Genomic DNA, 54,276 nt, shown 5'->3' with positions numbered 1-54,276 from the left:
GATCCAGCCGACCACATACTCATTGTCGCGGCCTTCGATCCGTCCGGCCTCGTTGAGGATCACCCCGCGGCGCGCGTCGAAGGGCAACCCGGACACCGGGACCCCGCGGTATCCGATGGCACGCACCACCAAGTGGGTGGGCAGTGTCTCTCGTTCCCCGGTGTCGCGGGCCGTGACGTAGCCATCGTCGTCGACCAATTCGTTGTGACCCACCGTGATTGACTCCACTTCGCCATCGCCGTGCAGCTCGATGGGGGAGGTGCGGAACCGGAACACCACGCGGCGGTGGCCGTCGGTGTGCGGTCGCTCCGAGAACTTGCGCAACGTTTCGATGTTGGTGCGGGTGGGCTTGGGTGCGGCCGCCAGCTGCTCATCGGTGATGCCGGCCAGATCCTCGGGATCCACGATCACGTCCACGCCGGGTAGTTCGCCCATCTCACGCAGCTCCAGCGGAGTGAAGGTCGCCTGTAGCGGGCCGCGCCGTCCGATGATCACCACTTCGCGGATCGCGTTGTGATCCAACGAATCCAGCGCACGATCGGCGATATCGGTGGTGTGCAGTGACTGCGGATCCATACCGAGGATGCGGGCCACGTCCAGCGCTACGTTGCCATTGCCGACAACCACGGCGCGCTCACCGGAGAGGTCCACCGACACGTTCTGGTACGTGGGGTTCGCGTTGTACCAACCCACCACGTCGACGGCGGCGATACAACCGGGCAGCTGATCGCCGGGGATGCCCAGCGGCTTGTCGGATTGGGCGCCGACGGCATAGATCACCGCGTCGTAGCGCGATGCCAGCTCCTCGGCGGTGATCTTGGCTCCTACCTCGATGTTGCCGAAAAACCGGAAACGGGGATGCGTCGCCGTCTTCTCGAACACCGCGCTGACCGACTTGATCTTGGGGTGATCCGGGGCCACCCCGGATCGCACCAAACCCCAAGGAGTCGGCAGCATTTCGAGCATGTCCACATGGACGTCGAAATCGGTGTGTTTGAGCAGCGATCCGGCGGCGAAGAACCCCGAGGGGCCCGCGCCGACGATGGCGACGTGAACGGCGCGCACCCTCGTACATCCTTATCTGCCCGCCAAGGCAGCGGCTGTCGTCGGCTATGGGCTGGCCGACAGGGGGCTGGCCGCGGTCCTGTGCGGACGGGTTACCCCACCGATGCTAGCGACGGATCCGAGGGTGCGCGGGTAGACCTGCGGACTAGGCCCGCATTTCGTATACGCCGGACAGCGCCTCGACCCGGTTCCAAATCTCATCGAAGCGTTCGGAATTGAATACGGGTTCTGAAATGACGTCCTTGGCCCACTGTCGTTGGGTGGCGGTGGCCTCGCGCTTGCCCAGCAGATCGACGGCGTAGGTGGAGAAGTCCCGGTTGAGGAACTCGAAGATCTGGTCGAGCAGCGCGGAGTCGGTACCCCGCAGCTGTGCCTGCTCCAGGATCAGACCGCCGTAGACGACCAGGGTGAACAGTTCACCGATGCTCAGCTGAAGGTCCAGGCCGGCGTTCTTGATCGCGTCGCGCTCGTTGGCCACCAGGGTGGCCAACGCCTCGGCGCGCTGGGTGAAGGCGGCGACGTTCGGGATGTGCGCGTTGTCCGCGAACGGCTTGCGCCAATCGTGGAACCGCACCTTGCCCAGGCCGCTGGCCGGTCCCTGGTGGAACAGGAACTCATCGTCGGCGGCCTGCAGCTGCACGCCGGGCACCGGAAGGTCCTGGGCGTCATGCAGGTACGCGGGCATGAACTTGAGGATCAGCGCCAGGTTCACCGCGACGGTGCCTTCGAGCTTGGGGAGGCCGGCCACATCGATACGTGCGGCGGTCGTATAGCTCTCGGCCTCGAAGGCCTTGGCCGACATGACGTCGGCCAGCAGTGCCAACACCTTCTCGGCCTCAGTGGTGGCCTTCATCTTGGTGACCGGGTTGAACAACAGGTAGCGACGGTCGTCGGCGTTGGCGGTGCGGAAGTAGTCGACCGCACGCTCGCTGAAGAGCTTCATCGCCAGCAGACGGGCGTACGCGTCCACGAACTCACGGCGCACATGGTCGAACTTGGTCACCGGGTTGCCGTAGAGAATCCTGTTGTGGGCGTGGGTGATTGATTCGTAGAAGGCGTGCGTGGACAGGCCGATGCCGCCGAAGCACAGGTTGAACTTGCCGATGTTGACGGTGTTCAGTGCCGCGCTGAAGGCATCCGCGCCCACGTGCAGGATGTCGTCTTCGCTGACCGGGTACTCGTCGAGCTCGAACTCGGCGACGTACATCTGCGACGGCACCACGTTCTTGATCACCGTGTAGTTGGGGTGCTCGCTGTCGGCGAGGAAGAAGACGTACTGATCGAGTCCGTCGCGGCCCTGGACCCGGCCGAACACCGAGACGATGCGGGCGCAGTTGCCGTTGCCGATGTAGTACTTGCGGCCCGATGCCTTGTAGCCGCCACCTTCGAGGGGGGTCAGCACCATGTCGGAGGAGTAGATGTCGGCGCCGTGGGCCTGTTCGGAGAGGCCGAACGCGGCGACGGCGCCGCCGTCGAGCAGATCGGCGGCGCGCTTGCGTGGGTCGGTGTTGGCGCTCTGCCACACCGGGCCCAGGCCCAGCACGGTGACCTGCCACGGGTACCAGTAGTTGAGGCCGTAGAAGCCGAGGATCTCCGAGAGCTTGGCCACCCGCGCGGTATCCCAGCGCTTTTCGGCGCTACCGGCGCCATCGGCGGCGGGGGTCAGGAAGGTCGCGAACAGCTTTTCGCGCCCCGCGAAGTCCAGGAAATCCTGGTAGAAGACCTTGTCGACATAGTCCTGGAGCAGCCGCGTCTTCCCGCGCTCCTCGAACCAATCGACGGTTGCCTTGAGGAGCCGACGCGTTTCGCCGTCGAATTCGGCGAAGTCGTCAGCGGTGGGGTGAAGCAGTTCGGTCTTGGGGGCGGCGTTCGTATCCTGACTCACGGTCAGGAACCTACCACCGCGTCAGTTTGGATAGGGAGGGACGGGGATTTGAACACCGCATGCACAAGCGGTGCGGGCTGTGTTAGTTGGCGTGGTCAGTTGGCGCGTAGCGCCGGCGGGGTAGTGGTCACGTCGTTTTCGTGGCGGCAGTGACGGTGTCGTTGCCGGCCGAGCCGGGCCAGTGCCATCAGCGCGAGGTCGTCGGCATCCATCGCGGGGCGGTGCGGCACGAAGTCATCGAGCAGCGCCACCTCGACGTTCTGTCGATGCAGCCCGTCACGGATGCCGGCGGTAAAGGTCGAATCGGCGCTGCGCGTCTCGGAATGTTGTGAAATGGATTGCGCTGCCAGCGATTTCACCATGATTACGGCCCCTTCGCCGCGGTCGGCGATGCGCTGCCCGAATCGGTGGGTCAGGTAAAGCGTGCGTAGCCGGTTCAGGTCGGGCTCGCCGAATCGGCTCCCGGCGGCGTCTTCGTCGGTGATGCATATCAGCAGGCCGACCTCGATATCGTCGGTGGCTGTGGCTAGTTCGCCGTTGAAGACATCGGGTGAAGTGGTCCGGACGCTCACGCCGGCGGTCATCGTCAGCGTGTACGCGTCGGCCCGGCCGCCGTGCGCCGCCAGCACGATGTTGATGCCGTTCGCGGCGATATGGCGTGCGAATGCGGTTGCGGTTTCAGTGTCTCCGGCCGCGATGACCGCCCAGGGTCCGTACTGTGATTTTGGTAGCGCGGCCAGCTGCTTGCCAAAGGAGTACATGTCGCGCGGAACCCCCAGGTCACCAGGTAGTTAAGTATTGTATTTCTTGTTGAAATTCGATATATCAAATTCGACGGAATATTAGCAGCCAGACGGTCGGATCGGAGGGGAAATGACAAAGCCCGCACCCGCTGTGGTGCGTGCCGCGCAGATCCTCGACTATCTGGCGGGACGGCCCACTCAGCCACTGTCGATGACGGAAATCGCCGAAGCTGTCGGCGTCAACCCGGCATCGACCCTCGCGATCCTTCAGGCGCTCACCGAAGCCGGTTACATCGTCCGGCATCCCCGGCACAAGACGTATTCGATCGGCCCGTCCATGCTGATCACCGGCCATGCCGCGCGGGTGCGGTTCGAGGTCGCCGACGTGGTGGATATCGAGGTCAAGCGACTCGCCGCTCAGTTCGGTACGGCGTGTACGGCGTCCATGATCGCCGGAGAGGACGTCGCGGTCGTCGCCTCGCATGGTCGATCACCGGCCGGCGGCAGTTACCAGGTGGGGCAGCGCATCAGGCTCAGCGCACCTGCCGGTCTGGTGTTCATGGCCTGGGCGCCGGATGACGAGGTACGCCGCTGGCTGCTGCGGGCGGCACCGTTGATCACCGATCAGCTCTGGGATGGCATGCAGGCACTGCTTGCCGGCATTCGGCAGCGCGGCTACTTCGCGTCTGTGCAGAGCGACCGCGTCGACAAGTTCTACATGCAGCTTGGTGAGGCGGCCAGCCACAGCACCGTGCATGAGCGGCTGGACACCATTCAATCCATGCTGGCCGCACTGCTGGCACGCATGGGTGAGCCGATCGATTTCAGTGAGCCGCGCCGCATCGGCTTTCTGGGCGCGCCCGTCTTCGACGGCAATGGCGAGGTCGCGGTGATGCTCAGTGTGCTGGGAACACCAAGCCACCTCACTGAAGCCGAGGTCGCGGACGCGGGCAATCAGCTGCGATTCTGTGCCGACCACATCACGTCGATCACCCACGGCAGGCAGGGCTCCGGCGCGTAGCCGTCAGGTGGGGATGGGGCCCGCGGAATGACCGGTAACCTCAACTGTTGTGGATCTGGACTGCCAAGCCGACATCGCTGACCTCGACACGACCCTCACCACGGTGGAGCGGGTGCTCGACGTCGACGGCCTGCGTGCCCGGATCAAGACACTCGAAGAAGCCGCCGCCGACCCCAACCTGTGGGATGACCAGGCCCGTGCCCAGCAGGTGACCAGTCAGCTCTCGCACGCGCAGGGTGAGCTACGGCGCGTCGAGGCCCTGCGGCAGCGGCTCGATGATCTGCCGGTGCTCTACGAGCTCGCCGAGGAATCCGAAGACGCGTCCGTTGTTGCGGAGGCAGATGCCGACCGCGCCAAGCTGCGCGAGGACATCGAGGCCATGGAGGTCCGGACCCTGCTGTCCGGTGAGTACGACGAGCGCGAGGCCGTGGTCACCATCCGGTCCGGCGCCGGCGGTGTGGACGCCGCGGACTGGGCCGAAATGCTGATGCGCATGTACATCCGTTGGGCCGAGGCGCATAAATACCCGGTCGAGGTGTTCGACACCTCCTATGCCGAAGAAGCGGGCATCAAGAGCGCGACCTTCGCCGTGCATGCGCCTTTCGCCTACGGGACGTTGTCGGTGGAGCAGGGCACACACCGCCTGGTGCGCATCAGCCCGTTCGATAACCAAAGCCGCCGACAGACCTCGTTCGCCGATGTCGAGGTACTCCCGGTGGTGGAGACGACCGATCACATCGAGATCCCTGAAGGTGATCTACGCGTTGACGTGTACCGATCGAGCGGCCCGGGCGGCCAGTCGGTGAACACCACCGACTCGGCCGTGCGCCTCACGCACATCCCGACCGGCATCGTGGTCACCTGTCAGAACGAGAAGTCGCAGCTGCAGAACAAGGTGGCCGCCATGCGCGTGCTGCAGGCCCGGTTGTTGGAGCGCAAGCGGCAGGAAGAGCGCGCCGAGATGGATGCCCTCAAGGGCGACGGTGGCAGCTCCTGGGGCACGCAGATGCGCTCCTATGTCCTGCAGCCGTATCAGATGGTCAAGGACCTCCGTACCGAGTACGAGGTGGGTAATCCCGCGGCAGTGCTCGACGGGGACATCGACGGATTCATCGAGGCGGGAATCCGGTGGCGCAACAGGCGCGATGATTAGAGCGGCCGAATTCAGCGCGGAGGGTCTTCGCCTCGCGGAACGCTGGAGCTCTTTCTGGTCCAGCCAGATTGGGCGCTGGCTGCTGGACAACGGGCTGCGCATCGTCATCGCGGTACTGGGCGCGATGATCCTGGTCCGGTTTATCAACTGGGGCGCGCAGAAGATCACCCGGCGGCTGGATCGCTCGTTCACGCAGAGTGACGCGCTGGTCCGTTCGGAGGCCAGCAAGCACCGGCAGGCATTGGCCTCGGTCATTTCCTGGATCATCGTGGTGCTGGTGGTGGTCCTTACCACCGTGCATGTCGTTGGCGTGCTGGGGATTTCGATCGGCGGATTGGCCGGTCCGGCCGCGGTGCTCGGTGGTGCGCTGGGCTTCGGCGCGCAGCGGGTGGTCCAGGACCTTTTGAGCGGGTTCTTTCTCATCACCGAAAAGCAGTACGGCTTCGGTGATTTGGTGGAGCTATATGTCCAGGGCCAGACCACCGAATCCCGGGGCACCGTCGAGGAAGTCACGTTGCGTGTCACCAAACTACGGTCGGGTGACGGTGAGGTGATCACGATCCCCAATGGGCTGATCGTCAAGGCCGTCAACCTCTCCAAGGACTGGGCTCGCGCGGTGGTGGACATTCCGGTGCCGACGAGCGTCGATCTGGCTCGGGTCAACGATGTGCTGTTCGACGTCTGCCAGCAGGCGCTGGTCGATCGCGATCTCTCGCAGTTGTTGCTCGATGCCCCGTCCCTGATGGGTGTGGAGAGCATCGAAGTAGATCGGGTCAACGTGCGGATGGTGGCGCGCACTCTGCCGGGCAAGCAGTTCGAGGTGGGGCGCAGGCTGCGTGCCAAGGTGATCGCCGCGCTGGCGAAGGCCGGCGTCGCGTTGGTGGGGGACAGCCGCCCGACGGTCCGGACAATGTCGTCGTCGAGCTCGGGCGAGCTCAAGCGCGACGCCAAGCGTGACGAGACCAAGGACGACAAAGAGGGTGTCGACACCAAACCGCAGCCGATCGTGAAGGCGGAGGAGCTCAGATGAGTGAACCCCGCCAGGAGCCCTTCTGGGAGATGGCGCTGTCCCACGCCAAGAAGCTCCGCAAAAAGGTTCGGATCAGGACGTCGACAGTTGTCCTTGTCCTCGCGTTCGTCGCCGCGAGCTGGCTTTACGACTCCACCCGGCCGGAGCCCGCGCCGCCGCAGCCGCCGCCCGGCTATACCTGGGTACCCAAGCCCAGTGTCACCACCACCACGCCCCGGCCGGTGCAGACGGCCACACGGCGCCCGACGACCACGACGCCGCCCACTACGACCACGACGACCGAACAGACGAACACGATCGTCACCACGTTCCCGACGTTGACGCCCAGCGGTACCGCCCCGGCACCTCCGACGACGACCACACCCGCGCCACCCGGGATCTTGCCGCCGTGGTTGTTCCCGCCGCAGCCGCCTACGCCGCAGCCTCCGCCGCCGCCGGCACCAGGGGCGCCTGCCGCACCCGCGCAGAGCACCCCACCGCCGCCCTAGCCTGGTTAGGGCTGGCCGTAGTTGAGTGCCATCATCAGCGTCCCGTACACCTTTTTGAGGTGGTCATCGGTGGCGTTGTTGATTTGGTCGAGGTTGTCCAGGGCGAGGCTGATGGGTGTGAGTACCCAGTCGGAGAGGTTCTTGCAGATGTCCTCCGGACTCCAAAATCCGGATTTAGAGTTGAGTACGCCCTGCCCTTCGGGCTGATACGGCACGCTGGGCTGCGGCGTGGAGATATCGCCGGTGAGGTACTTCTGCCACCACTCCAAATTGATGCACGCCGACTTCAGCCGGGCGTCGAAGTCCGCAGGGCTGTTCTTGATGAAGGTGCTCAGCAGCCTGTCCACGACCCATTTGGTCGAGGACGCCTTGAAGTCCAGCGCCACCTCGATGTTCTCGGCAGTGCCCTGTAGTGCTGCCCTCGAGTTGTTCAGGGTGTCGATGTCTGCCGCCAGATGCTTTTTGTCTTGCAGGTAATGGCGGATGGCTTCCTCGCTCGCCGTCGACTGCCAGCTGTGGCCGATGTTCAGTGTCTGGTCGATCAGCTGCTGCTGGATCTCGGCGTTGGCACCGGCCTTGTTGAGGTTGTTGACCGTGTCGCGGACTGCCTTGATGTTGATATCGGCCTGTTCCCAGTAACCGAAGCCGCCCTTGGATCCGTCTTTCGCCGGCGGCAGGCCGTAGTACAGCGGCCAGATCGCCGGTATCCCGAATTCGTCGATACGCCCGAGTCTCGTCGGGTTCTCGTAGATGGCCTTCAGCGGCGGGCCCAGTGTCTCGCACCGCGGCTTGGTGGCCAGGGTACGCAGCTTGTCCTGATAGGTATCCAGGGTCTTGAGATAGTCGGAGAGCACATTGATCGCGGGACGTGCTGGGCCCCAGGGGGTTACGAAGTACTTGGAATCATGCAGAATCTCGTAGCCGTAGTCGGCCATCAGGTGTTCGTTCCCAACGAGCTCGCATTGCCGTCGTCGGTATGCGTGAAGGCGGCGGCCGTGGAGTGCAGATTCTCCGAGTACCAGGCTGACCGTTCACCCCAGTTCTGCATCGTGTGCGCGAGCTTGTTGACGTGCTCGGAGACCGCCGACACCAGGTGTGCGTAGGAGCCGCCGAAGTCTTCGGGACGCAGCTCGGTGGAACGGATCAGTTTCGCCTGGGCGGTGAACTCATCGCCGGCGCCCGACCAGACCGCGCCGAGCTTGTGCACCTTTTCCGGCTCGATGAAGACCCCATCCGGTTCTCCCGACTCGGGGCCGGCGGGGGTGGTGCCAGGTTTCATCGGTCTGCTCCCGATGCGGCCGGGGGAGTGCGGCCCCACAGCTCAGCGGCGAGCTCCCGCCGTTCTTGTTCGTCGGGAATCTCCTGTGCGAGCGCATGGTCGAGATGTCGTTTGAACGCCTGCTCGCCGGCTTCCCGAATGGTTGAGGCTTCACCCTCGAACTCATGCCGCAGGGCGTCGAACTGATCAGCAATCTGCATGGCAAACCTCCCCGTCCGGCGGGTACATCACCTTAGGACCAAGATCCGTTACATCGGTGTGGGTTGACTGTAGAGCGGTGGGCGGCAGTGCGCGCACCGCGCCCGGAGTGCGCCCTCACGGTTATCACGGCTTTCCCGGCTAGACTGGCGTGCCGTGATCAGCCTCGACAAGGTAACCAAGCTCTACAAATCGTCGGCTCGGCCCGCGTTGGACAACGTGAGCCTCGAGATCGACAAGGGTGAGTTTGTGTTCCTCATCGGACCTTCGGGTTCGGGCAAGTCGACATTCATGCGGCTGCTGCTGGCCGAGGAGCTGCCCACCAAGGGCGAAATCCAGGTTTCCAAGTTCCACGTCAACAAGCTGCGAGGCCGTGAGATCCCGCACCTTCGGCAGACGATTGGCTGTGTTTTCCAGGACTTCCGGCTGCTCCAGCAGAAGACGGTGTACGAGAACGTGGCTTTCGCGCTCGAGGTGATCGGCAAGCAGACCGACATCATCAACCGCATCGTGCCCGAGGTGCTCGAGATGGTGAACCTGACGGGCAAGGCCAGCCGGCTGCCCTCGGAGTTGTCCGGTGGCGAGCAGCAGCGCGTCGGCATCGCGCGTGCGTTCGTCAACCGTCCGCTGGTGCTGCTGGCCGATGAACCGACGGGAAACCTGGACCCCGAAACCAGCGAGGACATCATGGGGCTGCTGGAGCGGATCAACCGCACCGGCACCACCGTGCTGATGGCCACGCACGACCATCACATCGTCGACTCGATGCGTCAGCGCGTGATCGAGCTGGAACTGGGCAAGCTGATCCGCGACGAGCAACGCGGTGTCTACGGGGTAGATAGGTAAGTGGAATAGAACATGCGTTTTGGATTCCTGTTCAACGAGGTCGTCACCGGCCTGCGTCGCAATGTGACGATGACGGTGGCGATGATCATCACCACCGCGATTGCGATCGGGCTGTTCGGTGGTGGTCTGTTGGTGATATCCCTGGCCAAGAACTCGAAGGCCATTTACCTGGACCGCGTCGAGACCCAGATCTTCCTGACCGAGGATCTGTCGGCCGGCGACACCAACTGCAGTAGCGATATCTGTAAGGGCCTGCGCGACGAGATCGAAAAGCGTTCCGACATCAAGTCGGTGCGCTTCGTGAACCGCGAGGACGCGTACGCGGACGCGGGTCGGCGGCTGCCGCAGTTCCAGGACCTGATGAAGGACGTAAGCAAGGACGCGTTCCCGGCGTCGTTCATCGTCAAGCTCAAAGACCCCGAGAAGCATGCCGATTTCGACGAAGCATTCGTGGGTAAGCCCGGTGTGCGCGGCGTGCTCAACCAGAAGGACCTCATCGACCGGCTGTTTGCCGTGCTGGACAGCCTGCGTGACGCGGCGTTCATGATCGCCCTGATCCAGGCGGTGGGCGCGGTCTTGTTGATTGCCAACATGGTTCAGGTGGCGGCCTACACCCGGCGTACCGAGGTGGGCATCATGCGTCTGGTGGGTGCCACGCGCTGGTACACCCAGCTGCCGTTCCTGTTGGAGGCTGTTATCGCGGCCCTCGCGGGTGTGGCACTGGCGGTGATCGGCCTGATCATCGCGCGGGTGACCATCCTCAATGGCGCGCTGCAACAGTTCATTCAGGCCAACCTGGTCGCGCCGATCACCTACGGTGACGTGTTCCTCGCGGCCATTCAGATGGCGGCGCTGGGCATCCTGCTGGCCGGCGTGACCGCCTACGTGACGTTGCGTCTGTATGTCCGGCGATGAGTAAGAAACCAACCGACGGGCGCCAGATCATTGCGTCCAACCGCAAGGCGCGGCACAACTATTCGATCATCGATGTCTACGAGGCCGGGGTGCAGCTGGTGGGCACCGAGGTCAAGACTCTTCGCGAGGGGAAGGCCTCCCTGGTAGACGCCTTCGCCACCATCGATGATGGCGAGGTCTGGCTGCGCGCGCTACACATCCCGCAGTACGACCACGGCACCTGGACCAACCACGCCCCACTGCGGAACCGGAAACTGTTGCTGCACAGGGCACAGATTGATCAGCTGGTCGGCAAGGTCCGCGACGGCAACCTCACATTGGTGCCGCTGTCGCTGTACTTCCTGGATGGCAAGGTCAAGGTGGAGCTGGCGCTGGCGCGCGGTAAGCAGGCCCATGACAAGCGGCAGGACATCGCCAAACGGGACGCTTCCCGCGAGATCACCCGTGAGCTGGGGCGGCGCGCCAAGGGCATGTGACCCCGGTTTACGCGGCCACGTATCGAGATCCGCCTTTTGACGGATTCCACTCGAATCTTCCCGTCATAACGTCTATTTCGGCGACGGTTAGAAGGCGCGGCTGCCGGTGGGGGAGAGCACAAATCCGTGCGGACCGTCACCGGAGAAGTTGTTGGGCAGAACGCAGATCGTCTCGCGCTGCTCGCTGATCGCGCAGGTAATCACCTTGTCGGTGGCCTTGAGGCCGTAGGTGATCTTCTGCCCGGGGGACAGTGGCCGGTACACGGTGGGGTCGATGGCCGCGGGTCCCGCCGGCGATGCGTCCGGCCGCGCGACGATCTCCTGCTGCCCCAGGTCGGGCATGTGGCTCAGGCTCGCGGTCTGAGAGTTGAGGGACACGTTGGCGATGTTCTCGTCTCCTGCGACGCCAGGTAGCTTGCCCCAGCACGCGCCGTCAACACCGGTGGCGCGCGAGTTGGAAGTGATACGGCAGCGCAGACCGTCCGGGGTGAGGAATTGCACGCCCGAGGTCGCGTAGGCGGAGTAGGTCTCGAAGGCGGTGGCCTCAACTGCCGTGTACCCGTCAAGATTGGGCACCTGCGGGTCTGCGGACGCTTGACCAGCGAATACAGCCCCGGCCGCCGTGGCGGCGGCATAGGCGATCAGCAGCATGCGCATGTGATTACTCCCGAGATCGGCGACCTTGCGCTGACGCTACCGTGGCACCGGCCGGTAATTCAGTGGCTTCATGGATATCTGGCGGTAGGATGGAGTGTCCCACCGAAGGTCGGTGGGGTGACGGGGCTGAACGGTTTCGACAGCGAGTCTCGACTTAAGGGAAGCGTGCCGGTGCAGGCAAGAGACCACCGTAAGCGTCATTGCAACCAATTAAGCGCCGATTCTCATCAGCGCGACTACGCACTCGCTGCCTAAGCGACTGCGTGTCTGTCAGACCGGGAGCGCCCTCGGCCCGGACCCTGGCATCAGCTAGAGGGACAAACCTACGGGTTCGGTCGCGGGACCCGTAGGGACATCAAACAGCGACTGGGATCGTCATCTCGGCTTGTTCGCGGGACCGAGAGATCCAAGTAGAGGCATAGCGAACTGCGCACGGAGAAGCCTTAATGAACGGCCGTTGGACCCGGGTTCAATTCCCGGCAGCTCCACGGAAAACGGCAGGTCAGCCGGTAGATTTTTACCGGATGGCCTGCCGTCAACATTGTGGTCAACATATTATTGATCCCGTGGCATCAATTCGTGAGCGCCAGCGGCGTGATGGCAGCCCATATTTCTCAGTCCTCTACCGCCTCGATGGGCAACAAACTTCGCTGTCAGTTAACGATCGACAGGAAGCCGAATACGTCTGCGAGCTAATCAACAGACTCGGTCCCGCGAGAGCTCTGGAAATCCTGAAAGTCAGCCCGAAGCCTCGCGCGAAACTGACCGTCGAGGCATGGATCCGACACCACATCGACCATCTGACGGGCGTCGACAAACGCACCATCGAGGACTACAACCGCTTCCTTCGAAACGACATAGCCTCGCACCTCGGCCCAATCCCGCTCGACGACCTCACCCGCGACGACATCGCGCGATGGGTATCCACCATGGAGGGTGTATCGAGCCCGAAGACCATTGCGAACAAACACGGATTCCTATCCGGCGCGCTCGCCGGCGCCGTCACGTCCGGGAAGCTGAAAGCCAACCCGGCCGCGGGTATCCGGTTGCCGCAGAGTCATGCCCAGGAGATGGTGTTCCTCACGCGTGAGCAGTTCGCCGAACTCAATGATCAAGTGACGGAGCCGTGGCGACCGTTCGTTGAGTTCCTGGTCGCTTCGGGGTGCCGCCTGTCGGAAGCCACAGCGTTGCGGCCCGACGACGTCGATCAGGCCGCGGGCACGGTACGGATCTGGCAGTCGTGGCGGCGCGGTGGTGGTGGATATCGACTCGCGCCACCGAAGACCGAACGATCGAAACGAACGATCAACGTGGGCAGAGGTACTTTGGAGAAGCTGACGTATTCGGGGGAGTGGCTGTTCACGAATTCGGGACGCGGCCGGCGCGCGGAATCTGGCCCGGTTCGACCTCCGAACTTCCGCGCTAACGTGTGGTGGCCCGCAGTTGAGAGAACAGCCCTGCCGCGTAAACCCCGCATTCACGATCTGCGGCACACGTGCGCGTCGTGGATGATCCTGGCCGGTGTTCCGTTACCAGTCGTCCAGCGCCACCTCGGTCACGAATCCATTCAGACGACCGTCGACCTCTACGGGCATATCGATCGAGCGAGCGCCGAGGCGGCTGCCAACGCAATCGCGAACATGCTTGCTATGGGGTGAGTTTGGTTCCCTCCGGGCGTAGAAGGGGGATCACGGGGCGCGGCAATGCGAGTTTGGCCGCGAGGTCCACCATCCCGTTTCGCAAATATGGATAGATCGCCAGGATTCCTGCCTTCTCGACAAACTCCTGCACGACGTCTTGAGGCACTTCGCACGGTTGGTTCACGGTGAATTGGGCGAGGGCATCTACGGCATACGCTGCGCCTTCGCCGGAAAGCGTTGCCTTGCAGAGTATTTCGATAGAGGTTTCGCCCTGGCGCACCAGAACTTGGACAGCGAAGGGCTCGTCGGCATCTGAGATCTCTGCGGATAGCCGGGTGTATGTGATATCCGAAAGGTCTGTAATCCCCAGCAGATCTCGTGCGTCGTTGACAACTGGGGGAGCGACTTCGTTCATACGCACGCGACCACGCGGAACTCAGTGGCATCTGCCACCCGTGATACGCGGTGCGCGGGGATGTCTCCGCCTGGCCATTCGACGTTCTTGAAGATGTTGGTCACGTTCAGAAACTCATTCAACCCCCCTTTTTGTGGGGGTATAGCGACTAGCCGCGCGTAGAGCCAACTATCGACTTTGGTGTGGTCCTCAGCGGTGGGAAACGCCACAGACTCGGAGAAGAGGCCGTTGCTTGAAAGCCATGCCGCGACGTCGCCCCATAGCCATAGTTCGCCGCTGACCATTACGTATGGGGTGGGGAAGGGGGTGTTGGCCATCCGGTCGCCGCGGACCCAATTGCCGACGGTCTGGCGGCGGACGTCGGCGCGCTCGGAAATCTCGCGTCGATCGACGAGGTCGGGAACGGTCCGTGTGGGGTTGAGACCGGAGTCGAGTAGGACCTGAGCAGCTCGGATACCTGCACGTGAGGCGTTGATGCCCTCGATCGCGACGACCACCACAGTTAGACCGCCATGGGCGTATGCAGTTGCGTCGTGGCAGCCCTTAGCCACCGATGCGAGGCGCTCGTCATCGGGACCTTGTAGTTCATTCGTCGCGAAAGAGAACTCGTAGACGGGCATGGCGCCAGTGTCCAACCCCATTCATCTGTTGTCAACTGGAAACAGATACCTCAATGTGGCTTTTTAGGGCATTTTCGGCAGAACCGTTCGATCTGTTGCGCGTGATAGTCGGCATCGTTCGGCGTTCCGTTGACGGCGAACCAGCCCTTGCCGCCAAGGCCACCGCAAGGGCACCAAAGTGTGTATAGGTGTCCCCCCTTGGTCAGCTTCCAGCCCTTGCGCATGTACTTGGAGACGACTTTGTAAACCGGGCCTTCCAGGCTTTTCCGTGCCTGGGATCTGCTGACTTGCTCGCCGCTCACCTACACCCCCTGCCCCAGGCGTTTGTGTTTCATAATCGAATCGAATCACACGATCTGGACATCCTGTGTTTTGTCGATGGACACGCCGAGCCTCCGCATCTGGTAGCTCATAGAGGGCGTTCGCGCTCCGCTCGCTCCATCGCGGAGCAGCCTCGATGGTGGCATCGGTCTGCCCGGATGCACACGTAACACCCGCGTTCCGTCAGCCTGCAGGCCCCCCGCGTTCTAGCTGAGCGTCGGCAATAAGAACTTTCCAAGGGCCTGGATCGGGGTAGTCGGCTTGGTGAGCGTTGCTGGGGTGTGTGAATTCTGTATAGCGCGGTATACGAAGTTGTGCCGACCTGTGCAGTGATTTGCGCCGACTTTTTCCGCCAATGTCCACCCGACAGTGTCGTACATTGTCGGGTATTGGCGTCTAACGTCGTCTGGCGACCAGGGGAATTCCGCCGATCGAGGCGTAACGATGCACCCTTAAGTGCCAGTGCATCACCGTGTGCAGAACTGTGTAGAACTCGATTAAACATTGTGCTGTGCAAGTTAGCTGGAGGTGTTGTCAAGGCTGCCTTGACCAGCTTGGATGGTAGTTGCGTGTCGACGGATCTTGTGCTGAGATCGAAAGGTGACGCCACGAAAGGGCCCAAGATGGGTGCTGGCTCTATTCCAGCCAGGGTGAGATGGACCTCGAAATATCTAGGACCACTAGACATTGTACCGGAGGTTCTAGGTAGATTCGAAATATTGAGCAAATTGCGGGAATTCGTATTTCGAAGTTGAAATATAGCTCTGAAAATTCAATTGATAAATAAATGGAGCCCTTGACTTACAACAAGCGGAAGGCTCGGTGCGCGAACACCGAGCCTTCCTGACCGAAAAACTACTTGGGAGCAGGTTTCAGTCATGTACGAGGCTACGCCACGCGACACAATCCGTAAACACGATGAATGCACTCTTAGTGCGGCAGAAGTAATCAATCGTGAGCAAAAAACTAGCCCTAAGGCAGTTGACGATACCTGCCCTGAACAGGGCAGATGCGGTTATCCGGCGGATACGACACGTTGTTCAGGTCGTCGGCAGACGCACTACACAGGCGGTGATGAGGACACGAACCATCGCCACACAAAACTTCGCCTAGGCGACACAGGTGAACATACCGGTTTCGTTGGTGAACGTCTAGGTGGCTACGACCTTCTTCTTCAACACATGTTGGAGATCAATCATCTTCTTGATGTTGTGCCACAAGAATCTTGGTCTGCGGCAGAGGCGGGAGTGCTAGCTGCTGCGCTTAGAGGCATCGCCGCCGGACGCGCTTCCGCGAAGTCGCGATTCAACTTCGGGGAGCGCAGGTTTCGTATCGTCCAGTGAGGATGTGGCATCCCGGCTCGGGGTGTTTCCGGCCGGCGTGCGCATTACTGTCCGAATCGAACCGTCGAAGACGACCATCTCCGCGAACTCACGTCGATACCGGGCCTGCGCGGCGTCGTACTCGGCGTCCGTCATGGGCAGTTGAGCGTGGAGATCTGGGTCGCCGCCTTGATGCGGAGTCGACAGCCTTGCCGCAAGGTATCTCGCGTACTGCCCGTCGCCTATCTCGGGTGCGTAGCTCTGCTGCTGGTTGTGGTCGTCGCCCAATGATGACCACGCTTGGTGAACCAAGGCTTGGTGTCTGGCCTGCTCGCGTGCGCGCCGTCGCATCTCTGCGTGGTGCTCGGCCAGCGACTGGGAGACGATAGCTTCCACGGCGGAAAGTGACTGATCCGACAGCTCGTGGGGATCAGCGGTTCGCTTCGAAAAATACGTTGGCCAGCTGGTCGCATGTTGTACAGCGGAATGCGCGGCTTCCTCCGGTGATAGCTCGGTCGCCACCCACGGCGTTGCAGAGTCTGCTAGTGCTCTGTGTAGCTGGTCGCGTTCCCGATAGATGCGAGCCAGCCATCCTTCCAGTTGGGGTGCGTACCTCCCGGTAAGTATTCGAACAATCGTCGTTGCAGAGATCTTCGAGATTATCTCCTGCGCCGCTCCGCGCAGGCGATTTGACGGGTTGGATTCGAGTACAGCTTCCACGAGCTCATGGACGGCTGACCATGCCTCTTCAACGATCGCAGTCTCTGAGTCCAGACCTTGCTGCCATGCCTCCGGATCGAATTCCGTGGGTATCAGGCTGGCCAGTCCGCGTCCGAGGCCGACCGGCGAGTAACGAGCGGTTACAGGGTCGCCGCCGATGCTGGTATCGGTTCCGGTGGATTGGGGGATAGGCGTGAGATCGCCAGTCTTCTGACTTAACACAGGTGGCATGCCTCCGTCGGCTGGCGGGTTGGAGAGCCACTTCGCTGCGGATCCTGCCTGCCAATCCAATGGCGCGTCCAACTTGCGCAGTGTCGATGCCGCGATGTTCACCGGCTCGCCGTCGAGAATCTTGCGCAACGTTGAATCACTGGGCCCGCCGCGGTCCGCTACGTCGAGTTGAGTCAGCCCAAGCTCATCCAGGCGGCGCCTCACGACGGCCGCAAACGCTCCTGTATTCCGTGGCATGCCCCTAGTGTGTCAGAAAATTTGGGCAAACTTTCGGATCGGATGGCAAACGCCATGCGTGTAATTTCCAGCATCGTTACGACTCTTAGCGGTAAAGGCGCAGGTCAACCAGGTTTGCCGAATGCCAAAATGATCCAGAATTACGGTTTGCCATCGGATTCATCTCGTGTAGCGTTACCGATATGCCAAACGGACCCGAATCCAAACGGTATTCAACCCGCAGAGCGACTAAAGTGCCGCCCCACGTCCCGCTAGGGGTTCTCCGCCGCGTCTCAGGGCTCAAGCTCGAAGAAGTCGCCGAGCTTATCGCCGAAGTCACCGGAGATCGCCCGACGAGGGGCGCGCTGAGTGCCATTGAAAATGGACACCGCGGTGCAAGCGCACAGTTGATTGCCGGACTTGAGCACGCGTACAACCTGCCAGCTGGGTCGATCTCAACCACCTACGTTCCGCGAGTTACCCCGTCCAAGTCGGAGGTGGCCTGATGGGCGCCGACCTGACTCTCGCCTCAGCGCGTTCCGAACGTGACGCGCTCGCGGATCGCGTCGAGGTACTCGACAAGGTTGGCGTGCTCCGCACCCTGCCCGACGACATGAATGTCACCACCGAGATGGTCGCGTCGTTTTACGACGTACCAGTGAAGACGATCCAGACCCTCGTAATGCGCAACCGCGAGGAACTGGATGACGACGGCCTCAACGTCGTCTCGCGCGCCGACTTTGAACTGACCTTCAATATGAAGGCTGGTAGAGCAGGCACTTTCCTGATCTACCCGCGTCGCGCAGTGCTGCGGATTGGCATGCTGCTGCGTGATTCACGGGTGGCCCGCCAGGTTCGTGATCACCTTTTGGATTCTGAGCGACCGATCGCTACCCGTGAGGAGCGTTTCGCGATCGCACTACTTGACGCGAAGGCGATGATCGATCAGCGCGACGATCGCATCGCCGAGTTGGAGCCGAAGGCTCGCAAGTTCGACAACTTCCTCTCCGCTGACGGCGACTACGACGTCAACGAAACGGCGAAGGTGATGCAGCGCGCAGGTATCGAGACCGGGGAAACGCGGCTCTGGGCGGCTCTAAATGACGAAGTCCGCTGGACATACAAGGACCACAAGGGGCGCCCTCGCGCATACCAGTCCGCCATCAATTCTGGCTACTTGCGTGAGAAGCCCATGGGGGAGTGGGTCGATGACGACGGCCGAATCCACCTGCGAACTCCACAAGTGCGTGTCACACCGAGGGGTATCGACAAGCTGGTCGAGAAGCTGGCGGCGTCCGCGTGACTGTCACGACCTATCCGCTTGAGGAGGCTGCCGAGCATTTCGGCAATTCGCCGGAGTGGCTGGCTGTACAGCTCCGTTCGGGTCGGTTCAGTGGCTACAAGGTGGGTCGGAAGTGGCGGATGTCCGACGCGGACATCGCCGAGGCGCTGGAGAAGTGCCGTCGCGAAGTGCGCCCAGAAACGCCAGCGGGCGAGGTGGAAGCTGGGTCACGGCTGACTAGCGCCACGGCGACCACTCGGCGCAGGTTCGCATCATAGATCGCTGAATTACTTTGCAGAACAACTGAATACATGAAAACGCTGGCGATGCCTAACCGCCAAGAAAGCCACCGCCAGCGTCCCCTTCACCAACCCCTATCTACGAGGAGTCGGCATGCAACACCGTAGCTCTGTTCGTCATACCCGTCTACTGATTGCGGCTGGTGTCGGCGCCGCAATCGCCGTGCTAGCCAGTCCCGCACCGGCAGCACACGCCGACCCGGTCATCGACTACACCGGCAAGACCGCGCAGACCGTGTGCGCGCTGCTGGACAGCACTCCGACCTTCGGCGGGATCGCGCTTGTCGGGCAGCTGATCCATAACGACGGCTTCAGCTATGAGGCTGCCGGCCGGGTCATCAAGCTCTCAATCGAGGCGTATTGCCCTCGGCGCGTTCCGTTGTGGAACCGGTTCGTGGAATCGGCGAACAGTGACACCCCCGATCACACACCGGCCGTCACCGCGCCCGCACCGACTCGGGTCGCCTGATGAGCGCCACCGGTGACCGGTGCCCGCGTGAGGCCGCACCGGAAACTCTGGACTGCCCGCGCGGCTGTGGCTACCAGGTGCTCGCCAAACCTGTGACAACACAAGGTGTGTGGAACGCAGGCCCGTGGCGGATGCAGGTGCACAACCGTGTCGCGGAGATCTTCGGCCGCTGCCCCGTGCCGCCCATGGTCGGGAAGGGGACGCGCTGATGGGATTCGGCCCCAACCCCGCCGATGTGCGCGCCGCAGAGATCGCGGCACGGGAAGCGCGAGATCGCCTCACGTCGAAACCGTTGACACCGTTCGAAACGGAACTGCTGGCAGTGCTCGGCGAGATCCGGGACGCGCTCAAGGCAGCCGGGAACAGCGCTGGGGCTGTCACCGGATCGGGCGACGGCGGTGGAACGTCCCGCCGTCGCCAACTCAAACAGCCCGACGAACGCTCGAAACAGTGTGCGTGCGGCCGGCAGGTCTACCTGGGTAGCGCTTCGCGCAGGTGGGTGCATATCGATGACGCCACGCCTGCTTGCGAGGTGGTCTGAATGGCTCGGCGTCTACCCCCGCCACCCCTGGATACCGCGGACAAGATGTGGCGCGCTGCCGCGCTGCTCGCCGAGATCAACCACGTCTACGGCGAAGACGCTCACTTTTCGTGGAGTGTTTTCGAGCTTCGGTTGACCGCGCAGCTGCTGGAACACGCGAACGCATCGAAGCGGAAATCCTCTGTGGTGAAACGGAAAGCGTCATGACTGCCCCGGTGCTCGATGTCGACGTCGCGGACCTCGTTGGCGCTATGCCGCAGCGGGCGTGCGAATGCATGTCGATCTACTGCGAACAGCACATCGGCCGGGTGTGTGGCCGCGCCGCGAAATGGATGGTGCGTTGCCATTCCTACGACTACATCTTCAAACGGTGTCTTGACCCGGTGTTGCACATGTGTGATGACTGCCTCGAAATTTGCACGAAAGCGTGTGAAGCGCTGGATCTTCCGGCCCAGTGCGAGTGCGGGCAGGCGTTCGAATGCGTCGCCGACATGTTGAAGGTTGTGTCGCTGTGATCGGGCGTCGAACGCCGCTGTGCCCGGTCTGCCGGCAGCCGGTCTATCCGACAGCCGATCGGACGGTGCGCTGGCACAACGACTCATTGGGGGCGTGTGTGTGTCCAATGTCCGGCAAGCCGTATGGGTCGCTTCGGCCGGCCCCTGAGAGCAAGGCGATTGCGTCATGACCGCGAATCCCACCACCGGCATTACCGGTATCTACACGAAACGTGATCCGCAGTTCCTGCAACCGGGATCAGAGATGTGGTCGAGGGTCATCACGCCTTCGAAAGTCGCTGCCATCCTTGGGGTTTCTCGCTACGAGTCGGCATACCGGCTGTGGCACCGCATGCAGGGTCTCGTCGATCCGGAACCGCCTAAAGAAGTATTCGACATCGGGCATGACCTCGAAGCGTATGCCGCGAACAGGTGGCGCCGCCGAAACACTGGGTGGCGTTTATCCGAAGGTGAAGTGCAGGTGCACATCGACCCGGACAAATTCGGGTTTCCGTGTGTGGCGACTGTGGACCGGCGCGGCGTCCGGGGACGTTCACGGCGCGTTGTCGAGTTCAAGTCGGCTCGGCACTTCAACGATCTGGAACTGTTCGGCGACGACCTGACCGGCGATTGCCCGGAAGACTATGCGGCGCAGGTGCTGACGCAAATGTTGTTCACCGGATGGACGGATCTTCCCGGTCACCTGCTAGTGGTGGGGCCGTACTACAACGAACGGATCTACGAAATCGAGTTCGATCCGAGCACGGCGGCGTGGATTCTCGATGAAGCGCAGAAGTTCTGGGGGCTGCTGCAGTCCAACAAGGTGCCGGACCTCGATAACACGGTGCACACCTACAGCTGCATCCGCGAGATGAACCCCGAAATCAATGCGGACGCGACCACGGTCCTCGACGGCGCCGAGGCTCTGCAATTCGTCACGGCCAGAGCTGAATTCGACCGTGCCGAAGAGAACTACCAGGGCGCGAAAAACATGCTCATGAAACGCATGGAACGCGACAAGCGCGCCGAATTCGGCGGCGTGAAGATCGCGCACCGACAGAAGTCCGGAAAGAACTCGATCGCACTCTATGCGGCCAAAGGTGTCACACCCGAACAAATCCGATTCCTGAACGGAGACAACCAATCATGACCGAAACCACCACCACGGGCGCTGAAATCGCTGTGCTGCCAGCGGCTGGACTACCTACCGTGCCCGAGGCGCTAGGCACACTCGTCTCCCAAGTCGCCGCTATGCGCGACGCGATGGAACTCGCCAACGGTCTCTGCGACAGCGAACTAGTTCCAGCGCTCTACCGCGGGAAACCCGGAAACGGTGCTGTAGCAATTCTCTACGGCGCAGAGCTGGGACTCAACCCCATTCAGTCGCTGCAACAGATTTTCGTGGTGCAGGGGAAACCTGCTATCTACGCGCGCACCGCCGTTGCTCTGGTGAAGACTGCCGCGGGGATCGTGGTTCAAACAGTCGAGACAAGCGACGAGCGGGTCACCGTCACCGCCACGGACCCACGCACCGGTCAGGTTGAAACGTCGACGTGGGACATTGCCCGCGCCGAAAAGGCCAAGTACACCGGCAACTCCAAGTACCAAACCGATCCGCAGGCCATGTTGTACGCGAAGGCAGCGATGGAAGTGTGCCGCAAGATCGCGCCCGACGTACTGCTCGGTATCCCTTACAGCCGTGAGGAACTGGAGCTAGAGCCACAACCGATCAAGGTCCAATCGGAGCGGTTACCGCAGCGCGCCAAGGGCACCAGCGCGTTGCGTGAGCGCGCCGCCGCAGCATCCGGGCCGGCCGAGCAGCCCGCCTCTACCGCGGATGGCGATAAGCCGATGTCTGCGGCGTCCCGGCAGAAGTGGCTGAACCGCATGTTTCAGCTGTTCGCCGCCGGCAAGACCACCGAACCGGAAGAACAACGCATCGTCATCGCTGTACTGACTGGGGCGGACCGGCTGCCTGAGCACCGCGACGACATGACCGACGCGCAGCTCCGCGACATCGTCACCACACTCAACAACTGGCAGAAGGACTCCGACGACCTGCTCGCCGACAGCCTCGGCGACATCTTGTGCGCCTGGGATGCCCGCGAACCGGATTCAGAGGAAGACACCACGCCGGCCGCGCCGGATGGGGAGCAAGGCGAACTCGGACTCGAAAGCGATCAGAACTGATGGCGCGCACCGGGAAGTTCACGGCGTGCGGAGGGCTGACGCTCGGCGCCGTGAACATGTTCGTCACCAACGCCATTCAGGCCAGATACGGCCCCGACTCGACGGTTTGGGTGTCCAAGCCGGACCAAGACGGCGACGTCATCTTGACCGTCACCGATTCCACCCAAGACCCGGCCGACAACCCGTCGGACGCTGCCGACCCAACCGGGCCGGAAACCACCACCACCGCAGGGAGATAACACCGCCATGGGAACCGTAACCAAACCCAAGGACTTGAAGTCCACCAACGCACTCGACAACATCCCGAACGAGGACGGTGGTGCAGAGCTGCGGCTAGGGCCGAACGTCCTGCTCGTGATGGATGAGCCGCCAGCGCTGTGCGACAACATCGACATCGTTGTGAGGCTGCGCGTCGTGTCCAAGGGCGTCGACAAGGAAACCCCCGACAGCGACGAAACCGCCTACCGGCGTTGCAAGCTCGTCACAGCCTGGAAGTTCGGCGGCAAGGCGCCGGCCAACCCCGACCTAAACCAGGGTTCCATGCTCGACGTCGTTGACGGCACCGCGGTCCCATCGGCTGAGGCGACGGGCGACACCGAACCCGTAGCCGAGACCGGGCCGGAGTTCAGCGATGAGGGGTAATCCGAGCCGTGCTCGGCGCCGGGCCGCACGCGCGGTCCGGCAGACCTCACGGATGACCGACTACCAGCGGAATCGTCAAGCCGAGCAGCTGCGCGGCGTCGACAAGATCCGCGACTACCTCGACGACATCGACCTCGACGTCACCAACGAACTTGAGGACGGCGCGTTGGCCGACATGTTGATCGGTGGCGCGGTGGAACAAGGGCTCACGAATCCAGCGGTGGACTACCACCCGCAAGACCCTTCTGACCAGGGGAAAAGCGGACAGGTGGACGACTCGGCCGGACCGGCTGCAGAAGTAGTCCACCCGACTACGCACTACCACTCGGACACCGAACCCGTACGGGAGCCCAATGCCTATGAACTGGCGATACTCGGCGCGCTGCAACACAAGAGCGTGTACCTGGGTGATGTTCCGGTAGATGAGATCCGGCGGCGCCGCCTGCGGAACCGCGACTCGAAGCGGGCACGCCGTCTGCAGCGCCGAAGCAAGGTACGGCGCATGAAGCGCCGCCACAGGGCAGCGGTCGGCAACGCTGCAGCGTTCGCGATGTTCATGCTGACCGCGGCGTTCATCGGCGCCGTCACGATGCTCGACTCGCCCGGCTGGTGGATCTCATGACCATGACCAACGCCGAGCCGCGCGAGTTCCCGATCGGTGTCGTCGTAACCCTCGCTCTCGGAAACCCGGACCGGATCTTCTGCCTTCTGTCCCAGGTGTACGACGTGTTGGGGTACATGCTCGGCTACGTGCCGCTCGTATCTGAGATGGCGCCGGCATTTGACGCGTGCAGAACCGTGGTACGCGAACAGTATCCGGGTCTTGCCGCGGCTGTCGACCCCGGCCGAACGCCTGCGTTCGAGACGCTCGCCGTTGACACCGAAATCTTGCAGTGGCTCAGCAACTTGGCTCGTGAACACGGCGAAATGTTCCCGCTGACGCCGCTGCCGGTACACGCCTTGCCCGATGAGTTTCCGCCGCAGCCCGCAGCGCAACCGTTGGTCGTGGTCGAACCGGCGGTCGACGCGTGAGGTGCGCGAAGTTCGTCGGCGACCGCACCGACGAGTTCACCGTCGGTCAGCAGTTCGGCGAAACCGTTGAAGGCCGTCGAGTCCGGGTCGTATCCGTCACATACGACCCGGACACGGACCGAACCGTAGTCGAAGGCGAACCGCTGGCACCCGACGCGCCAGAAGGGTTGCGGCTGCGCTACTTCGGTGGCCGCGACCCCAACGCCGAACCCCCAGACAGTGTCCAACCCCTCGCCGATGAGGTAACACCCCAATGAGTCTGCATATCACGCTGACCGATTTCTTCTGCGGTGCAGGCGGTTCAAGCACGGGAGCGGTAGAGGTCGAAGGCGTGGCGGTCCGGGCAGCTGCGAACCATTGGCAGCTGGCCGTCGAGACGCACAACGCCAATCATCCAGACGCAGACCACTATTGCGCTGACCTATCACAGATCCATCCCGTGTACTTCCCGAAGACGACCATGGGTTGGTTCTCGCCGGAGTGCACCAACCATTCGCAAGCCAAGGGCCGAAAGCGCGTAGATACGCAACCCGATCTGTTCGGCGACACCCTGCCCGACGAAGCCGCCGAACGCTCCCGTGCCACCATGTGGGACGTCATCCGGTTCTCCGAATTCCACCAATACGAAATGGTATTCGTGGAAAACGTAGTCGAGGCCGCGGCGTGGGCGCCATTCCCGGCGTGGCTTGCGGCCATGGAATCACTGGGCTACGACCACCAGCTCGTGATGCTCAACTCGATGCACGCGCAACTGGCCGGATTCGGAGCGCCGCAATCCCGCGATCGGCTGTATGTGGTGTTCTGGCGGCGCGGCAACCGCAAGCCCGATCTTGAGCGCATCGTGCGCCCACGCGCCGTATGCCCAGACTGCGGGCCGATCGACGCCATGCAGGTATTCAAGAAACCCGGCAACACCGTCGGCCGCTACCGCCAGCAATACGCGTTCCGCTGCCCTAAGACCAAGTGCCGCAACAGAGTCGTCGAACCGTTGGTGCGAGTCGCCGGCGACATCATCGATTGGTCACTGCTGGGTGAACGCCTCGGCGACAAGTCGCTCAAGAAATTTGTCGACAAGAAAACCGGCGAGGTGAGCTACGGGCCGCTAGCCCCCAAGACGATGGCGCGGGTCCGCGCCGGCATAGACCGGTACTGGCTGCCGCTACTGGTACCTGTGGAGGGCCGCGAGGGTAAGGAAGCGCGCCCCGTCTCCGAGCCCGTCCGGACGATGACGACACGCAGCGAAACTGGCCTGCTGGTGCCCTGCGGCGGTACCTGGCGTGACGGCGCTGCACCAACCAGTGAGCCGTTCTCGACCCGAACCACCAGGGAGACCGACGGCTTGGCGTTCATCGCCGAGCTACGCGGCGGCAGCAGCGACGCACGGCCTGTGAGTCGCCCGCTGGCGACCGTGACCGCATCAGGTAATCATCACGCGCTGGTCATCTCGGACGAACGTCCCACGATCGATCTCGACGACGTCCGGTTCCGCATGCTGGAACCACGCGAAATCAAACGCGCTATGGACTTCCCGGCCGACTACGTGATCAAAGGAAACCGGCGTGAACAGGTCCGTATGGCAGGAAACGCTGTCACCCCGCCTAGCTCACGCGACCTGATCACTGCAGGCGTGGAGAGCCTGACATGACGGCCTTACCTGCCCCGCGGTACGCCCGGACACGCGCACCCCGCGTGGTGAAACAGCCGCTCCCGTGGTTCACGTTCCGCTGCCAGCGCTGCGACCAAGAATTCCGCGCCCGGTTCATCGCCCGCGAATGCCGATCCTGCTGGGCCGAAAGCGCAGCCATCTACCCGACACTCTGGCCCGGCACCGGCGAGGTCAGCGGATCATGAGCATCTTCAACCGATTCCTGATCTACGGGCAGAGCAAATTCGGCTCTGTCCCAGTCATCTGGGTTCCGCGCAGGTTTAGGAACAGTGACCGGAATGTCGCCCAATGCCATCTTCAAGTTCATGCCAGACAGCAGAACGTAGACCATCTGCGCCTGCAACCAGCTGCAGTCTCTGATGGCCGCCAGCAGCTCGTCCCGATCTACTTTTACAGGCTCAGGAAAGGGATCCAAACCCGTTGCGACAACGGTCCGTTGGATCGAAACCAGGTGTTCACCATCCGCCGCGAAATGCGCCGAATGCGCTATACCGTCACGCAGCGTCTTGCGTTTCTTGTAGACATCTTCGAAGAGTTCGAGGTCTGCGTCAGTCTTCAATTCGTCTGCTATAGCAAGGAACAGCGGCACCCTCTCGTCATCCCTGATACGGCTGACCGCCAGTTTCCAAACTCGCTCAGCCGCCATCCCGAGCCGCTTCGAGAAGAATGTTCTCGCAACTACCTCGTCGACGTAATTCTGAACACGCGAGTAGGCGCCAAGGAACTGCAGAAGCAGCGTGCGTATGTCCTCTTGCGGGGCAGTAGAGCTGGTCACCCGGATCAGATTACTGAACGGGCATTGGGTTCGGGCGCCGATTCAAGTAGTCGGTACCGATGAGGTACAGGCGGCGTCGGTTTCCTCGTTGCACGGTGTGCGGCGAACTTGTGACCTGCAACCAGGGTGAGCGCCATCTGTCGTGCTCGCCGATCTGCAAGGTCGACAGCTGCCGGGAACCGATCCCGTCCACCGGACACAAATGCAACGTGAAGAAAGAAAACGAACATGCCTGAACTCACCGTCACCGTCTACACCGCGGGAACGTCCTGCCAGCCCTGCCGAATGACGCTGAGACACCTGGACCGCCTCGGAATCGCTTACACCGCAATCCCAATCGACTCCGACGACGCCATCCGTGAGGCGGCAATCGAACTCGGTATGAAGACCGCACCGATCGTGTGTGTCGCCACACCGGCCGGCGAGGACCAGTGGGACGGCTACCGGCCAGACAAGCTCGACGCGCTGGCAGCGGAGGCCGCGTGATGCCTATCCGCCCCGAGAACCGCTCCCGTTACCCCAAGGACTGGCCCGAGATATCGCGCCGGATTCGATTCGAGCGCGCCCAAGGCCGCTGCGAGTGCGAGGGCGAGTGCCGGCGGGGCACACACCTTCGCCGGTGCCCGAACATCAACGGACAGCCCGCCTACGGCACTGGCAGCCGGGTTGTGCTGACCGTCGCGCACCTGAATCACACGCCCGAGGACAGCCGCGAGGAGAACCTGCGCGCCATGTGCCAGGGGTGCCACCTGCACTACGACCTGGAGCACCATGCGCAGACGCGCCAGCGGTCCCACACGGCAGCCATGGAAGCACAGATGGATTCGTTGTTCGACACCGAGGAGGTGCGCGCGTAGTGGCGTGGTTCTACGTCGATGACGGGTTCAGCGATTCGAAGCCAATCATGAACCTGCCCGTGACCCCTGTCCGTGTTCCGATGCGGATCGCGGTTGCCGGCGCGTGGGTGCTGGCGGGGTCGTGGTCAGCAAAGGAAGAGACCGACGGCTACATCCCACACGCGAAGCTGAAATCCCTTCTCGTACCTCGGTCGGTCGTCGCTGCCCTCACGGCCCCCGGACCTCTCGACGCCCCGCTCTGCTGCCCAGAAAGTGACGGAATTTTGGTCAGAAATTGGGCAAAATGGCAGCAAACTAAGGCCGAAAATGCCGCCAAGCGCAAACGCGAAGCCGAGAAGAAACGGAACCAAAGACGGCGCGGCCGAAACTTCGTGACCGGCATAGATGACCAAATGTCCCCAGGGGACAACGACGGGGACACGGAAGAACCTGGCGAAAACGTGTCCCCTGGGGAGTCCCGTGGTCCCACCCCACCCCACCCATTAGTAGTTACTTCTAGTGGGGATAGTCCGGTAGGAAGCCGCCCGGCCGAGCACTGCCCCCAACACCCCGGCGGAACCGAACTGCCATGCGGCGCCTGCGCTAACGCGCGCCGCAACGCAAACACCTGGGACGCCCAACAACTCCAAGCCGCAGCCAGCCAACGCGCAGTCACGCTTGCCGCGATCCGCGCATGCCCCGACTGCGACCCCAACGGCCTGCGCTACTCCGACCCCGACGACCCCGAGTCGCCGCTGATCCGCTGCACCCACCCCCGATTGGAGAACACCGCATGAAAACCACCACGCCCACGAAGTCCGAGAACGGCTCCGGCCGTTGGGAAGTTCGCATCGACCCCGCCACCCGACGCACGTCCTTCGGATGGTTCGACGGCAAGCACGCCTACACCGGCGGACCACCGCGCTGGAACGTGAAATCACCACGCGGCGTGCAGGTGTTCACCACGCCCGACCCGGTTGTCGCCATGGACTTAGCGCACGCCATGGCCAGTATCGACGAACTACTCGCACGCGTATGCAGGCTGGAACGCAACGTCTTCGGCCAGCACCCGGCGCTCCGCGCATCCGTGGCAGCCGCCCGGCCCCACGTCCACAAAAAGCGTGACACCCTGCGCGTCATTCAGGACCCCCACGCATGAGCCACATACCGCCCGCTGTGACCGCCATAGCCGACCAGCTCGTCGCCGCCGCAGAGAAGGCGCTCGACCAGTTCATCGCCGATTTTCAAGAGCACTTAGCCGACCACAACGGCGACCCTCTATGCCCAATCAGTGTGATCGCACTCAGCGCCGAAAATCAGGCACCAGAGGATGTTGGCTTTCTACTCGCTGTCGCTGTGAAACGACTAGCAATGCCCCACAAGGAGATTCAGATATGACCGGCCCCGAATCGGTACTCGGCCTAGACCCGTCGCTCGCCCGAGCCGGCATAGCCTCGATCACCCGCGAAACCACCGATAGCGTCGCCCACCCCTCAGTGATCACACACGTCGGATACTCGCTACGCGAAGGCGTTCCGTGGTGGCGCCGAAGCCGACGCATCATCACCGAAGCACGCGAAATCAACGCCATCGTCTGCGAAATCCACACCACCGCACCCATTGTTCGCGCCGTCATCGAAGGCCCCGCATGGGCATCGAACCTGCCCAGTAAGTTCGACCGAGACGGCCTCTGGTGGGCACTGTTCTCAATCCTGGACGCGAAACGAATCCCCATCACCGTCGTAAACCCAACCACCCGAGGAAAATTCATCACCGGACGCGCCCCGAACGGCCTCAAGCCCGGCGAACACAAGAAACTGGTGCTGTCCGAATCGCAAGCCACATGGTTCGACGACCAACACCGCATCAAAAACCACGACCAAGCCGACGCGCTCGGACTGGCGCACATGGGCGCCCTTGACCTCGGCTGGCGCCTCCCCGTCGACACCCGCCGCCGACACATCGAGAACATTGCCCTCGTCGACTGGGAAACCGAATGGCTGGCCTCGTAGATGGCCGGCGGCGCGATCTTCCCGAACAAGGGCCGCACCGAACGACGGCTCGCTGAACTCGGCAACGGAATCGACGAAACCTGGAAACGGCAGGCAGCGTGCCGCGGACATCCCCGACCAGACATTTTCTACCCCGACCCGGCGCGGTCCGAAGCCACGATCAAACGCTCGAAATCCGAACTGAAACGACGCCTCATCGTCGCCGAAGCCAAACGTGTTTGCGCAGTGTGCCCTGTCAGGGCCGAATGCCTGAACTACGCCGACAGCATCCTCGACTACCACGGCATATGGGGAGGGAAAACAGGCCGCGAACGCGGACGTAAACGCGACGAATTCTGAACCACCACAACATCACCCAACCAGAGCAAGGAAAACATCGAAATGCCCGACTACCCACCCAACATGACACTTCGACCCATCGAAACATGGCCCCGTGGACTCACACGTGACCGCCGACGCTCGAACTTCTCAGCGCATTGGAGTGACACCCTCACCCGGCTCGATCGGGAACTCTGGTACCTCGGGAAAGGCGAGAAATACGCCCCCACAGTGCTGCAAATCGCCATGCGCGAGCAAGATTTCCGTATCACAGACGGCATGCCGCGCGCCAACGCCACCGCGCAGCACCCCGGCGTCATCCTGAACATCGAATCCCGCCACGGGGCGCTGTCATACCCGTGTGACACCTTCACCCGCTGGCAAGACAACCTGCGCGCCATCGCGCTCGGCCTCGAAGCCCTACGCAAGGTCGAACGCTACGGAATCACCCAAACCGGGCAGCAGTACCGCGGCTGGCAGGCCATCGAAGCCAAAGCCACCCCGGTCTCGCAGACCGCCGCCGGTGCCGCCGTGCACCTCGCGAAAGCCGCGCAAGGCAATGAAGACAGCGTCTCCGATTGGGCGCACCGCATCTTGCACGACCCCGAAACCGCCCGGAACACATACCGGAAAGCCCGCGCCAACACCCACCCCGACCGCCACGGCGGCGACCGAACAGCCTGGAACGCCGTCGAAGCGTCCGCCGACATCCTGCGCGCCGCCGGCGCCCCGATCGAATAGGTACACCGATGACTGAACCTGAGCAGCACATGCGAAACGTGCTGGTGCGGTACATGTCCGACGCGCTCAACGAAGTTGGGGGAGCGCTCATCCCCGACGTATTCCGGCGCGACGCCATCCCGCTACGTGTCCGAACCCGCGGCACCATCGACCGGTCCGAAATGACCATGCCCGGAATCGAGTTGGCTGGCGGACCCGACATGGAACCACTGGCCCGCAACGTCGGCAAGCTCATCCTGAAAATCATGCGTACCGATGAAGTGTTGTGGGTGGCGGTCAACGCACACCAGGACTTCGGTGGCTGGAGCATCGACTGCGTCCCGCTGGTCGATCACATGAGGTTGTCCACACCAACCGATGAGCAGACGCTGAACGCCAACGGCATAAACCCCGAAACCGGGAAACCACGATGAGCGATATCGCCACCCCGCAGGAGGCCGCGAAGATCCTGAACCGCCATGGCCTCGGCAACGCCGCTGAACTCTGCACGCGCCTCATAGGCAGATTGGCGGTCGACGAAGCACTCGGCGGCGCAACAGAACCCGAACCCGCACCCGGAAAACGCCTCACCCGAATAGGAGACTGATCATGGGACCAAACCACCTCGAAAATGCTGAACAGTACGACCTTCACGCCAAAAACGCCGATCCGCAGGTGGTTATTGCCCTCGCACTGATGGATATCGCTCGCTCACTGCGGTCAATCGACGGTTGGTTCGCGACCTGGGATGACAACTACTTACCGGTCAGGGTAGCCGAATGACGCTGCCCGACATCACCGCCCGAATCCCGTTACCGTCACCGACATCTGGTGGACGTCAAACCGGGAACCAATGCGGTGTTTCGACTCGGCAAGCGCGACCCATGACCCCCTCAATCGGTGGGGAGAGGCCGCAGCTGCGTCCACCAGAACCAAACCCCCACAACACCAAAGGAGACACCGCACCCATGACCACCCAACCCGACACCGACGACGTCCGCCGCCGTGCGTACCAAGCACTAGCACCCATCCTCGGCGCTGTCGCCCTGAACCGCACCCAACCCGACTACGCCCTCGGCCCGGCATTCGAGGCGGTTCATAAGGCCATCAAGCTGAGTGAGGCAACAGACACCGTCGACGAACGGCTCGCCGAAGCCCAACAGCGCGTGTACCGCAGCCGAGCGAGATTGGAACGCGCCAAACAGCGGCTAGAACGCGACACCCGACGCCGCGACGAACTATGCCCCGTCGCCCGCGCACACAAAGCCACAAAGAACCTCCACGACGCCGTCCAAACGCTCACCGAACAGACCGCACCGACACTGGACAGCGACCCGCGCACACCCGCCGACCAGGCACACGAATTCTTCACCCGGCTCGGCGACTTCTACCAAGTACACCTTGCTATCCCTCTGGATGGCGCCGAGTTCGGCGAGAAACTGGGCGCACAGTTCATGGTGAAAGCCGACGACACCCAACTCCCGTACCTGATCGAGGTGCTACGCCAACTGCGCGGCGCACTCGGCGACAACACCCGCGTCAGACTCACCAAAGCGCAGATCACGCCGCCAGTCGGCCAACCCACAATGCCCGGCCCCATCGGCGCTATGACTCGATACGGCGCTTATTCACACATACCCGAGCCGTCAATCTCGGATCAGATCACCGAAATAGCGGAACAGCAAGGCGCGAAACCGGAACAAGTGCAGGCAATTCCGGTACGCGGCGGCGGGCACGCGTTCACCGTGAAGCCCGAACCCCAACCCGAACACGGCCGGCACGCACGCCCCGACGATGCTTGGGAGAGCAGCCCCAAACCGCAACACCTCGCCGCCGACGACGACCAAGACGACGACGCGGGCTGACATGCCGAACCGCACGCCGAGAACAACCACGCAGAAACGACTGGGCCACGACCACCAACAACAACGTGACCGGCTACTCACGCGCCACATCGACGGGCAACCCTGCTGGTGGTGCGCACGACCCATGTACCGCGACCGCACCCGCAACTGGGACCACAACCCCAACGCCACACGCCGCGACGGAAAACCCGACACCACCAGCGGATCCCTCGCCGCCGACCACAGTGTTGCCCGCACCCAATCCACCACCAGCCGTGCAGACCGACTCCTACACGGCACCTGCAACAAACAACGCCAAGGAGGCCACCGTGACGACGAACGACCAGCCCTCACCAACCGACCCGACGCCGACCCCGCACTCGGAACCCGAATCTTCAACTGGCCCTGACAAACTCGAATGGACTGAACGGGGCGACGGACACCACTACATAGCCGCGACCCACAGCGGTGGCAACTACAGCGTGTACTTCGGCGACGCGTTCGAGAACCCCCACCGATGGCACACCGTCTGCTGGAGAGAGAATCAAGGCTCGCTCAACGTCGACCGGGGCGAACTGTACCGAGGCGACGACCTCGACGAAGCGCTAGCCGCAGCACAGCAGCACCACCGGGCCACGTTGCGCAGCCTGGCGTGGGAGCAGTACATGCGCGATAACGACCCGCCGGCGGGGGGCGCGACCAACTACCTGATCAACCAATGCGGCCAGGCCCAATTCGCAGCCATCATCGCACGTCAAACCTTGGGGTTGCCGTGAGCGATTCTGAATTCGCCGCCTGCGGCGGAACAACCCCGCTCGACCCCCGCGACATGGACCCCGACCAGCTGTTCGCACTACTCGGACTATCCGACATGGACAACCCGGAACGACTCGAATTCGTGCGCTACATGAACGCATGGTCCCGCCACTACCTACCAGGAACCAACCGCTGGTGGATGCAAGCCCTGCTCCACGCCAACCTCTGGAAACGCAGCATCACCAACCACGTCGACTCGCTCATCACCCAAGCACTAAGCCAATGACGGAACTAGCTATACACGATGAATCGATAGTCATGCTTACCGCTCATGTCGTACTCAAAGTGATCCTGATCGCCCCTGGCCAACAGATGATCCACAAAGCGGCCGGCTCGGCCCGGATCAACACCGTCGTTGCCCAGGAAGTACAGGATCTTTCCGCGCACCTCAGTGGCAGGAAGTCCAACGTAGTGAGACTTCCTGTGACCGCCACTCAGTACAGCAAGCGTGTACATCTTCAGCACGATTTTCCTCACCCGCCGTGCCGGATAGATCACCGAGTCAAACGTCTGGTACCCGTCAACCAGGTACTCACGCTTGGACACAACATGCAATGCGCCGCCCTCAAGCAAATCAACACTGACTGGATCCTTCAGCGTCGTCGGCGCCTTCGGATCATCCCCATCCCGTTCCAACTCCACAGCGAACACATCATCAATGCGCATATCAGCCCTTCCCATGTATCAATCGTTGTTGCCACGAGCGTATTGGCCAAGCCCGTTCCTCGGTCGCGACACGCACTCGGAGACGCCATGTCGCACCCCGCGAGTAGAACCACACCATGGCACGCCCGCCACGCGACCGATTCCCCAACACATACGTCGGCGACCTCGTCCCCAACGGCAAAGGCTGGACCCGAGTCGGACCCCTCTACTGCCCCAACTGGCACAGCAGCGACGAAGACGGATGGACACAGCGCTACCTACCCTGCGCATGCAACACCCGACACCACATGTGGACATGCCACTGCGGAGCCAGCATCTACGCACCCAAACTCGGACCCAACTGCCACATCCTCAACGGCCCACAATCCAGCCACGAAGACCAGGCCCGCAACGGATGACCTCATCGTGCACTACACGAGGTGGATGCCAAGCGACCCAACCCCACCACACACCCAACGTTTGCTAGACGACATCATCGCAGGTCAGAGTCTCAACAGCGTTAACCAGAAAACAGCCCTGACCAGCGTGTATGCCACCCCCAAATTTCCTAGCAACCCCACCCCAGCTGACACCGGCGGTAGTCAGGAATTTTTTTTGGGCGACTCTGAAAATTTTGGGGGTGCGTCGCGGTGACGGCGGCACGGACTACGAAGCGGACGAAAACCACCTCAAGTAGTGAGGAACCGGCCTCTGACATGGGGCCGGTGAAGGCCGTGAAACGGACAGCCGCGAGGACAAAGCGGACGGCGGCCGGCACGGGGCAGGCGCAGGCGGGGGCTGAACCGGGTGCGGGGGAGCGGCTGCGGGTTGAGTTGGAACGCAAGGAGGATGGCCCTGGATTGACCGCGCTGATCCGGCAGGCCGCGCGTGTGGCGGATCGTCTGGAAACGCTGGCGGGTATCAACTCGGGTGTCGAATCGTCGTGGGTGCGTTTGGATCTGCGCGGCATCGTGGCGGCTGCTGACGACAATGGCAAGAATCCGGCGACCGTGATTGTCGAAGCGAAGATCGATTCAACGATCGCCGAGGAGAGACAACAGACCACGTTGTTACGGCATTTGCTCGCTGAGATTCACAAACAGCGCGCGGGATCGATGGGACCGAATGGTGGCGGCGGCTCGGAAGACGACGACCTCGACGACATCTAGGTCGCCGGCCAAACGCGCGACCGCGCGGCGACCGAAAGCCGGTGCACCGCCGAACAAACAAGACACACCGCCATGGGTGGGTGAGTGGCCGCGACTGACCGGACGGCAAGAACCCAAGCACGAGCATTCGTTCGCCGGTGACGAAACCGATGGCGACCGTTGCGCACGGTTCGGGCACCGCATCACTAAACAGCGGTCGCTGCCATGGCAATGGCGCACGATGCGCAAGATCTTGAGTCGCCGCTCAGACTATCTGTGGACGCATCCGGACGTGGTGCTGGTCTGCACCCGCCAGCAGGGCAAGACCCTGATTCTGGTGTTGCGCATCCTGTTCGGGCTGTTCATCCTCGGCGAGAACATCGCCTACACCGCGCAGCGCGGCAACACCTCCGACGCAGTGTTCAAACGTGTCAAGGCGATCATCAATTCGCGGCCGTCGCTGAAAAACCGTGTGGTCTCAATGACCGGCGGAAAACAGGGCTTCGGTGAAATCGTAGTCCGATCGAAGCTCGGCACCGAGGTCACAGTGCAGTTCGGCGTTCGATCCGGCGACAAGGGCCGTGGTCTTGACCGGATTGATCTGGCGATTTTCGATGAGGCATACAACCTGACGCAGGACGAAGTTTCGGCGCTGCAGGGTGCACAGGTTGCGTCGGCGAACTCCCAAACGATCTACACGTCCACGGCGCCCGTGGAATCGGAGCATCCGAATTGCCACGTGTTCGCGGGTATGCGGCGCCGCGGGCTGAACAAGGACACAGATCTGTTGTTCATCGAGTTCGCGGCACCGGATCCGCCTAAGGATTCAGTCGAGCGCAAGGCGGCGCGTGAGGACCGCGAGAACTGGCGTCTGGCCGAGCCGTCATATGGGGTGATTTCGAAAGAGCGCGATATCGAGCGGTTTTACAAGACAGCGGTCGAGAGCCGCGAGGCATCGAAGGTCGCGCTGTGGGAAGCCGACTTTCTCGGGTGGGGTGAGTGGCCGGCGGACGCCCGGTTCATTGACCCGGTCATCCCAATCAAGGAGGTGTGGGAGCCGTTGACCGACTATGCGCCCGAACTTGTCGGGCAGAAAGTTTTGGCGGTGTCCCGTACGCGTGATCTGGCGCGGTGGGCTATCGCGGTGGGGCAGCGCACGATCGAAGGCCGTGTGCAGATCGAAATCGGCTACTACGAGAAAGCGACGATCGGGCAGGTCGCCGCGTACATTGTGCGGCTGATCGACCTGTGGGACCCGGCTGCGGTGGTCATCGACGATCACGATCCGGCGAAACCGCTGGCGCCGTATCTGAAAAAGCTGGGGATTGATGTCACGTTGACGACGACCGGACAGATCGCGGTCGCGTTCCAAGGCTTCGTGGACGCCGCAATGTCCGGTGACCTGGGACACACAAACCAGCCGATTCTGACTGAGGGTTTAGAGGTCGCGATGACCCGCGAACTGCCTCGGGGAGACAAGGTTTGGGACGACCGTGAAGGCTCAATTGCGCAGGTCATCGCGGTAACGATGGCGCATTGGGGTGTTCTGGAATTCGCCGAGGAAGACTCGCCGGCCGCGCTGCCCTCGATGGGCTCCGCAAATCCCGAAACAACAAGTAGCCACTTCGACGCGCTGGGAGCCGCATTCTAAATCCGCAGGTGCTGCCCTGTGCCGCAGCATGTTCGGATTGAGGGAGGCCGGTGACTAAGCGGGTCAAGACGGCTATGCCGGTCGGCGAATCGGGCTACGTGACCCCGTTCGTCGACGGCTGGGTCAATTGGGATCCGTACGAAAAGGTTCCGGACCTGCAGCATCCGGCGTCGGTGTCGGTGTTCCTGGAGATGGATAACAACGACTCGCGTGTTTCGTCGCTGCTGGAAGCCATCAGCTTGCCGATTGTCGAAACCGGTTGGCGTATCGACCCGAACGGCGCGGACGCCGAGGTTGTGCAGTTCATTTCGCGGAACATGAATCTTCCGGTTGTCGGGTTCGATGAGGTCGACGACCCTGGTCGCTCGCGAGGCCGGTTCTCGTGGATTGATCACCTGCGCGAGGTTGCCTCACCAACTGCACAATTCGGGCACGCCGTGTTCGAGCAGGTGTATCGGCGTGAGGCGGACGGCCGGTTCGTGCTGCGGAAGCTGGGGCCGCGACCGCAGTGGACGATTCAGAAGTTCAACGTCGCGATGGACGGCGGGTTGGATTCGGTCACGCAGCTTGCGCCGGCGTCGTCCGGGCGCATCATGTATGGGCCGACGCCGCTTGATATTCCGATCAATCGGCTTGTGGTGTACACGCGGAACAAGCGGCCGGGGTATTGGCAGGGCCGTTCGATTCTGCGTTCGAGCTACAAGCATTGGCTGTTGAAAAACGAGCTGCTGCGCATCGAGGTTGTGGCGGCACGCCGCAACGGTATGGGTGTGCCGGTCGGTACCGCTTCGAAGCCGAACGATCCGCAGGAAGTCGCGGCGATGCAGAAAGTTGCCTCGGAATTTCAGGGCGGCATGGGATCCGGTGTTGGCCTCGCGAACGGCCAGTCGCTGGCGCTGCTCGGTGTACAGGGAAACTTGCCCGACATCCGTGCGGCAATCGTGTACCACGACAAGGCAATCGCGCTCGCCGGGCTGGCGCAATACATGAACCTCGATACCGGCGGAAGCTACGCGCTCGCCGCGGTGCAGGAACGACCGTTCGTGCAGGCCGAGAACGCTGCCGCCAAGTCCTACCGCGATATCGGGCAGGCGCACATCATCGAGGATCTGGTCGATATCAACTTCGGCACAGAGGCCCGAACGCCGCGCCTGGTGTTCGACAAGATCGGTTCGCAGCAGGACGCCACCGCAGCCGCGCTGAAAATGTTCGTTGAGGCGGGGCTGCTGGCCCCGGATCTGCGGATCGAACGCGCGTTGCGCCAATCGCTGGACCTGCCGGCCAAACCCGACGCGAACGACCCCGACGCCGCGCCCCCGAAAGAGCCTGATGCGCCCGCGATCCCGGTACCGCAAGAGACTGACACCGCCCGGAGCTCAGAGGACACCGAAGCGCAGGCGCTCGCGTTCGCGAAAGGAAGGTTGTTCTGATGGCTCGTGAAAACCGTGAGTGGTACAAGTTCACTGTCGCGAAAGCCGTATCGGCAGAGGATAAGCCGACGGCCACGCTGCATATCTACGACGAAATCGACTCATGGTTCGGCGTCAATGCCGAAGCGCTGGTCGTCGAAATTTCCGCGCTGGATCCGGAAACCGAACTGACGGTGCGGATCAACTCGCCGGGCGGTAATGCGTTCGATGGCATCAACATCGCGAATGCGATCATGCGCCATCCCGGCAAGACCATCACCTACGTCGACGGGCTGGCCGCATCGGCTGCCAGCGTAATCGCGGTGGCCAGCGACGAAGTTGTGGTCTCCAAGTACGGGCAGGCGATGGTGCATGACGCCCGATCCGGCCAATACGGCACCGCGAAAGACCTGCGCAGCGTCGCCGATCATCTCGAAAAGCTGTCGTCGAGCTACGCCAATCTCTACGCCGACCGCGCCGGCGGAACCGCAGAGGAGTGGGCGCAGGCCATGGCCGACGAAACCTGGTACACCGCCGAAGAAATGGTCGTTGCTGGTCTAGCGACACGCATCGACGATTCCGGGGCTCGTGCAGATACCGAACAGGCGGTCGCCTCGGCGCTGGCCAGCTCGTCCTACAAGTTCAAGTACTCCGGCCGTCCGGCCGCACCCGCGCCGGTGGCGCGGGCCGACAACGCCGGGGCGTCCGCTTCGGCGAATATCTCGAAGGAGGGCCACGTGCCTGACATCAAGGAGGACGTCGCAAAGCGGCTCGGTCTTGGACCGGACGCCACCGACGAAGACGTGCTTGCCGCACTCGACAAGCTGGCAGGTATCGAGCAGGAAGACACCGCCGGGGACAGCACCACCGCCGGCGATAACGCCGCCGAGACCGGCGCCGATACCGCGGTCGACGGTAAGGAACTGGTTGCCGCGGCAGCCAAGGCCGGTTTGGTGCTGATGGACCCGGCGCGGGTGTCCAAGCTCGAATCTGATGCTGCTGCGGGCGCGCTGGCCCGCGCAACGCAGATCGCGGAGGCACATGCCCAGGTCGTGGACGCTGCGGTCGCAAAGGGCAAGATCACGGCGCCGCGCCGCGATGCTTTCCTGGCGCTGATGAAGGCGGACCCGGAAGGCACTACGGCCCTGCTGGATTCGATTCCGGCTGAGACCGCAGTGCCGCTGACCGAAGTCGGTCACGGTACCGAGGCGCAGGCATCGGCCAGCGCGGAAGACGAAATCCGCAACGACCCTCGATTCAAGAATTGGAGTTTCTGACATGCCCGGAATTACTCAGGTCACCAAGACGGGACCGCGGACATACACCCCGAAGGCTGGCGTTTCGATCAAGGGCGGCCAGCTCGTCGAAGGCGTCACCGGTGGCCGAATTCAGCCCGCCGCCGCGGGTTCGTTCAAGGTTGTCGGTGTCGCGCTGACCGACGCGATCGCGCCCGAAGATCTCGTGCTCGCGCCGACCACGGGCGGTGACGGGCGCCCGGTGCTGAACACGGCGGTGCTGCCGACCAAGGTGGCGTGCGCATACGGCGGCACGGAAGTGCCCGTCACCTACGCGGCGGATGCGGCGTTCGGGGAGCTGCTGATCGCGGCTGCGAACGGCACCGTGACTCCGGCGGGCGCGACACCGGACGCGCGAACCATCGTCGGCCGCTGCACCGAACCCGGTGGTGTCGTCGTAGCAACCAAGGCCGTCGGCCTCTTCCGGACCGTCTGAGTTGGACTGAAATAGCAAGGGAGACAGAATAATGCCTACAACCCCTATCGTCAGCATCAGCGACGGCCCCCGGCTCACAGTGTCGGAAATGGTCGGCAATCCGCTGTGGATTCCGACGAAGATTAAGCAGCTGCTGACTAATGTTTTCATCTCGCAGACGTTGTTCCGTAACGGCGGCGGCAATAAGAACGGAGTCGTGGCGTACCGGCAGGGAGACCCGATCTTCCTGGACGGTGAGCCCGAGGACGTCGCCGAGTTCGGGGAGATCCCGGTCGCGGCCGGCCGCAAGGGCTCCGCGCTGTTCGCTGTGGCGAACAAGAAGGGCCTAGGTGTCCGGGTCTCTAAGGAGATGATCGACGAGAACGACGTCGACAGCGTGAACCTGCAGATTACGCAGTTGGTCAACACGTTCAAGCGTTCCGACGACCGTGTGTTCCGTGCACTAACTCAGGCCAGTGCCGTTCCGACCATGGCGGTTTCCGCGGCGTGGGACACCGCCAACGGCAATCCGCGCATCGACATTGCTCGCGGGATCGAAAAGGTCATGAATGCGGCCCCGTCGATCGCTGAGGGTGGCAGCGCTGAGGAATGGTTCGGATTCGAGCCCGACACGATGGTGATGAATCCCGGCCTGCTGCCGGTCTTGATGGACAACGAGAAGTTCCTGAAGGTCTATCAGGGCAATATCGCGAACGAGAACATCCAGTACACCGGCAAGCTGCCCGGCAAGGTGTTCGACCTCGACATCCTCGGCGCACGCGGATATCCGACTGACCGAATCTGGGTCGGGCAGAAGGGTGTGACCGGGTTCTACTCGGACACGCGCGCGTTCCAAGTCACCGGCCTGTATCCGGAGGGCAACGGCCCCAACGGTGGCCCGACCGAGTCTCACCGTTGCGACGCGACGCGCAAGACCGCCTACGCGTTGGATCAGCCGAAGGCCGGTATCTGGCTGACTGGGTTGGTGACCCCGTGACAGCCGAATACGTTCTGACAGCGGATTTCCTGCGACGTCTGGACGACAAGGGGGTATGGCGTGAACTTAAGCGCGGCGCCATCCTCTCTGATCTCGATGACGACGACGTCCGCCGCCTCACCGCGGCGGGCGCCATCGTCGACCGCGAGACGTGGGAACGGGCACAGGCCGAAGCCGAAGCCGCCGCAGCGGCAACCGAAGCGCTTGCCGCCGATGACGGCGGTGACGAAACAGCCGGTGGTGGAGGCAGCGACGGTAGTTGGGATTCGGTGGTGTTGGCACCGGGCGATGGCATCGAGCGGCCGAAGTCGGCGAACTCGACAGAGGTGTGGCGCAAGTACGCCGTAGATCGTGGTATCCCCGCTGAGCAGGCCGCGAAGATGAGCAAGACCCAAATCAAGGCTGCGACAAGGTAAATCGCTGTGGCCGATGTAACGCCTTTCCTGACCGTCGCCGAATTCGAGGGCATGTTCCGCCCTCTGTCGGTGACGGAACGGGCGCTCGCCGAGGTGTTGGTTCGGGCAGCCGCCGCATGGATCCGTAGTCCTTCGCGGCTGCCCGACCTGCCCTCGACTGACGAGCGCGGCAAGCTCGTAACCTACGACGTCGTCAAGGCCATGTTCGGGCCTGAGGGCGTCACAGATTCTCGGGTGCTGGAACTGACCCGTACCACCGATGACCGCACGACCACGGTCAAGATGGCGCAAGCCGCGCAGCTGCTGGACTTCACCGAACGTCACCTGCAGATGCTGGGTCTATCGCCTACTGCGGCGCCGCAGGCCACATTCACCGGATACTCGCAGGCTGAGCCATGGTGAGCATGTTTGATCCCGGCCCCGACACCGTCACGCTGGTCAAGCGCGACCCGGTAACCGACGCTGGTGCCCCGGTCGTCGACGCCTGGGGGCGGCCGACCTACACCGAGCGCCGTATCCCGAAGGACCGGTGCAGCTGGGCTGAGCACCCGGCCATCGAGGAAATCGCCGGCACTCAGGTCGCGATCGTGAATGCGGTCGGGCATCTGATCGTGGACGCGGACACCGAAACGCTCACTGCTCGTGACGCCGTCGAGTTCGGGGCTCGGCTGTTCGAAATGCAGTCGCCGGGTGTTCGCCGCGTCGACCTGGACCGCAACCTCAGTCATGTACGCGTGGAAGCCCGGTTCTGTGAAGACGTCAGCCTCGGCGAACAGGTCACCATCATCGCTGCCGGCCGACGCGGCGACCGCGGCACGATAGAGCCCGACGGCACTCCGGTCACCGTGACCGCTCGTGCGGTCGTCAGGGGCAGTCAGCGGCAGAGGTTCGGTGCCACCGGCGAGGTTGTCGCCGCCGCATTCACCGTCGTCTTCGATCTCGATACGGAGATCCGAGATAACGATTGGCTGATCGTTCGTGGCCGCGAGTGCCGCGCGCTGGTCGGTGTGCAGCTGTCCCAGTGGGCTGACCGCAACCAGCTTGTGGTGCTGGCGCAGTCCGCGAAGGGCGGTATCGGCTGATGGCACCGCAAGGCAAGTTTCGGCTGAACAAGAAAACTATCGCGTACATCGCGAAGAACGATCAGGGCCTGGGCAAGGCGCTCGACGCGGTCGCGGACCCGGCAGCAGAGAAGGCGGGCGCCACGGTCGAGGAGTACGTCACCGACCGGCAGGTCCGCGGTATCCACGGCAAAAAGGAAGACCAGGCCAAACACGGCGCGGTGTCGAAAGCATTTGGACGCCTGGGATTGAGGTTGCGATGAGAGAGCACGCAGACATCCGCAACAATTTCGCGGACGCCGTGGAGACGTTTCTCGCGCTGGCCCCGAACGTCAACCTGTTCGGCAGCGTCTGCCGGGTAGCCGTCGAGGAAGTGCCCCAAGACTGGAGCCTTCGCACCGGTCCGCCGCTGGTCACCGTGCACGATGACGGCGGTCCAGAACAGTGGCCCATCAAACGTGACGCGACGATCCGGATCACCGTGCGTGCACGGGGCTCTGATCTGGCCGACCGCGTCGCGCGCCGAGTGCACGGCTATCTGCACGACAACCGCCCGCCAGGGGTCGCACACGTGTTCCGCAACGGCGGAAGCGTGTTCGTCACTGCGCGGGACACCGACACCGGCGCCGACATGGCGTCGTTCACCGTCCCCGCGGCGGTGCGCACCATCGAAACCGTCTAAGAGACAAGGAGACAGCACCAATGGCTGGCAATCCCGACAATGTGAAGCTCTATACAGAGGCCGACGTACTGCTGTGGATGGGTTCGGCGGCACCGACTACGGCGGACCTGCCCGCGGCCATCACCGATCCGTTCGTGACGACCACCGGCAAGTGGGCGTTCCTCGGCCTGCTGGTAGGCGATGCGGGTATCGATACTCAGCGCGAATGGGACGAGAAGGACATCCCGGCATGGGGTTACGGCACGATCATCGTCGCGTCGAAGGACTTCAAGCTCACCCGCAAGGTGTCCGCACTGGAGGACAACCCTGCGATGCAGCGGATCCTGTGGAACGGCTCGACCGAAACCGAAATCGTTGTGCCGAATCCGCTGTACGAGTACGTGGCATTCGAGAAGCGCACCGCCAGCGGCGAAATCCGGCGCGAGATTTCCAAGCGGCCGGCGCGGTTCTGGACGCCGAACATCAAGGACGCCGAGGGCGACGCGACTCCCCGCGAAATCGAGTGCCGGATTTTCCCGGACTCTGCCCGCAAGCTGTTCGCCGCGCAGCAGACCGCCGCATAGAAAGGGGGCACTCAAAGTGAAGACGATCGAGTTGCTTGTCAACAAGCCCGAATTCCTTAAGGGCTCAGTCATCACCGTCGACGATGTGTCGGCTGCGGTGCTGATCGAGAAGGAAGAGGCCAAGCCGTACGAGCTCGCCACAGACGCAGCGGACACCGACGGCGCACCGAAGGTCAAGCGGGGGCGTCGAAGCCGCGGCACGTCGCAATCGGTGAACGTCGCCGAACCGGATATGCCGAACACCGAAGCCGATACCGGCGACGGTGAGGTCGATGGTGAAGGTGGCGGCGAAAACGTCTGACGCCGCACGGCTGGAAGCGCTGGGCGCGACCGAAGCCGAAGCACAGTTCCGCGGCCACACCATCCGGGTTCCCCTGAACCTGGAGGTGTGGCCGCTCAGTCTTGTACGCGAACGCCCTTTTGACGCCGTCGATTACCTGCTCAACGGGCAGGGATGCGGACTGGGCGATAACGCCACGGTCGATGACTACCGCGAACTGTCGGACGCGATGGCTGAGGCTGTCGGGGTGTTGCGGCTACCGGAAACACCGGCAGCGCCGGACCAATGGTTCGGTGGCATACCGACATTGGTCAACATCCTGGACCACTACGAGGACGACCTCGTGAGTGATCTACGCAGGTTCTGGGGCGTGGACTATGCCGAACGTTTCAGGGGCACTTTGTCATTGCGTCAGATCTGGACGTACATTCGCCGGCTGGATCCGAAGTCGGCGATCGTGCGCGCGCAGAACGGTGGCAAAGAATTTTGGACTGAGCAAATGTTCATTCTCGCGTCCGTATACCAAGCGCTTACAGGTGAAATATATCCGGGTCGGCCGTTGCGTCAGCACGAGATAGCAAAGGCGCTGGAAGCTATGCAGGCGAAAGTCGATCATGTCGCTAACTTGAAGGCACGAGAAGCCGCGTACGCCGCGAAGTCGTCGCCCACGGCGCCAGCGGTCTCGGCTATGGAACAGGCAATTGCGAACCGGCGACATGAACTAGGAAAACGCTGAACACCATGGCCAACAACAGCCGCAACAAGCCCAATGAAGCCGCCGACGAGCAGACCGACACCGACAAGGCGACCGTCGACTTGGTGTGGGAGGGTCTCAAATTCACGATCCCGAAGCGTCGAGGCCGCTGGCCTGTCAGTGCGCTTAGGGATTTCGCGCGCGGCCGGAACTACGAAGCTGTCGTCACACTCATCGGTGGTGAGACGCGATGGCAGATGCTGGCCGAGAAGTGCCCTACCGGAGACGACTTCGACAAGTTCGTCGACTATGTGCGCGACGTCGTCCAGAAGGAGTGCACCCTGTGAACCGGGCGCCGCGGTATCCGTGGCGCCGAATCAGAAGCCGCCCACGCATCCGATTGTGGGATAACCAATTCCAATACATCACCGAAATCGAAACACCTCTGTATGTCGAGCCGTGGCCGACCTGGCTGCGGCGGATTGTGCGGCAAGCGCTGCACCTGAGGTAAGGCGGATGCCACACCGTGGCAGCACAAGGTGGTTTGGATTTCGGGTACTACACGCTCCCGGTCATCCCGTCGTTTGCGGGCATCGAATCGAAGTCGCAAACGGCGCTGAACCGCTCCGTCGGGGGCCTCGGAACCAAGCTCGGTAAAGACTTCGGGAAGAACCTCGCCGACGGCATCGTCTCATCGGAAGCGCAACTGGCCCGCGCCTACGACAACGTCATCAAGGTCAAAGACAAGGCAGCCGACGCCACCGGCAAGCTGGCGACCGCCGAGGCTAAATTGCAGCGGCTGCAGAAGATCGCCGCGTCTAACGATCGGATCGTCGCAGCCACCGAGGCCCGCAACAAGGCAAGACGCGACGAGACGCGTGCGCTCAAGGAAGCCGCCGCAGCCCAGGACGACTACGAAAGTTCCCTGCGGCGGCACAAGGACGGCGCGAGCGCCGTCGACGGCCTGGGGTTCAGTTTCGAAGGTTTGGCGGGTAAGGCATCGATGGCTGCCGCGGCCTTGGGCACTGCGGTCGGTGCGGGAATGGCGGCGGCGGTGGCCGGCGCGGTGCAGCTGACTCGCGAGTTGTACGAACTCGGCGCGCAGTTCGATGAAACATTCGACACCCTGCAGATCACCACCGGCGCCAGCGGCGACGCGCTCGACGCGCTGGAACTGTCCGTGAAGAACCTGGGACGTTCTGTGCCGCTGCCGTTTACCGAACTCGGCAAGATCGTCGGTGAGGTCAACCGGGATCTACACCTGACAGGCCCCGAGCTGGACGCGGTATCCAAGTCGGTCGCCAACCTCGGCCGGCTCACTGGTGAAGCGGTCGACGTACGTGGACTTGGCCGGGCGTTCCGTTCATTCGGTGTCGAAGGCAAAGACCAGGTAGCGACGCTCGATTCGCTGTTCGGTGCCTGGCAGCGCACCGGCATTCCCATCAACGAACTGCTGTCCACAGTCACCAAGGGTGGCCCGCAGCTGCGGCAATTCGGGTTCACCTTCGGCCAGTCCGCCGCACTGATCGGCATGCTGGACGAGCGCGGGTTGGACGCCGACAAGGCGGTCATGGCGCTGACTAAGAGTCTGGGAACGCTGGCTAAGACGCAGGGTGTCACCGGACCGGAAGCGTTGCGACAAACCGTCTCCCAGATCAAGGCATTGACCGACGCTGGCCGCGATGCAGAGGCGCTGAACCTCACCAACAAGATCTTCGGTGCCAAGGGCGGTGTGCAGTTCTTCGACGCGATCAAGTCCGGAGCGCTCGATCTGGAGACCTTGCAATCAGCACTTGAATCGACCGGGTCATCGATCAACGACACCGCCGCGGACACCGACGATTTCGAACAGAAGTGGCAGATCTTCAAAAACAATGCCGCTTCGGCGTTGGAACCATTGGCGTCCACCCTATTTGAGTTCGTCAACGTCAGCCTTACGGAGTTCTCAGACTGGGTGCAACAGCACGCACCGGCAATCATCAGATTCTTCGGTACGTCCGCTGATCTTGCTATTACGTTGGGGCAAAGCATTATCGGCATGGTCGGGGGCGCGGTTCGTGCGCTGGCCCTGCTGGTCGGCGGTGTCGGCAATGTGGTCGGAACGCTCCTTAAGGCCGGGGCCGCTGTCGACGATTTCTTCGGGCGCCACGACAAAGCCGACGAGCAGCGCCGCGCCGCCGAGGACGCGTTCGCGTGGGGGCAGGGACTGAACAAGGTTGTCGATGCGGCCGACGACTTGAATCAACGTCTATTCCGGGTGCGGGACAAGATCCGGACCACCTCAGATGAGATGGCGACCGCAGCTGAATTCACGTCGCGCCTCGGCGAAGTTACTGCCAGCATCCCCGACGGGAAGACCATACGGATCTCAGAGAACACACCGGAGGTCCGCCGCAAGCTCGCTGATATCGGCGTGCAGGTCGAAACCCTGCCTGACGGCACCGTGACGGTTACCGCGAACACCGACCAGGGCAAAAAGATTCTCGAAACGTGGCGTAAGTCGATCGAGAACGACAAGCCCGCCGAGGTGCCGATCACCGCCGATACCTCCGAGGCAGAGCGCAAATGGAATCAGTTCCGCGACATGCTGCAGAACCCCGGACCTACGCCAGTTACGGGACCGTTCATGGGCGGCAACGCAACAGCAGATGGGCCATGGATTCCGTTCCTGCCGCCACCTCCGGCGCGCGCACGCGGCGGAATCTTCGATGTGTGGGATTCGGTGGCATCGTTCGCCGACGGCAAGCTACCGAGTCAGGCGCTCATTCAACGGCCGGTAGGCAGGTCCGGCCTGGTGCAGTGGGCCGAACCATCCACGCGCGGAGAGGCATTCATACCGCTAGGTGGTGGTCAGCGCTCGATTGATATCTGGATGGAAACCGGCCGGCGGCTGGGCATGATGCGCAGCTACGACCAAGGCGGCTTGCACGAAGGACTCAACCCCGGCGCCGACTACTTGAGATCCACTGTTATGCAGCTATTCCCGCAGGTGAAAACCATCTACGGGCGCCGTGCCGAGGACGGTTTCGGGGAACACTCGTCAGGCAACGCGATCGACATCATGATCGAAAACTACGACACCCCGCAGGGCAGAGCGCTCGGCGATTCGATCGCCGCATTCTTGGTGAAGAACCAATCCGCGCTGGATCTCAACGGCTTCATTTGGCGTCAACAGAGCTACGGGTACGGCGGATCGTTCACCACCGGTACCCCGATGGGCGACCGCGGGGACGACAACCAGAACCACATGAACCACCTGCACGTGATACTTGGGTCCGGACGCCACGCGACCGCCAAGGCCGTGGGTCTTCCGACGGCGCCGCTCGTTGCCTCTGGCGGCGGTGCTGTTGGCGGTGGGGGAGCCTCGATCGGCGGCGGTGGCCGCAGCAGCGGCGGAAGCGTGTTCGGCGCCGGATACCAGACAGGCCGCGGCACACCGGGATACGACGAAGATGGACGACCCGGCTACTACAACCCCGACCCGAAACAGGTCCGCGAAGCCGAAGAACGTGCCGCCGACGCTCAGCAGCGCATCAAAGATGCTGACGCACAGGTCAAGATCGCCGAGGCCCGTAAAAGCGAACTCGATTTCGATGCCTCGGAATCGCAGAAATTGTCCGCAGATAACGCGCTCGACAAGGCGAAAGCGGATGCGGCCAAGGCGCGCCGCGAGGCGCAGGACACGCAAGCCGATCTCGCCGATGCACAACGCGGAAAGTTCACCGCTGCCAAGGAATCCAAGAAAAACAAGGGCGATAACGATCTGAGCGACATAGGCAAGATCGTCGGCGGCGGGTTCGCTGAAATGCTCGGCCTCGACGGGTCGGTCTTCCCGAACATCGAGGACTTGGGCATCGTGAAGTTGGCCAAGGCCATCTTGGGTATCAAGTACACGCCGCAAGGCACCAACTTCGCGGGCGGTCTACTCGCCGGCGCTGGCGGCGGCGGTGGGCTCGGCAGCCCCAGTGGTTCGTTCGGTGGCGCGACCTTCGATGGTGGAGGCGCCACGTCGGGCCTTCCGTTCGGGATGGTGCCCGAGGTTTCCTCAACGCTGCCATCATTCACCGGCCCGAACACCCATGTCGGTACCGGCTACCCGCCTGGCGTCGGGAACGCCGGCAACACCGACAACTCGCTGAACGTCACCATCAACAACCCGCAAGGCGATGAGCGGTCGATCGCCGACCGGACTCGTCGTGTCCTGCTCAACACTCCACGGCAGATGACGCACGAACCCATCGGCGCGGGTGGGTGACATCGTGACAAGTTCTGAGCTGATCGGACCGCGCCGAAACGTGCCATGGTCCAAGCTGTCCGAAGCCGCACGCGGCGAAGCGGTGTCGTGTGCATGGATCGGGTCCGACGGCCAGTATTGGCCGCTCACCGGGCAGCTGGCGGGCAGCGAGGGCGCGTTCATCACAGGCCCCATCGACGGCATGGTGCACGTCCCGTTCGAGGGAGTGTGGACCACCCCGGCGTACGGCCCGCCGCGGTTCGAGCGCACAGTCGACGGCCGGCGCGAAATCTCCTTCACGTTGGGCTTGATGTCCGATTCGTCGCTGGGCTGGTACGACACCGAGGCCCGGTTCTGGCGCGGCTGCCGCAACGACGCCACCGGATATTTCACAGTCACCACGCGACGACACGGGCAGCTGTGGATACCGATGCAGCTGTTGGAGGCGCCGAAATGCGCGCTCCCCGATGATCCCGCGCTGCAGCGAGTCGCGTTGCACGAAATCATCCTCGCCGCCGACGGTGAACCGCGCTGGCACCGGCCCGACACCGCCCCGCCGCCGTTCGTGCGTCCCCCCGGCGGGCCGAGCCTGGGATTCATCAGGATCGCGAACCGCTCCACCGAGCCGGCGTGGCCGATCTTTTTCGTGCAGGCGTCGAAGACCGCGCCGTCAAAAATACGGCTCGGCGACGGCCCGAACGCGATCGTGTCAGGTCAGGAAAACCCGTTCGATGACTGGCCGAAGTTGTCGCGGCTATTCGGGATCCCGTTCATAGACGAGATCCTGGGCACGTTCACCCGCACACGCGACGCGAACATGATCGATGTTCCCGAACTCAATCCCGGCGAACACTGCATCATCGACACCGATCCGACGCACCGGATCGCGATCACCGCCCAAGATCCGCCGGACAACCTGCTCAAGAAATTCATTCGGAATAGTGAGCTGCTGAACTGGATCCTCGGCGAGTACGGCGACACGGGTCTGCCCCTGCTGCAACGGTTCCGGGGACAAGGATTCTCGATTCCGATCCCGCCGCGCACTGTCGCAACGATCCCGGTCTCACATAACCAGCCTGGCGGCAAGATCTGGTGCCAGCTGCCGCAACGCTTCGAAAGCGCGCTCGCATGACCGCGCCCACACTGACCCTGGACCCCAAGACGCTGGCGGGCGAGTTCACACCAGAGCTGCGGATGCATCTCCTAGAACGCCGCTGGGCATACATGAACCGGCGCACCAAGGCGCCCCTTGTTCGGCTGTGGGACAAGGAATTCAGGTTCATTGCCCGCGTCGAAAACCTCGACAAATGGGATTGGGAAGAACTGGCCACCGAAGACGGTGAAGCCAACATCACGTTCTCCGGCAAGGCCAACGACTGGCTACGGGAAATCATCACCTACCAAATCGGTGACGACGAAGACATTCACCTCACGATCGACCCCGACCCGGACAAGCCGCACGACTTCCGGACCCGCTGGGGCGGCAAGGTCATGGTCATCGAGGACGACGAAGAAGCCGGAAAGGCTGCCGTCACCACCCTCAAGTGCATCTCAAATCGACGCCACCTCAAGGGAATCTACCTCGCGGCAAACCCCATATTTCCCATGGAGGTACAGCTGCCCAAGATGTTCCTGTGGGGTGGCCCCACGGTCACCACCTGCGCAACAGCGATGTTCTTCAACTGCATTCGACTGTTCACGCTCAACGGATTCTTCCCGGTACCGCGCAACATCTTCGCCCCGGAAACATGGCTGCAAAACCTCTCACCGCTCAATTGGCCCGTGCAGATCATGCCTGTGGCTGGGCTGTTCGACCAATCGCGTTGGTGCACAATCGGTTCACGCTGGAAGGACGCGCACACCGTCCTGTCGCCGGTCATGAAGGACGCCGGCGTGATCTGCCGCGCCTACACGTGGCTGCCCGGCGACCCGGCGCCGTACACGATGTTCGGCCCCGAACTCGCCGAGATCCTCAAGCCGACCCGTGCCTGCGTGATTCTGTCGTTCGAAGACAAGTCGGGCGTGACCGGCCCGACCGGCACCATGCTCGACGGCGCAATCAACCTGTTCGCGGCCACCCTCGACGACCTGATCACCGAAACCCTGATCCCGATCGACGCGGACCATGACGGCGAGGTCGACCCGTTCTTCCGGAAACTGCTGCTGGTTTCACCCAAGCCGCCGCCATTCGTATACCGCGATATCGGGTTCGGCAACATCCGGCGCCGCAAGCTGCGGATCTACAAGTCGCGCGCCACAGACATCATCGTCGGCGGCAAGAGCCCTCAATGGGTTAACCAGGCAATAACATTCGCGATCCGGTACGGCATATCGCAACTGGCCCAAGTGATCATGGGCGTCGAAGCTGCCGGCGTCGAAGGTCTGGACAACCTGTACCAAGGCCAGCTCGACGACGTGTTCCTGGCGTTCATGCGGTACGTCAACCCGTTGCGGTCCGCGAAGGCCGGAAGCTACGCGTTCCGCGAGTATTTCAAGAATCCGGGCGGCACCGCGTACGTCATCAACGCCATTCAAGAACTCGCCGCAGGCGATTTCGAAATGAAGGCATACCGGTCGATGAAGTTCGACGTCGGCGACGGGCAGCCCTACATCCTCGGCGAAGACTTTTGGCTCGGCGACCGCGTGTCAGCGGAAATCCGGGGCGTCGTCTACACCGATCAAATCATGGCCATCAAGGGCGAAGGTGACCGCACGACCGCGGGACGGCCCACGGTTTCGTTCGGCGACGACTCCCGCGACGAAGACCCCGTCGCCCGCGGTTTCCGCACCATCGGCAACGTCGCGAACTTCGCGGCACTACTGGCAGGAAGCGGGGATTTGTTCTGATGAGCAGACGAAACCGGCAGCAAGACAAGGTGTTCCCGAAATTTCCGTACGACCGAAAGTTCACGAAATCTGAGCTTGACGAGATTTTCGCGAAGCAAGACCGGCTGTGCGAGGCGTTCCGCGATGCGGTCGGCCCGAACGGATGGGGCCTGGGAATGCCGGAAGACCACCTGCAGCTGCTGATGTTTCACGGCGCGCTGGCCGGCGCCGACGTCGACGAAGACAAGGCGTTCATCCGGGCGCGCCGCCTGCCCGACCAGAGCGGGCGACTGGTCGACGCCGTCGAATGGGTGGTGAAAAAGGAAGACACCCCACGCGACCGAAGCCGCGACGCGCGCCGCGAGGCACGTGCACGCGCCCGTGAAATTGACGAGCTGGACCCGGACGTGCGCGAGGCACTCGTCGAGATGGTGAAACGCAAAGGCCAACGGGCCTACAACCGCGGCCACGCCGAAGTACCAACCGATGAGCGCGACGAGTACTCAGCGCGCCTGCGCGCCACCGACAACGAAAACGTTGAAGACAGCGACGACACCAAGGAGGGCACATCGTGACGTCCGCAATCATCCCCACCGAACCAATCTTCCTGGGCGAAAGGGTAATCCGAACCCTGTTCTACGCGGCACCCCGCAACCCCGGAGACCCGCAAACGATCGTCGGCACATTCACTCTGATGCCCGGCGAAGACAACATCGTCTTGGACGCCATCAAGGGAGAGAAAGGCGACCGCGGCGACATGTCGCCGTTCTGGCGACCGCAATGGGGCTCGACAATAAACCTGCCCGTCGATCTGCCCGACGACCTCGGAGACGCCGATACCGGAATGGCCTGGTACATCGCAGGCTATTGGCACGTCTGGGACGGCAACGGCTGGCGGATCATCTTGGGCGCCATCCCCGGACCGCCCGGACCCACGCCCAACCTGCACATGACTGCGCGCGGGGTTGCGCAGCCCTCAGGCGGTATCACCTACCCCCTGAATCTGAATGTCACGGCAGGCGGCACCACGCTTGAACCGACATTCGCGATCGACATCCCGCTCATCCCCGGACCCAAGGGTGACAACGCGAAAATCCTGGAAGCCGAAGATTTCGTCGGCCCCATCGAGGACGGCCAGTCCCTGATCTATGACTCGACCCTGGCCGGCGGGGCGGGCGGGATACGCGGCGGCAGTCCAGTGGGCACCGCCAAAAAACTGAGCGTCCCCGAGCAGTCGTTCACCGGCGGCACGTACGGATCAACCTGGAACATCATTGCCACGATCATCGTTCCGGGGCAACCGCTGCCGTACTACCCCGACTTCGACGGGCACATTCGGTGGAAGCGCAGCGGCCTGTTCAACAGCGCCCAAATCGAAGTGCAGGTCCGAGCACTGCCGCAAGGGTCGACGAGTGCGCCGGAAACCGGAACCCTGTGTGCACGTGCCCTGTACGACCCGAGCACCCTGGACGCCGAAACGATCGCGCACATCCGCGAACAGTGGTCCGATACCGGTCATCCTGCCCGAGCCATAGCCCCGGACTCGGGTGAAGGCCGCGTGCCGGCCAACACGTCCATGGTCTATTACGTGCTGCTGTACCGGATCGGCGGAAGCGGCTCGGTCGTGTTTTCCACCCCCGGTGCGCACCTGTCGCTGACGCTGTTTCCGGTGAGCTGATGCCTCGCAGTATCGACAAATTCCCAGAGAAGCGGGGCGCCGGTGCCGCCTCCCTTAATAATCCACTGCGCTCGCAATTGGACTACGAATCGGCGCTCGCAGACACAGCCAAGCAAGCCGGTGACAAGATACGTGACGCGATCTCCGGGGCGCTCGACGACATCGTCGATGTCATCCACGAATTCACCGGTCTTGATCTTGACGAACTGAAAAGCGCGCTCGATGGGATTGACCTTGGCAACCCCGGCGCGATCTTGGCCAAGATCGTTGAGTTGGCCGGTAATGCGCTCGGGTTCAATGGCCTGCTGCCGTCGTCGTGGATCGCCGATGTCGTCGAGGATTTGACGCGCGGGGCCGGGGAATTCCTGACCGCGGACAGCATCGCCGGAAACCCCTTCATGCAGTGGGATCCGGGCGCCGCTGGCTGGGAATCCGGCGGCGCCGGCAAGGTGACAGCCAACGGCACACAGCAGTCGGTGCGCGGCGAAATCTTCGACGTCGTACCCGGTAACGTCGTGAAACTGCCCGCAGGCACACGCTGGTCGGGCCTCACCGCGACACCAGGTTCGAATCCGATCAAGGTCGGGTTCGCGGTGTGGGACGCGGCCGGCAATGTGCTGCCTGATGTGATCCGAGGACAGATTCAGCCGTCGACACCGTCCTCATCATGGCAAGGGATCCCCACCACGGATTGGATCGTGCCGACTGGGGTAGCACGGGCTGCGGCGCTGATCGAGCTTGATTCGGGCGCCCTGTCCGGGGACGTGTGGTTCTCGAATGTGACCCCGCACAAGACGAACAAGATCCCTCCGGACTTACTGAAAAGCCTGGTCGAGGGCGGGCAGGACTTCGCCGAGGATGTACAGAAGACTTGGGACGCGTTCTGGAACGGGGTTTTTGGCGCCAACGCCACCGGCAAGACCCCCGATGATGTGAAAACCGCTTCGGCACATGTTACGGCGGTCGCCAGCGATGCGAACGCTGCGGCACAGTTCGCCTCGTCGATGGTGATCCGGCCCCGCCGCAGCCCGCGGTGGGTTTCCACTGGAACCCACGACGACGTGTCGTTCGCGATTGCCATGGCGCAAACAATGTTCACCCCGGC

At 62.7% G+C, this 54,276-nt stretch carries 71 protein-coding genes and 1 other RNA gene (2 of these 72 only partly in view); 58 read left to right on the top strand and 14 right to left on the bottom strand.

The genetic code is table 11. From position 1 onward, the window contains the following. From ABG82_RS19615 to ABG82_RS19605, 3 genes are all read right to left on the bottom strand, one after another. Positions 1-1,065 carry the 5' portion of an FAD-dependent oxidoreductase gene (locus ABG82_RS19615; protein ID WP_043080106.1) on the bottom strand. Its footprint begins 285 nt before the window's first position, so only the first 1,065 of its 1,350 coding nucleotides appear in the window; the start codon lies at positions 1,063-1,065; its stop codon lies off the left edge, out of view. A gap of 145 nt (positions 1,066-1,210) precedes the next feature. Then, the gene (locus ABG82_RS19610; protein ID WP_043080107.1) at positions 1,211-2,950 is read right to left on the bottom strand and encodes an acyl-CoA dehydrogenase; all 1,740 of its coding nucleotides are present in this window, start codon (positions 2,948-2,950) and stop codon (positions 1,211-1,213) included. A gap of 95 nt (positions 2,951-3,045) precedes the next feature. Continuing rightward, a complete protein-coding gene (locus ABG82_RS19605) occupies positions 3,046-3,711 on the bottom strand; it encodes a Rossmann-fold NAD(P)-binding domain-containing protein (protein WP_043080108.1) in 666 nt (221 codons plus the stop codon). Between the two features lie 112 nt (positions 3,712-3,823). Here ABG82_RS19605 and ABG82_RS19600 point away from each other — a divergent pair, with 112 nt between their 5' ends. Genes ABG82_RS19600 through ABG82_RS19590 form a run of 3 tightly spaced genes read left to right on the top strand, consistent with a single transcriptional unit; the run spans position 3,824 to position 6,897 of the window. Then, complete coding sequence (locus ABG82_RS19600; protein WP_043080109.1) at positions 3,824-4,714, top strand: IclR family transcriptional regulator; 891 nt, start codon at positions 3,824-3,826, stop codon at positions 4,712-4,714. Between the two features lie 49 nt (positions 4,715-4,763). Further along, positions 4,764-5,867, top strand: a complete 1,104-nt coding sequence (gene prfB, locus ABG82_RS19595) for a peptide chain release factor 2 (protein ID WP_043080110.1) — start codon at positions 4,764-4,766, stop codon at positions 5,865-5,867. Beyond that, on the top strand, positions 5,860-6,897 hold the full coding sequence (locus ABG82_RS19590) for a mechanosensitive ion channel family protein (protein WP_043080111.1): 1,038 nt from the start codon (positions 5,860-5,862) through the stop codon (positions 6,895-6,897). The genes prfB and ABG82_RS19590 overlap by 8 nt, the downstream gene beginning before the upstream one ends. A 172-nt stretch (positions 6,898-7,069) precedes the next feature. Here ABG82_RS19590 and ABG82_RS29260 read toward each other — a convergent pair whose 3' ends face one another. The 4 genes from ABG82_RS29260 to ABG82_RS19570 all read right to left on the bottom strand — a co-directional run bounded on the left by ABG82_RS29260 (position 7,070) and on the right by ABG82_RS19570 (position 8,864). Further along, positions 7,070-7,258 (bottom strand): hypothetical protein, encoded by a 189-nt coding sequence (locus ABG82_RS29260; RefSeq protein WP_043080141.1) that lies wholly within the window; start codon positions 7,256-7,258, stop codon positions 7,070-7,072. 132 nt (positions 7,259-7,390) lie between these two features. Then, complete coding sequence (locus tag ABG82_RS19580) at positions 7,391-8,320, bottom strand: hypothetical protein (RefSeq protein WP_043080112.1); 930 nt, start codon at positions 8,318-8,320, stop codon at positions 7,391-7,393. Then, the gene (locus ABG82_RS19575) at positions 8,320-8,664 is read right to left on the bottom strand and encodes a type VII secretion target (RefSeq protein WP_052511123.1); all 345 of its coding nucleotides are present in this window, start codon (positions 8,662-8,664) and stop codon (positions 8,320-8,322) included. Before ABG82_RS19575 ends, ABG82_RS19580 begins: the two co-directional genes overlap by 1 nt. Further along, positions 8,661-8,864: a hypothetical protein gene (locus ABG82_RS19570; protein ID WP_043080113.1), complete on the bottom strand. Its 204-nt coding sequence runs from the start codon at positions 8,862-8,864 to the stop codon at positions 8,661-8,663. The genes ABG82_RS19575 and ABG82_RS19570 overlap by 4 nt, the downstream gene beginning before the upstream one ends. Positions 8,865-9,018: 154 nt before the next feature. On the opposite strand from ABG82_RS19570, the gene ftsE reads away from it, so the two are divergent. From ftsE to smpB, 3 genes are read left to right on the top strand one after another with little or no spacing between them, the layout of a single operon-like run. After that, complete coding sequence (gene ftsE / locus ABG82_RS19565) at positions 9,019-9,708, top strand: cell division ATP-binding protein FtsE (RefSeq protein WP_043080114.1); 690 nt, start codon at positions 9,019-9,021, stop codon at positions 9,706-9,708. Positions 9,709-9,720: 12 nt separating this feature from the next. Continuing rightward, the gene (gene ftsX, locus ABG82_RS19560) at positions 9,721-10,623 is read left to right on the top strand and encodes a permease-like cell division protein FtsX (RefSeq protein ID WP_043080115.1); all 903 of its coding nucleotides are present in this window, start codon (positions 9,721-9,723) and stop codon (positions 10,621-10,623) included. Continuing rightward, entirely contained in the window at positions 10,620-11,099 is a 480-nt protein-coding gene (gene smpB, locus ABG82_RS19555) for an SsrA-binding protein SmpB (protein WP_043080116.1), read from the top strand. Before ftsX ends, smpB begins: the two co-directional genes overlap by 4 nt. An 87-nt stretch (positions 11,100-11,186) precedes the next feature. Here smpB and ABG82_RS19550 read toward each other — a convergent pair whose 3' ends face one another. Further along, on the bottom strand, positions 11,187-11,756 hold the full coding sequence (locus ABG82_RS19550) for a hypothetical protein (RefSeq protein ID WP_043080117.1): 570 nt from the start codon (positions 11,754-11,756) through the stop codon (positions 11,187-11,189). 122 nt (positions 11,757-11,878) lie between these two features. On the opposite strand from ABG82_RS19550, the gene ssrA reads away from it, so the two are divergent. Beyond that, positions 11,879-12,247, top strand: a transfer-messenger RNA (tmRNA) gene (gene ssrA / locus ABG82_RS19545). 75 nt (positions 12,248-12,322) lie between these two features. Beyond that, on the top strand, positions 12,323-13,414 hold the full coding sequence (locus ABG82_RS19540; RefSeq protein ID WP_043080118.1) for a tyrosine-type recombinase/integrase: 1,092 nt from the start codon (positions 12,323-12,325) through the stop codon (positions 13,412-13,414). Here the strand turns inward: ABG82_RS19540 and ABG82_RS19535 are convergent. The 4 genes from ABG82_RS19535 to ABG82_RS19525 form a co-directional block, all read right to left on the bottom strand. Continuing rightward, complete coding sequence (locus tag ABG82_RS19535; RefSeq protein ID WP_043080119.1) at positions 13,404-13,811, bottom strand: hypothetical protein; 408 nt, start codon at positions 13,809-13,811, stop codon at positions 13,404-13,406. The two genes, ABG82_RS19540 and ABG82_RS19535, sit on opposite strands and share 11 nt — an antisense overlap. After that, entirely contained in the window at positions 13,808-14,431 is a 624-nt protein-coding gene (locus ABG82_RS19530; RefSeq protein ID WP_054491490.1) for a hypothetical protein, read from the bottom strand. Before ABG82_RS19530 ends, ABG82_RS19535 begins: the two co-directional genes overlap by 4 nt. Before the next feature lie 50 nt (positions 14,432-14,481). Further along, a complete protein-coding gene (locus ABG82_RS28330; RefSeq protein WP_131676346.1) occupies positions 14,482-14,733 on the bottom strand; it encodes a hypothetical protein in 252 nt (83 codons plus the stop codon). Between the two features lie 1,269 nt (positions 14,734-16,002). Further along, the gene (locus tag ABG82_RS19525; RefSeq protein ID WP_052511125.1) at positions 16,003-17,262 is read right to left on the bottom strand and encodes a helix-turn-helix domain-containing protein; all 1,260 of its coding nucleotides are present in this window, start codon (positions 17,260-17,262) and stop codon (positions 16,003-16,005) included. A gap of 484 nt (positions 17,263-17,746) precedes the next feature. On the opposite strand from ABG82_RS19525, the gene ABG82_RS19520 reads away from it, so the two are divergent. The 15 genes from ABG82_RS19520 to ABG82_RS19450 all read left to right on the top strand — a co-directional run bounded on the left by ABG82_RS19520 (position 17,747) and on the right by ABG82_RS19450 (position 25,835). Continuing rightward, complete coding sequence (locus tag ABG82_RS19520) at positions 17,747-18,544, top strand: phage antirepressor KilAC domain-containing protein (protein ID WP_052511126.1); 798 nt, start codon at positions 17,747-17,749, stop codon at positions 18,542-18,544. Then, complete coding sequence (locus tag ABG82_RS19515; protein ID WP_043080121.1) at positions 18,541-18,801, top strand: helix-turn-helix domain-containing protein; 261 nt, start codon at positions 18,541-18,543, stop codon at positions 18,799-18,801. Before ABG82_RS19520 ends, ABG82_RS19515 begins: the two co-directional genes overlap by 4 nt. Before the next feature lie 115 nt (positions 18,802-18,916). Then, complete coding sequence (locus ABG82_RS19510; protein ID WP_234708110.1) at positions 18,917-19,291, top strand: DUF732 domain-containing protein; 375 nt, start codon at positions 18,917-18,919, stop codon at positions 19,289-19,291. Beyond that, positions 19,291-19,500, top strand: coding sequence for a hypothetical protein (locus tag ABG82_RS19505; RefSeq protein WP_043080122.1), 210 nt, complete (start codon positions 19,291-19,293; stop codon positions 19,498-19,500). The genes ABG82_RS19510 and ABG82_RS19505 overlap by 1 nt, the downstream gene beginning before the upstream one ends. Next, positions 19,500-19,832, top strand: coding sequence for a hypothetical protein (locus tag ABG82_RS19500; protein ID WP_043080123.1), 333 nt, complete (start codon positions 19,500-19,502; stop codon positions 19,830-19,832). Before ABG82_RS19505 ends, ABG82_RS19500 begins: the two co-directional genes overlap by 1 nt. Next, positions 19,833-20,039, top strand: coding sequence for a hypothetical protein (locus tag ABG82_RS19495; protein WP_043080124.1), 207 nt, complete (start codon positions 19,833-19,835; stop codon positions 20,037-20,039). It begins immediately after the preceding gene. Beyond that, positions 20,036-20,347 (top strand): hypothetical protein, encoded by a 312-nt coding sequence (locus tag ABG82_RS19490; RefSeq protein WP_043080125.1) that lies wholly within the window; start codon positions 20,036-20,038, stop codon positions 20,345-20,347. Before ABG82_RS19495 ends, ABG82_RS19490 begins: the two co-directional genes overlap by 4 nt. Before the next feature lie 166 nt (positions 20,348-20,513). After that, on the top strand, positions 20,514-21,476 hold the full coding sequence (locus ABG82_RS19485; RefSeq protein ID WP_043080126.1) for a YqaJ viral recombinase family protein: 963 nt from the start codon (positions 20,514-20,516) through the stop codon (positions 21,474-21,476). Next, on the top strand, positions 21,473-22,516 hold the full coding sequence (locus ABG82_RS19480; RefSeq protein ID WP_043080127.1) for a hypothetical protein: 1,044 nt from the start codon (positions 21,473-21,475) through the stop codon (positions 22,514-22,516). The genes ABG82_RS19485 and ABG82_RS19480 overlap by 4 nt, the downstream gene beginning before the upstream one ends. Then, a complete protein-coding gene (locus ABG82_RS19475; RefSeq protein ID WP_043080128.1) occupies positions 22,516-22,755 on the top strand; it encodes a hypothetical protein in 240 nt (79 codons plus the stop codon). Before ABG82_RS19480 ends, ABG82_RS19475 begins: the two co-directional genes overlap by 1 nt. A 7-nt stretch (positions 22,756-22,762) precedes the next feature. Continuing rightward, entirely contained in the window at positions 22,763-23,158 is a 396-nt protein-coding gene (locus tag ABG82_RS19470) for a hypothetical protein (RefSeq protein ID WP_043080129.1), read from the top strand. 52 nt (positions 23,159-23,210) lie between these two features. Further along, on the top strand, positions 23,211-23,780 hold the full coding sequence (locus ABG82_RS19465; RefSeq protein WP_043080130.1) for a hypothetical protein: 570 nt from the start codon (positions 23,211-23,213) through the stop codon (positions 23,778-23,780). Continuing rightward, positions 23,777-24,190, top strand: a complete 414-nt coding sequence (locus tag ABG82_RS19460; RefSeq protein ID WP_234708112.1) for a hypothetical protein — start codon at positions 23,777-23,779, stop codon at positions 24,188-24,190. The genes ABG82_RS19465 and ABG82_RS19460 overlap by 4 nt, the downstream gene beginning before the upstream one ends. Continuing rightward, positions 24,187-24,447 (top strand): hypothetical protein, encoded by a 261-nt coding sequence (locus ABG82_RS19455; protein WP_043080131.1) that lies wholly within the window; start codon positions 24,187-24,189, stop codon positions 24,445-24,447. The genes ABG82_RS19460 and ABG82_RS19455 overlap by 4 nt, the downstream gene beginning before the upstream one ends. Beyond that, the gene (locus tag ABG82_RS19450) at positions 24,444-25,835 is read left to right on the top strand and encodes a DNA cytosine methyltransferase (protein ID WP_043080132.1); all 1,392 of its coding nucleotides are present in this window, start codon (positions 24,444-24,446) and stop codon (positions 25,833-25,835) included. The genes ABG82_RS19455 and ABG82_RS19450 overlap by 4 nt, the downstream gene beginning before the upstream one ends. Positions 25,836-25,995: 160 nt before the next feature. Here ABG82_RS19450 and ABG82_RS19445 read toward each other — a convergent pair whose 3' ends face one another. Beyond that, complete coding sequence (locus ABG82_RS19445) at positions 25,996-26,631, bottom strand: hypothetical protein (protein WP_043080133.1); 636 nt, start codon at positions 26,629-26,631, stop codon at positions 25,996-25,998. A 228-nt stretch (positions 26,632-26,859) separates the two neighbouring features. Here ABG82_RS19445 and ABG82_RS19435 point away from each other — a divergent pair, with 228 nt between their 5' ends. The 13 genes from ABG82_RS19435 to ABG82_RS19375 all read left to right on the top strand — a co-directional run bounded on the left by ABG82_RS19435 (position 26,860) and on the right by ABG82_RS19375 (position 33,403). Continuing rightward, positions 26,860-27,117, top strand: a complete 258-nt coding sequence (locus ABG82_RS19435; protein WP_043080135.1) for a glutaredoxin family protein — start codon at positions 26,860-26,862, stop codon at positions 27,115-27,117. Further along, the gene (locus ABG82_RS19430; protein WP_043080136.1) at positions 27,117-27,488 is read left to right on the top strand and encodes a hypothetical protein; all 372 of its coding nucleotides are present in this window, start codon (positions 27,117-27,119) and stop codon (positions 27,486-27,488) included. The genes ABG82_RS19435 and ABG82_RS19430 overlap by 1 nt, the downstream gene beginning before the upstream one ends. Positions 27,489-28,260: 772 nt before the next feature. Continuing rightward, complete coding sequence (locus ABG82_RS19420) at positions 28,261-28,626, top strand: hypothetical protein (protein ID WP_043080417.1); 366 nt, start codon at positions 28,261-28,263, stop codon at positions 28,624-28,626. Continuing rightward, a complete protein-coding gene (locus ABG82_RS19415; protein WP_043080418.1) occupies positions 28,623-28,865 on the top strand; it encodes a hypothetical protein in 243 nt (80 codons plus the stop codon). Before ABG82_RS19420 ends, ABG82_RS19415 begins: the two co-directional genes overlap by 4 nt. Next, the gene (locus ABG82_RS19410; RefSeq protein WP_043080419.1) at positions 28,862-29,479 is read left to right on the top strand and encodes a hypothetical protein; all 618 of its coding nucleotides are present in this window, start codon (positions 28,862-28,864) and stop codon (positions 29,477-29,479) included. Before ABG82_RS19415 ends, ABG82_RS19410 begins: the two co-directional genes overlap by 4 nt. Continuing rightward, positions 29,480-29,818, top strand: coding sequence for a WhiB family transcriptional regulator (locus tag ABG82_RS19405; RefSeq protein ID WP_043080420.1), 339 nt, complete (start codon positions 29,480-29,482; stop codon positions 29,816-29,818). A gap of 63 nt (positions 29,819-29,881) precedes the next feature. Further along, complete coding sequence (locus tag ABG82_RS19400; RefSeq protein ID WP_234708117.1) at positions 29,882-30,538, top strand: molecular chaperone DnaJ; 657 nt, start codon at positions 29,882-29,884, stop codon at positions 30,536-30,538. A gap of 8 nt (positions 30,539-30,546) precedes the next feature. Beyond that, positions 30,547-30,951, top strand: a complete 405-nt coding sequence (locus ABG82_RS19395; RefSeq protein WP_043080422.1) for a hypothetical protein — start codon at positions 30,547-30,549, stop codon at positions 30,949-30,951. After that, positions 30,948-31,124, top strand: a complete 177-nt coding sequence (locus ABG82_RS28645; protein ID WP_165589757.1) for a hypothetical protein — start codon at positions 30,948-30,950, stop codon at positions 31,122-31,124. Before ABG82_RS19395 ends, ABG82_RS28645 begins: the two co-directional genes overlap by 4 nt. A gap of 2 nt (positions 31,125-31,126) precedes the next feature. Continuing rightward, on the top strand, positions 31,127-31,300 hold the full coding sequence (locus ABG82_RS28325; protein ID WP_155772775.1) for a hypothetical protein: 174 nt from the start codon (positions 31,127-31,129) through the stop codon (positions 31,298-31,300). A 185-nt stretch (positions 31,301-31,485) separates the two neighbouring features. Further along, the gene (locus ABG82_RS19390; RefSeq protein WP_065212771.1) at positions 31,486-32,382 is read left to right on the top strand and encodes a hypothetical protein; all 897 of its coding nucleotides are present in this window, start codon (positions 31,486-31,488) and stop codon (positions 32,380-32,382) included. A gap of 308 nt (positions 32,383-32,690) precedes the next feature. Further along, a complete protein-coding gene (locus tag ABG82_RS19380; RefSeq protein ID WP_131676357.1) occupies positions 32,691-33,137 on the top strand; it encodes a hypothetical protein in 447 nt (148 codons plus the stop codon). Continuing rightward, positions 33,134-33,403: a hypothetical protein gene (locus tag ABG82_RS19375; RefSeq protein ID WP_043080426.1), complete on the top strand. Its 270-nt coding sequence runs from the start codon at positions 33,134-33,136 to the stop codon at positions 33,401-33,403. The genes ABG82_RS19380 and ABG82_RS19375 overlap by 4 nt, the downstream gene beginning before the upstream one ends. A 5-nt stretch (positions 33,404-33,408) precedes the next feature. Here ABG82_RS19375 and ABG82_RS19370 read toward each other — a convergent pair whose 3' ends face one another. After that, a complete protein-coding gene (locus ABG82_RS19370) occupies positions 33,409-33,843 on the bottom strand; it encodes a hypothetical protein (protein WP_043080427.1) in 435 nt (144 codons plus the stop codon). 116 nt (positions 33,844-33,959) lie between these two features. On the opposite strand from ABG82_RS19370, the gene ABG82_RS27845 reads away from it, so the two are divergent. The 22 genes from ABG82_RS27845 to ABG82_RS19265 form a co-directional block, all read left to right on the top strand. After that, on the top strand, positions 33,960-34,241 hold the full coding sequence (locus ABG82_RS27845) for a hypothetical protein (RefSeq protein ID WP_078343311.1): 282 nt from the start codon (positions 33,960-33,962) through the stop codon (positions 34,239-34,241). 315 nt (positions 34,242-34,556) lie between these two features. Then, positions 34,557-34,991 (top strand): hypothetical protein, encoded by a 435-nt coding sequence (locus ABG82_RS19365; protein WP_234708118.1) that lies wholly within the window; start codon positions 34,557-34,559, stop codon positions 34,989-34,991. A 76-nt stretch (positions 34,992-35,067) separates the two neighbouring features. Then, on the top strand, positions 35,068-36,621 hold the full coding sequence (locus tag ABG82_RS19360; protein WP_234708119.1) for a hypothetical protein: 1,554 nt from the start codon (positions 35,068-35,070) through the stop codon (positions 36,619-36,621). A 50-nt stretch (positions 36,622-36,671) separates the two neighbouring features. After that, on the top strand, positions 36,672-38,051 hold the full coding sequence (locus ABG82_RS19355; protein ID WP_043080429.1) for a phage portal protein family protein: 1,380 nt from the start codon (positions 36,672-36,674) through the stop codon (positions 38,049-38,051). Continuing rightward, positions 38,051-39,307, top strand: a complete 1,257-nt coding sequence (locus ABG82_RS19350; RefSeq protein WP_043080430.1) for a head maturation protease, ClpP-related — start codon at positions 38,051-38,053, stop codon at positions 39,305-39,307. Before ABG82_RS19355 ends, ABG82_RS19350 begins: the two co-directional genes overlap by 1 nt. A gap of 1 nt (position 39,308) precedes the next feature. Beyond that, positions 39,309-39,761 (top strand): hypothetical protein, encoded by a 453-nt coding sequence (locus ABG82_RS19345; protein ID WP_043080431.1) that lies wholly within the window; start codon positions 39,309-39,311, stop codon positions 39,759-39,761. Positions 39,762-39,792: 31 nt separating this feature from the next. Further along, the gene (locus tag ABG82_RS19340; RefSeq protein ID WP_043080432.1) at positions 39,793-40,737 is read left to right on the top strand and encodes a phage major capsid protein; all 945 of its coding nucleotides are present in this window, start codon (positions 39,793-39,795) and stop codon (positions 40,735-40,737) included. Next, complete coding sequence (locus ABG82_RS19335) at positions 40,734-41,153, top strand: hypothetical protein (protein ID WP_043080433.1); 420 nt, start codon at positions 40,734-40,736, stop codon at positions 41,151-41,153. The genes ABG82_RS19340 and ABG82_RS19335 overlap by 4 nt, the downstream gene beginning before the upstream one ends. Before the next feature lie 6 nt (positions 41,154-41,159). Further along, on the top strand, positions 41,160-41,555 hold the full coding sequence (locus tag ABG82_RS19330; protein WP_043080434.1) for a hypothetical protein: 396 nt from the start codon (positions 41,160-41,162) through the stop codon (positions 41,553-41,555). Continuing rightward, positions 41,549-42,235 carry a hypothetical protein gene (locus ABG82_RS19325; protein WP_043080435.1) on the top strand — a complete coding sequence of 229 codons (687 nt, stop codon included), beginning with the start codon at positions 41,549-41,551 and terminating at the stop codon, positions 42,233-42,235. Before ABG82_RS19330 ends, ABG82_RS19325 begins: the two co-directional genes overlap by 7 nt. Then, positions 42,235-42,477, top strand: a complete 243-nt coding sequence (locus ABG82_RS19320) for a hypothetical protein (protein WP_043080436.1) — start codon at positions 42,235-42,237, stop codon at positions 42,475-42,477. The genes ABG82_RS19325 and ABG82_RS19320 overlap by 1 nt, the downstream gene beginning before the upstream one ends. After that, on the top strand, positions 42,474-42,896 hold the full coding sequence (locus ABG82_RS19315) for a hypothetical protein (RefSeq protein WP_043080437.1): 423 nt from the start codon (positions 42,474-42,476) through the stop codon (positions 42,894-42,896). The genes ABG82_RS19320 and ABG82_RS19315 overlap by 4 nt, the downstream gene beginning before the upstream one ends. A 20-nt stretch (positions 42,897-42,916) precedes the next feature. Further along, positions 42,917-43,459, top strand: a complete 543-nt coding sequence (locus ABG82_RS19310; protein WP_016895916.1) for a hypothetical protein — start codon at positions 42,917-42,919, stop codon at positions 43,457-43,459. 16 nt (positions 43,460-43,475) lie between these two features. After that, entirely contained in the window at positions 43,476-43,760 is a 285-nt protein-coding gene (locus ABG82_RS19305; protein WP_043080438.1) for a hypothetical protein, read from the top strand. Then, positions 43,732-44,475, top strand: coding sequence for a hypothetical protein (locus ABG82_RS19300; RefSeq protein ID WP_043080439.1), 744 nt, complete (start codon positions 43,732-43,734; stop codon positions 44,473-44,475). Before ABG82_RS19305 ends, ABG82_RS19300 begins: the two co-directional genes overlap by 29 nt. 5 nt (positions 44,476-44,480) lie before the next feature. After that, the gene (locus ABG82_RS19295) at positions 44,481-44,780 is read left to right on the top strand and encodes a hypothetical protein (RefSeq protein WP_043080440.1); all 300 of its coding nucleotides are present in this window, start codon (positions 44,481-44,483) and stop codon (positions 44,778-44,780) included. A 197-nt stretch (positions 44,781-44,977) separates the two neighbouring features. Beyond that, entirely contained in the window at positions 44,978-48,688 is a 3,711-nt protein-coding gene (locus ABG82_RS19290) for a phage tail tape measure protein (protein WP_043080445.1), read from the top strand. 4 nt (positions 48,689-48,692) lie between these two features. After that, complete coding sequence (locus ABG82_RS19285) at positions 48,693-49,799, top strand: hypothetical protein (protein ID WP_043080446.1); 1,107 nt, start codon at positions 48,693-48,695, stop codon at positions 49,797-49,799. Continuing rightward, positions 49,796-51,514, top strand: a complete 1,719-nt coding sequence (locus tag ABG82_RS19280) for a Gp37-like protein (protein ID WP_052511143.1) — start codon at positions 49,796-49,798, stop codon at positions 51,512-51,514. The genes ABG82_RS19285 and ABG82_RS19280 overlap by 4 nt, the downstream gene beginning before the upstream one ends. After that, entirely contained in the window at positions 51,514-52,068 is a 555-nt protein-coding gene (locus ABG82_RS19275) for a phage gene 29 protein family protein (RefSeq protein ID WP_043080441.1), read from the top strand. The genes ABG82_RS19280 and ABG82_RS19275 overlap by 1 nt, the downstream gene beginning before the upstream one ends. Next, positions 52,065-53,171: a hypothetical protein gene (locus ABG82_RS19270; RefSeq protein ID WP_043080442.1), complete on the top strand. Its 1,107-nt coding sequence runs from the start codon at positions 52,065-52,067 to the stop codon at positions 53,169-53,171. The genes ABG82_RS19275 and ABG82_RS19270 overlap by 4 nt, the downstream gene beginning before the upstream one ends. Further along, positions 53,171-54,276, top strand: partial view of a glycine-rich domain-containing protein gene (locus ABG82_RS19265; protein WP_043080443.1) — the 5' portion only. The gene runs 1,021 nt beyond the window's last position; the window shows 1,106 of its 2,127 coding nt (coding positions 1-1,106); it begins with the start codon at positions 53,171-53,173; its stop codon lies off the right edge, out of view. The genes ABG82_RS19270 and ABG82_RS19265 overlap by 1 nt, the downstream gene beginning before the upstream one ends.

Origin of the sequence: Mycobacteroides immunogenum (genome assembly GCF_001605725.1) — a bacterium.
Lineage (GTDB): Bacteria > Actinomycetota > Actinomycetes > Mycobacteriales > Mycobacteriaceae > Mycobacterium > Mycobacterium immunogenum.
The sequence above is the reverse complement of the archived record's forward strand: the minus strand, read 5'-3'. Positions and strand labels throughout refer to the sequence as shown.

Excerpts from the sequence above, each read along its gene's own strand:
- ABG82_RS19405 (WP_043080420.1), top strand. The coding sequence starts at position 29,480 with ATGGCCGGCGGCGCGATCTTCCCGAACAAGGGCCGCACCGAACGACGG.
- ABG82_RS19590 (WP_043080111.1), top strand. The coding sequence starts at position 5,860 with ATGATTAGAGCGGCCGAATTCAGCGCGGAGGGTCTTCGCCTCGCGGAA.
- ABG82_RS19485 (WP_043080126.1), top strand. The coding sequence starts at position 20,514 with ATGACCGCGAATCCCACCACCGGCATTACCGGTATCTACACGAAACGT.
- ABG82_RS19340 (WP_043080432.1), top strand. The coding sequence starts at position 39,793 with ATGCCTACAACCCCTATCGTCAGCATCAGCGACGGCCCCCGGCTCACA.
- ABG82_RS19530 (WP_054491490.1), bottom strand. The coding sequence starts at position 14,431 with ATGCCCGTCTACGAGTTCTCTTTCGCGACGAATGAACTACAAGGTCCC.
- ABG82_RS19415 (WP_043080418.1), top strand. The coding sequence starts at position 28,623 with ATGAGCCACATACCGCCCGCTGTGACCGCCATAGCCGACCAGCTCGTC.
- ABG82_RS19370 (WP_043080427.1), bottom strand. The coding sequence starts at position 33,843 with ATGCGCATTGATGATGTGTTCGCTGTGGAGTTGGAACGGGATGGGGAT.
- ABG82_RS19310 (WP_016895916.1), top strand. The coding sequence starts at position 42,917 with ATGGCTGGCAATCCCGACAATGTGAAGCTCTATACAGAGGCCGACGTA.
- ABG82_RS19395 (WP_043080422.1), top strand. The coding sequence starts at position 30,547 with ATGACTGAACCTGAGCAGCACATGCGAAACGTGCTGGTGCGGTACATG.
- ABG82_RS19430 (WP_043080136.1), top strand. The coding sequence starts at position 27,117 with ATGCCTATCCGCCCCGAGAACCGCTCCCGTTACCCCAAGGACTGGCCC.
- ABG82_RS19450 (WP_043080132.1), top strand. The coding sequence starts at position 24,444 with ATGAGTCTGCATATCACGCTGACCGATTTCTTCTGCGGTGCAGGCGGT.
- ABG82_RS19570 (WP_043080113.1), bottom strand. The coding sequence starts at position 8,864 with ATGCAGATTGCTGATCAGTTCGACGCCCTGCGGCATGAGTTCGAGGGT.
- ABG82_RS19400 (WP_234708117.1), top strand. The coding sequence starts at position 29,882 with ATGACACTTCGACCCATCGAAACATGGCCCCGTGGACTCACACGTGAC.
- ABG82_RS19495 (WP_043080124.1), top strand. The coding sequence starts at position 19,833 with ATGGCTCGGCGTCTACCCCCGCCACCCCTGGATACCGCGGACAAGATG.
- ABG82_RS19460 (WP_234708112.1), top strand. The coding sequence starts at position 23,777 with ATGACCATGACCAACGCCGAGCCGCGCGAGTTCCCGATCGGTGTCGTC.
- ABG82_RS28325 (WP_155772775.1), top strand. The coding sequence starts at position 31,127 with ATGGGACCAAACCACCTCGAAAATGCTGAACAGTACGACCTTCACGCC.
- ABG82_RS19435 (WP_043080135.1), top strand. The coding sequence starts at position 26,860 with ATGCCTGAACTCACCGTCACCGTCTACACCGCGGGAACGTCCTGCCAG.
- ABG82_RS19465 (WP_043080130.1), top strand. The coding sequence starts at position 23,211 with ATGACCGACTACCAGCGGAATCGTCAAGCCGAGCAGCTGCGCGGCGTC.
- ABG82_RS19525 (WP_052511125.1), bottom strand. The coding sequence starts at position 17,262 with ATGCCACGGAATACAGGAGCGTTTGCGGCCGTCGTGAGGCGCCGCCTG.
- ABG82_RS19580 (WP_043080112.1), bottom strand. The coding sequence starts at position 8,320 with ATGGCCGACTACGGCTACGAGATTCTGCATGATTCCAAGTACTTCGTA.
- ABG82_RS19505 (WP_043080122.1), top strand. The coding sequence starts at position 19,291 with ATGAGCGCCACCGGTGACCGGTGCCCGCGTGAGGCCGCACCGGAAACT.
- ABG82_RS19325 (WP_043080435.1), top strand. The coding sequence starts at position 41,549 with ATGGTGAGCATGTTTGATCCCGGCCCCGACACCGTCACGCTGGTCAAG.
- ABG82_RS19315 (WP_043080437.1), top strand. The coding sequence starts at position 42,474 with ATGAGAGAGCACGCAGACATCCGCAACAATTTCGCGGACGCCGTGGAG.
- ABG82_RS19300 (WP_043080439.1), top strand. The coding sequence starts at position 43,732 with ATGGTGAAGGTGGCGGCGAAAACGTCTGACGCCGCACGGCTGGAAGCG.
- ABG82_RS19510 (WP_234708110.1), top strand. The coding sequence starts at position 18,917 with ATGCAACACCGTAGCTCTGTTCGTCATACCCGTCTACTGATTGCGGCT.
- ABG82_RS27845 (WP_078343311.1), top strand. The coding sequence starts at position 33,960 with ATGGCACGCCCGCCACGCGACCGATTCCCCAACACATACGTCGGCGAC.
- ABG82_RS19535 (WP_043080119.1), bottom strand. The coding sequence starts at position 13,811 with ATGAACGAAGTCGCTCCCCCAGTTGTCAACGACGCACGAGATCTGCTG.
- ABG82_RS19550 (WP_043080117.1), bottom strand. The coding sequence starts at position 11,756 with ATGCGCATGCTGCTGATCGCCTATGCCGCCGCCACGGCGGCCGGGGCT.
- ABG82_RS19520 (WP_052511126.1), top strand. The coding sequence starts at position 17,747 with ATGGGCGCCGACCTGACTCTCGCCTCAGCGCGTTCCGAACGTGACGCG.
- ABG82_RS19410 (WP_043080419.1), top strand. The coding sequence starts at position 28,862 with ATGACCGGCCCCGAATCGGTACTCGGCCTAGACCCGTCGCTCGCCCGA.
- smpB (WP_043080116.1), top strand. The coding sequence starts at position 10,620 with ATGAGTAAGAAACCAACCGACGGGCGCCAGATCATTGCGTCCAACCGC.
- ABG82_RS19295 (WP_043080440.1), top strand. The coding sequence starts at position 44,481 with ATGGCCAACAACAGCCGCAACAAGCCCAATGAAGCCGCCGACGAGCAG.
- ABG82_RS19320 (WP_043080436.1), top strand. The coding sequence starts at position 42,235 with ATGGCACCGCAAGGCAAGTTTCGGCTGAACAAGAAAACTATCGCGTAC.
- ABG82_RS28645 (WP_165589757.1), top strand. The coding sequence starts at position 30,948 with ATGAGCGATATCGCCACCCCGCAGGAGGCCGCGAAGATCCTGAACCGC.
- ABG82_RS19345 (WP_043080431.1), top strand. The coding sequence starts at position 39,309 with ATGCCCGGAATTACTCAGGTCACCAAGACGGGACCGCGGACATACACC.
- ABG82_RS19605 (WP_043080108.1), bottom strand. The coding sequence starts at position 3,711 with ATGTACTCCTTTGGCAAGCAGCTGGCCGCGCTACCAAAATCACAGTAC.
- ABG82_RS19575 (WP_052511123.1), bottom strand. The coding sequence starts at position 8,664 with ATGAAACCTGGCACCACCCCCGCCGGCCCCGAGTCGGGAGAACCGGAT.
- ABG82_RS19390 (WP_065212771.1), top strand. The coding sequence starts at position 31,486 with ATGACCACCCAACCCGACACCGACGACGTCCGCCGCCGTGCGTACCAA.
- ftsX (WP_043080115.1), top strand. The coding sequence starts at position 9,721 with ATGCGTTTTGGATTCCTGTTCAACGAGGTCGTCACCGGCCTGCGTCGC.
- ABG82_RS19480 (WP_043080127.1), top strand. The coding sequence starts at position 21,473 with ATGACCGAAACCACCACCACGGGCGCTGAAATCGCTGTGCTGCCAGCG.
- ABG82_RS19500 (WP_043080123.1), top strand. The coding sequence starts at position 19,500 with ATGGGATTCGGCCCCAACCCCGCCGATGTGCGCGCCGCAGAGATCGCG.
- ABG82_RS19470 (WP_043080129.1), top strand. The coding sequence starts at position 22,763 with ATGGGAACCGTAACCAAACCCAAGGACTTGAAGTCCACCAACGCACTC.
- ABG82_RS19280 (WP_052511143.1), top strand. The coding sequence starts at position 49,796 with ATGACCGCGCCCACACTGACCCTGGACCCCAAGACGCTGGCGGGCGAG.
- ABG82_RS19600 (WP_043080109.1), top strand. The coding sequence starts at position 3,824 with ATGACAAAGCCCGCACCCGCTGTGGTGCGTGCCGCGCAGATCCTCGAC.
- ABG82_RS19490 (WP_043080125.1), top strand. The coding sequence starts at position 20,036 with ATGACTGCCCCGGTGCTCGATGTCGACGTCGCGGACCTCGTTGGCGCT.
- ABG82_RS19475 (WP_043080128.1), top strand. The coding sequence starts at position 22,516 with ATGGCGCGCACCGGGAAGTTCACGGCGTGCGGAGGGCTGACGCTCGGC.
- ABG82_RS19350 (WP_043080430.1), top strand. The coding sequence starts at position 38,051 with ATGGCTCGTGAAAACCGTGAGTGGTACAAGTTCACTGTCGCGAAAGCC.
- ABG82_RS19275 (WP_043080441.1), top strand. The coding sequence starts at position 51,514 with ATGAGCAGACGAAACCGGCAGCAAGACAAGGTGTTCCCGAAATTTCCG.
- ABG82_RS19420 (WP_043080417.1), top strand. The coding sequence starts at position 28,261 with ATGAAAACCACCACGCCCACGAAGTCCGAGAACGGCTCCGGCCGTTGG.